This is a genomic window from Streptomyces sp. NPDC104096 (assembly GCF_055584385.1).
Map to the genome: position 1 here is coordinate 230,687 of NZ_JBVJMD010000005.1, position 56,635 is coordinate 287,321.

Here is a 56,635-nt window from a genome sequence, read left to right on the forward strand (position 1 = left end):
CGCCGAAACACAGCGTCGGGATCAGCTCCCACGGTCTGACCGTCGTGTCCCAGGACACCCACCACCGCGACACCCGCTGCACCGCCCCGGCCAGCGCACAGCCGCCGATCAGCGCGGCCGCCCACCAGCGGTCCCGCGCCGAGAGGAGCGGCACGCCCGAGGGGGCACCCGGCGCTCCCTGCCCGGCGGCGCCCGCCGGCCCGTCTGCCGGGCGACCCGCCGTCGGGTGGGGCACAGGGCGGGCCGACGTGCGGCGCAGCGCGGTCAGCACGAACGCGGCGATCACCACCGCGGCCACGGCCGAGCTGCCGTACTGCGCGAACCAGTACACCGGGTGGCCCCCGGCCTCCCGGCCCAGCACCGGGAACAGCCGCGTGCCCCAGCGGTCGTGGTGCGTGAACGCGTCCCACACGACATGCGTCAGCGCGCCCAGCGCCGCCGACAGGTACCACCGCGCCGCCGTGGCCGCCCCCGCGCGAGCCCGCGGCGCCCCGCAGCGCAGCAGCGCCGCCCAGCGCCCCTGCCGGGCCCGCGGCAGCAGCGCCACCAGCGGCTCCCGCAGCAGTGACCACAGGCCCACCAGCGCCCAGGCGACGAGCACGTCGACCGTGAAGACGCCCGGGAAGGAGTGCGTGACGTCGCCGAACTCCATCGCCCCCGGGACGACACTCGCCGCGTAGTAGGTCATGTCGGGCGCGAAGGATCCGGCCACGAGGACCGCGGGCACCAGCCGTCCCCGGCCGGATCCGTCGGTGCGCAGACCGGGCAGGACGGCCGCCGCGTGGCTCAGGGTGAACGGCAACTCGGCCTCCTGTGCAGGGCTTTGGCCGAACGGCCGACCCGATGATCATTTGTCGTCCAGTATGCGTGACGATCGTCTCGGGTAACCGGACTTGGCCAACTGGTGAATATCGGGCGTGAACGGGTGCCCCTGTAAAGCAAGTTGTCGTAGGGTCGCCTGGGTCACACACCCAGGAGGGCAACCCCCGGGGCGGCAGGACCGTCACACCAGAGCGGGAAAAGCAGACGGAAGTCGTTCGGGCGCACTCGGCGTCCTCGGGAGGGATTCACTCTATGGCGGCGCAATTCGGCAGGCGGCTTCGCAAGGGGGCCCTCGCCACCACCGTGGCGGCGGCCGCGGTCGCGGCTCTCTCCGCCTCTCAGGCGCCGGGAGTGACGGTCGACACCCAGGGCAGGCAGACGGCCGCCGACGCGCAGGCCACGCCCGAGGCGACCGTCGACGACGGCGCCGCCACCGGCAACTCGCCCTATTACACCGACCTGCCGCCGCTGAACAGCCCGAACCCCGCGACCCCGACGCCGGGCGCGAGCGCCGGTCCCGTCGCGACGGGACCGGTCGAGGCGGGCATACCGGCCACCGTCCTGGACGCCTACAAGAAGGCCGCGGCCGAGCTGGCGGCCTCCAAGGCCGGCTGCAACCTGCCCTGGGAACTCCTCGCCGCCATCGGCAAGGTCGAGTCGGGCCAGGCCCGCGGCGGCAACGTCGACGCCAACGGCACCACCCTCAGCCCCATCCTGGGCCCGAAGCTGGACGGCAACGGCTTCGCGCTCATCCAGGACACCGACAACGGTGCCTACGACGGCGACACCACCGTCGACCGGGCCGTGGGCCCCATGCAGTTCATCCCGTCCACCTGGGCGTGGGCGGGCCGCGACGGCAACGGCGACGGCGCCAAGGACCCCAACAACGTCTACGACGCCGCCCTCGCCGCGGGCCACTACCTGTGCCGCAACGGCTGGGACCTGTCCACCCAGGCCGACCTCCACAGCGCGATCCTCAGCTACAACTACTCGCAGGACTACCTGAACACGGTCCTGTCGTGGCTGGAGTACTACCGCAAGGGCACCCACGAGATCCCGAACGGCACCGGCACCCTGCCCGCCAACCGCAGCGACGACCAGCACACGTCGGGGCCCAGCACCTCCCCGTCCGCGCCGGGGACGCCCAAGCCGAGCCCGCCGACCCCCGAGAGCCCGAAGCCGTCGACGCCGAGCACCCCGGCCCCGACGCCCACCGACACGGTGGACCACCTGACGGACGTCGGCACGGCGAAGCTCACCGCGACGGCGGGCCAGGCGTTCGACGGGAAGATCAGCGCGCGCGCCGAGACCAAGGCGGGCAAGGGCGTCGGCAAGGTACGGATCCGCTTCACCCTCGTCGGCGACACCGACGCCACCTTCACCGGCGGCGAGAGCGTGGCGACCGTCGCCACCGACACCACGGGCGTGGCGGTGGCGCCCGCGCTCCGGGCGGGCGAGAAGACCGGCAGCTTCACCGTCCGAGCCGTCGTCGTCGGCCGCACGCTGTCCGCCGTCGACCACACGGCCACCGTCACCGCCCGCGCCGCCGACGCGCTCACCCGCACCGACGGCACCGCGCTGAGCTGCACCGCGGGTGGGGAGTTCGCGGAGCAGGTCGAGGTGAAGGCCACCTACGGCGGCGCCGTCGCGGGCAAGGTCGCGGCCACCGCCACGCTCGTCGGGTCGGCGGGCGACACGGCCGAGAACGACAAGGGCCCCTACTTCAAGGACGCGAACGGCAACGCCGTACGCACCCTGACGGGCCTGGAGACCGACGCGAACGGCCTGCTGAAGCTGCCCGAGCTGTACGCGGACGACACCGCAGGCACCTACCTGCTGCGCATCACCACCACCGGCGGGGCGACGCTGACCGTCGAGCTGACGGTCACGGCGGCCGCGACGCCCGACCCGACCCCCAGCCCCACCGAGTCCCCCTCGGCGACCGCCTCCGCCTCGGCTTCCGCTTCCGCGACTCCCTCGGCCTGACCGGCCGGGCCGATCGGCCGTCCGGCCGGCGCGAGACAGGGCGCCCCTCCGCTTCGGCGGCGGGGCGCCTTCGTCGTGTGCGCCCGACGTGTTCTCATCTCGACCGGCCGTTGCTACGGTGCCCGACCTGACGAGGTATCAGTTCCAGTCCGTCGGGAGGCTCCGTATGCGTGCCCTGATCGCCGCCGCGACCGGTCTCGCTCTCGCGTTCGCCCTGGTCCTGACCCTCACCGCGCTGGGCTCACCGACCGGCCGCACGTCCCCGGAACCGTTGTTGACGACGGTCCCCGCACACCCGTGACCGTCCACCTGAAGCCGCTCACCGAAAGCCGCTCACCGAAAGCCGCTCACCGAAAGCCGTCCACCGAAGACCGTCCGCGGAAAGCCGTCCGCCGACAGCCGTTCCCACCCGGGAGGGAGGCCGAGATGCGCCGCAAGGCCGGCCTGGTCCTGCTCGCCCTCGCCGTGTTCTTCGCGGCGCTGTCCCCGTTGCTGCGCTGGTACGCCTTCCCGCGCCTGGCCAAGGTCCCCGCGAACCAGTACCAGGACATGGTCCTGGAGGCGAAGGACGCCACCCTCCTCGACTACGGCACCATGCAGGCCCGCAAGGTCTCCAAGGTCACCATCGTGCAGACCCTCAAGGGCGACGTGGAGGCGTCGGACCGGATCGAGGAGACCGCGGGCCGCGACGTCGTGGTCTGGGACGGCCTCTCCTACGTCCAGGGCCCCGACGGCAAGATGGTCTCCAAGGTGTCCGAGCGCTACGTCTTCGACGCCCACACCCAGGAACCCGTCCACGCCACCGGCGAGGCCGTCGACGGCGACCCGGTGCGACGACAGGGCATCGAGTTCAAGTGGCCCTTCCTGACGGAGAAGCGGGACTACCAGTACTTCGACGCGCAGACCCGCACCTCGGCGCCCATCCACTACCGGGGCACCCAGAACTTCCGCGGCCTGGAGGTCTACTACTTCGAGCAGACCGTCCCCTGGACCAGGGTCGCGTTCCCCAAGGTCATGCCCGTCGAGGGTGTCACGCCCGAGTCCGTCGCCGGGACCGGCACCACCCGCTGGTACACCACGGTCCGCAGGTTCTGGGTCGAGCCCGTCACCGGCGCCCCCGTCTACGGCGAGGAGATCCACCGGGAGGAACTGCGCGGCGGCACCCTGCTCGGCGGCCGCGCGGAGGTCACCGCGTTCGCGGGGCACGTGAAGATGCGCGAGGACTACATCGAGCACACGGTCGCCCTGGTCAAGTCCAACCGCACCCTGGTCCTGCTGCTGACCTCCTACCTGCCCCGGGGCTTCCTGGCCCTGGCCGTGCTGCTGCTGGCCCTCTCCCTCTGGCTGGAGGCGCGCGGCCGCCGTCCCGCCGGTCCGGCACCGGCGCCCGCCGCGGACCCCGAACCGGTCACCGCCTGAGCCGGGCGTTGGTGTGCCGGGTCGGCTCCGCGCCGGCCGGGTCCTCGGGCCAGGGGTGCTTCGGATAGCGGCCGCGCAGCTCGGCCCGTACGCCCTTGTAGCCGTCCCTCCAGAAGGAGGCGAGGTCGGCGGTGACGGCGGCGGGCCGGCCCGCGGGGGAGAGCAGGTGCACGAGCAGCGGCACCCCCGCGACGGCCGGCGACCGCTGGAGGCCGAACATCTCCTGGAGCTTCACGGCGAGCACGGGCTGCTGCGGATCCCCGTAGTCGATGCGGACGGCGGACCCGCTGGGCACGGTGATCCGCTCGGGGGCCAGCTCGTCGAGGCGGGCGGCGTCGCCGGACGCCCAGGGCAGCAGCCGGGCGAGCGCCTCGCGCGCGTCGATCCGCGCCAGGTCCGCGCGTCGGCGCGCCCGGCCGAGCTCCGGTTCCAGCCAGTCGTCCACGCGCGCGTGCAGCGCGTCGTCGTCGACGTCCGGCCACGGGTCGCCGAGGTGCAGCCGGAGAAAGGCGAGCCGCCGACGCAGCGACTCCGCGTCCTGCGTCCACCGCAGCAGCCCGAACCCTTCCTGCCGCAGCCCTTCGACGAGCGCGTTCCGTACGAGGCCGGGGTCCGGGTCGGCCAGCGGGCGCACCGTGAGCTCCACGGCACCCAGCCGCTCGACCCGCCGGGCGACCACGTCGCCGTCGGCCCAGCGCACCTCCTGGCCGGACGACAGCAGTGGCGCGGCGGCCCGCCGGGCCACGTCCTCGTCCACCACGGCGGCGAGCTGCACCCGCGCGTGCCCCCGGCCGAGCGGCCGGTCCGCGACCGCGACCGCGAGCCAGGGCGCGCCACGCAGCCCCGAGCCCTCGCGGAGCTCCGCCCGGGTCCCGGAGGCCATCAGCCAGGAGCCGCCGTGCGCCCGGGCGACGCGCTCGGGAAAGGCGAGCGCGGCGACCAGCCCCACCAGCCGGTCCTCCCCGAGCCCCGACCCGACACCGGCCGTGGCGCCGGCGGCACGGAGCGCACCGGCAGCAGCGGTCGTGGTGCCGACGGTACCGGCGGTGGCGCCTGCGGCACGGGCGGCACCGGTCGGGGTGCCCGCGGCGCGGGTCGTGGCACCGGCGGTACCGGTCGCGGCTCCTGCGGCACCGGCAGTGGTCCCCGCGGACCCTGCGGCGGTATCCGGGGACCCCGCCGTCGTGTCCGGGGACCCTGCGGCAGCATCCCGGGACCCGGCCGTCGTGTCCGGGGACCCTCCGGCTGGGTCCAGGGGCCCCGTACCGGGATCCGCCGCCCCCGCGACGGCGGACCGCAGGCGTCGGGTCTCCGCCCGCCACCGGGCCGCGTACGCGTCACCCCCGCGCCGGGCCGTCCGCAGGGCCGCCGCCAGGTCGTCCCCGTACTCCCGCGGCGGCTCCTCGCCGAGCAGCGCCACCACCTCGGCCGCCCGCTCCGCGCCGACCGACGCCGCCGCGTCCAGCAGCGCCCGCCCCAGCCGGGGATGCAGCCCCAGCCGTGCCATACGGACCCCGCGCCGGGTGGCCCGGCCGGCCGCGTCGACCGCGCCGATCGCCGTCAGCACGGACCGCGCCGCCGCCATCGCCCCGCCCGGCGGCGGATCCAGCAGCGCCAGCCCGGACGCCTCCGGATCTCCCCAGCAGGCGGCCTGGAGGGCGAACGCCGTCAGGTCGGCCACCTTGATCTCCGGCGCCGGGAAGCGCGGCAGCCGGCTGTCCTCCGCCTCCGACCAGCACCGGTACACCGCGCCCGGCGCCTCCCGCCCGGCCCGCCCCGCCCGCTGGCGGCCCGCCGCCTGCGACGCCCGTACCGTCGCCAGCGCGCTCAGCCCGCGCGCGTGGTCGACGCGCGGCTCGCGCGCCAGCCCCGAGTCGACCACCACGCGCACACCGGGCACCGTCAGCGACGACTCCGCCACGGACGTCGCGAGGACCACCCGGCGTCGCGCCCCCGGCGCCAGCACCGCGTCCTGCACGGCCGCCGGAGCCCGCCCGTGCACCTGGAGCACGTCGACGTCGCCGAGCGCCCCGAGCCGCCCGGCGACCCGCGCGATCTCGCCCACGCCCGGAAGGAAACAGAGCACGTCACCGGAGCGCTCGGCCAGCGCCCTGCGCACCACCGACGCCACGTGCGCCGGCAGCGCCGGGTCGACCCGCATCCCGTGCGGCGGCCGCAGCGGCCGGGCCGGTGGCGCCCACACCACCTCGACGTCGTACGCGGCCCCCCGCGCCTCGACCACCGGCGCGCCGCCCAGCAGCCGCGCCCAGCCGTCCGCGTCGGTCGTCGCCGACGCGGCCACCAGGCGCAGCTCGGGCCGCAGTGCGGAGCGGACGTCCCACAGGAACGCCGCCACCGTGTCCGCGTCCAGATGCCGCTCGTGGCACTCGTCGATCACCACCGCGTCGACGCCCGCCAGCTCCTGGTCACGCTGGAGGCGCTGGAGCAGCACGCCGGTCGTGACGACCTCCACGCGCGCGTGGCGCCCGACCACCCGCTCGCCGCGCACGGTGTAGCCGACGCTCTCGCCGACCTTCTCGCCCAGCAGCCAGGCCATCCGCCGGGCCGCCGCCCGCGCCGCGATCCGCCGCGGCTCGGCGACGACCACCCGCCGCGCGGGACCCGCGCCGGTCAGACCGGCCAGGGCGAGCGGGACCAGCGTCGTCTTGCCGGTGCCGGGCGGTGCCACGAGGACCGCCGTGCCGTGCGTCTCCAGGGCGTCGTCCAGGGCGGGCAGGGCCTCGCGGACGGGCAGGGCGTCCAGGGCGTCGTAACGGATCACTCGTTCAGCCTCGTATGTTCAGTCCCGTACGCACGCGTGTTCAGTCCCGTACGCAGACGAAGATCGCCGTCCCCGGGATCAGGTTCCCGCGCAGCGGCGACCAGCCGCCCCACTCGGCGGTGTTCCAGGCCGGCCACTCCGGCTCCACCAGGTCGACCAGGCGGAAACCGGCCGCCACCACGTCGCGGACACGGTCGCCGACGGTCCGGTGGTGCTCCACGTACACGGCCCGGCCCTCCTCGTCCTGTTCCACGTACGGCGTGCGGTCGAAGTAGGAGGCGGACACCGACAGCCCCTCGGGGCCCGGCTCGTCCGGGAACGCCCAGCGGATCGGGTGCGTCACCGAGAACACGAACCGGCCGCCCGGCCGCAGCACCCGGCGCACCTCGCGCAGCACCAGGACCGGGTCGGCCACGAACGGCAGCGCGCCGTACGCCGAGCACGCCAGGTCGAAGGAGGCGTCCGCGAAGGGCAGCGCGGCCGCGTCGGCACAGACGAGGGGAAACGATCCGCCGATCCGCAGCGCGTGCTGGAGCTGGCGGTGGGAGAGGTCCAGCGCGACCGGACGCGCGCCCTGGGCGGCCAGCCAGCGCGCGCACTGGGCCGCGCCGGCGCCGATCTCCAGGACGTCCCGGCCCTTCAGGTCCTCGGGCGGGCCGAGCAGCTCGGCCTCCACCTCGTCCAGGCCCTCGGGGCCCCAGACGAAGCGGTCGTCCCCGAGGAAGGTGCCGTGCTCGACCTGGTACTCGTCGGCGTTGCGGTCCCACCAGCCCCGGTTGGCCCGCGCGCTCTCCGTGATGTCCGAGGCGCGGCGGGTGGCTTCCGGTTCGAAGGTCTCGGGCTCTTGGATGATGGGCTCCCTCGTATTAGTCTGCGGCCACTTCCCTGCAACACGCCGGGCGTGTCACGGGAGGGGTATCCCGGCCTGTGTGGCCTGCTGGGACGAGTTTTTGTGCCGGATTTGGGGCGATCCGCCCTGGGTGTGCGCCTTCGCGCATTGACCCTGCCCGGCTGCCCCCGTATGCTACAAGTTGCGCTGCGAGCCTGCGCTCCTCAGACCTAGCAGGCTGCGCTCGCATCTGTTGTATGTCCCCTCGGTTTTCGAGGCGCCATCGGAGTTCTCTCGGTGTGGCGCTTCCTTGGCTGTCCGGCTTCATCAGAGCGATCACGGGCTCCCGGCGTAGCAGTACCTACGACTTTCTGTCCGTAACCGGAGCCCTTTCCCACATGACGAGCAGCACCGAGACCACCGCCACCACCCCGCAGGTTGCGGTCAACGACATCGGTAACGAGGAAGCCTTCCTCGCCGCGATCGACGAGACGATCAAGTACTTCAACGACGGCGACATCGTCGACGGCGTCATCGTGAAGGTCGACCGGGACGAGGTCCTGCTCGACATCGGTTACAAGACCGAAGGTGTGATCCCGAGCCGCGAGCTCTCGATCAAGCACGACGTCGACCCGAACGAGGTCGTCAAGGTCGGCGACGAGATCGAGGCCCTTGTTCTCCAGAAGGAGGACAAGGAAGGCCGTCTGATCCTCTCGAAGAAGCGCGCCCAGTACGAGCGTGCCTGGGGCACCATCGAGAAGATCAAGGAAGAGGACGGCATCGTCACCGGTACCGTCATCGAGGTCGTCAAGGGTGGTCTCATCCTCGACATCGGCCTCCGTGGCTTCCTGCCGGCCTCGCTCGTCGAGATGCGCCGTGTCCGCGACCTCCAGCCCTACGTGGGCAAGGAGCTCGAGGCCAAGATCATCGAGCTGGACAAGAACCGCAACAACGTGGTCCTGTCCCGCCGCGCCTGGCTGGAGCAGACCCAGTCCGAGGTCCGCCAGACGTTCCTCACGACCCTCCAGAAGGGTCAGGTCCGCTCCGGCGTCGTGTCCTCGATCGTCAACTTCGGTGCCTTCGTGGACCTGGGTGGCGTCGACGGTCTGGTTCACGTCTCCGAGCTGTCCTGGAAGCACATCGACCACCCGTCCGAGGTTGTCGAGGTCGGCCAGGAAGTCACCGTCGAGGTCCTCGACGTCGACATGGACCGCGAGCGTGTCTCCCTGTCGCTGAAGGCGACGCAGGAGGACCCGTGGCAGCAGTTCGCCCGTACCCACCAGATCGGCCAGGTCGTCCCGGGTAAGGTCACGAAGCTGGTTCCGTTCGGTGCGTTCGTCCGCGTGGACGAGGGCATCGAGGGTCTGGTCCACATCTCCGAGCTGGCCGAGCGCCACGTGGAGATCCCGGAGCAGGTCGTCCAGGTCAACGACGAGATCTTCGTCAAGGTCATCGACATCGACCTCGAGCGTCGTCGCATCAGCCTCTCGCTGAAGCAGGCCAACGAGTCCTTCGGTGCCGACCCGGCCTCGGTCGAGTTCGACCCGACCCTGTACGGCATGGCCGCGTCGTACGACGACCAGGGCAACTACATCTACCCCGAGGGCTTCGACCCCGAGACCAACGACTGGCTCGAGGGCTACGAGACCCAGCGCGAGGCCTGGGAGCACCAGTACGCCGAGGCGCAGCAGCGCTTCGAGCAGCACCAGGCTCAGGTCATCAAGTCCCGCGAGGCCGACGAGGCCGCTGCCGCCGAGGGCGGCGAGGCCGCGGCTCCGGCCGCGTCCGGTGGCGGTTCGTACTCCTCCGAGGGTGCCGACACGTCCGGCGCGCTGGCCTCGGACGAGGCGCTTGCCGCGCTGCGCGAGAAGCTGGCCGGCGGCCAGAGCTGATCGCTGAGCAGTAGTTAGCTCTCTGCCGAGGGCCCGCACCCACCCGGGTGCGGGCCCTCGGTGCTCGTGTCTGCCGATGCGTGTTCCCGGGGCCGGTGCGCCCGAGGGCCCGTGGGGCGCCGTCCGATCAAGGTCGCGGTCCGGGAATGCGTGCGTCGTCCACGACGTTCTCTAGTAGGAACACGAGGAGGAGCGGTCCAAGTGCTTGATCCGCAGGGTTTGTACGCATGGGAGCCGAAGGGGCTGGGCGTCGTCGACATGGCGCTGGCCCAGGAGTCGGCCGGACTTGTCATGCTCTACCACTTCGACGGATACATCGACGCGGGCGAGACCGGCGAGCAGATCGTCGACCGGATCCTCGACTCGCTGCCCCACCAGGTCGTGGCCCGCTTCGACCACGACCGGCTCGTGGACTACCGGGCCCGCCGCCCGCTGCTGACCTTCCAGCGCGACCAGTGGACGGACTACGACGAGCCCGCCATCGACGTGCGGCTCGTCCAGGACGCCACCGGGGCGCCCTTCCTGCTGCTGTCCGGCCCCGAGCCGGACGTCGAGTGGGAGCGGTTCGCCGCGGCCGTCCAGCAGATCGTGGAGCGGCTCGGCGTCCGGCTGTCCGTGAACTTCCACGGCATCCCCATGGGCGTCCCGCACACCCGCCCCGTGGGCCTCACCCCGCACGGCAACCGCACGGACCTCGTCCCGGGCCATCGCAGCCCGTTCGACGAGGCACAGGTCCCCGGCAGCGCCGAGGCGCTCGTGGAGTACCGGCTCATCGAGGGCGGCCACGACGTCCTGGGCGTCGCCGCCCACGTGCCCCACTACATCGCCCGCTCCCCGTACCCGGACGCGGCCCTGACCGTTCTGGAGTCCGTCACCGCCGCCACCGGCCTGGTCCTGCCCGGCATCGCGCACGCCCTGCGCACCGACGCGCACCGGACGCAGACCGAGATAGAGCGGCAGATCCAGGAGGGCGACGAGGAGCTCACCTCCCTGGTCCAGGGCCTCGAGCACCAGTACGACGCGGCCGCGGGCGCCGAGAGCCGGGGCAACATGCTCGCCGAGCCCGTCGACATCCCGTCGGCGGACGAGATCGGCCGGGAGTTCGAGAAGTTCCTCGCGGAGCGGGAGGGCGAGAACTGATCCGATACGCTGCCGCACGGCGGCGTGCCACTCGTCCGCGCCCACGGCGCCACCCCCGGCGGGGGTGACCCGGTGGGCCCGGACGACGGCGGTCGGAGCAGGTCGTAACTCCCCGCGGCGGCGGGGCATCATGAGGGGGAGGCGCGGTCGTGCTGTCCGTGGGCCTGACCGGCGGTATCGGAGCCGGCAAGAGCGAGGTGTCGCGGCAGCTCGTGTCCTGCGGGGCCGTGCTGATCGACGCGGACCGGATCGCACGGGAGGTCGTCGCCCCGGGGACCCCCGGACTCGCGGCCGTCGTGGACGCCTTCGGCGCGGAGGTGCTCGCCGAGGACGGCAGCCTCGACCGGCCACGGCTGGGCTCCCTCGTCTTCGCCGACCCGGAGAAGCTCGCCGTCCTGAACTCGATCGTCCACCCGCTCGTCGGCGCCCGCTCGCGCGAGCTGGAGAGCGCCGCGGCCGAGGACTCCGTCGTCGTCCACGACGTCCCGCTGCTCACCGAGAACGGCCTCGCGCCGCTCTACGACGTCGTGGTCGTCGTCGACACCGCCCCCGAGACCCAGCTCGACCGGCTCGTACGCCTGCGCGGTATGACCGAGGCGGACGCCCGCGCGCGGATGGCCGCCCAGGCGAGCCGGGAGAAGCGCCTGGAGATCGCCGACATCGTCATCGACAACGACGTGCCGCTCGACCGGCTGGAGCGACGGGTACGCGAGGTGTGGGCGGATCTCGCGCACCGGGCGCGGTCGTCGCGGGAGGCGGACCGCGGCCCCGGGGAGTGAACCCGGGAATCATCCCCTGGAACCACGCCGGGAATAGGGGTGCGCGGTCCGGGCGTTGAACCATCCCGGCAAGGGAAGGAATTTCGCGTGCCCGAAACCAGCGGTTCGACCGGACGTACTCCGGAGACGCATGTCATCGACTTCCGCGCCGCCGAGCAGCTGCTCGCGGCCCGGGACCCGCGGGGCGCGGTGAAGCTGCTGGACGGCGTCATCGCGGCGCACCCGGAGAACACCGCCGCCCGGCTGCTGCGCGCGCGGGCCTTCTTCGCGGCCGCGCAACTGCGGCCCGCCGAACTGGAGTTCACGATCGTCCTGGAGCGCGAGCCGGACAACGCGTTCGCGCACTTCGCGCTCGCCCGCACCTACGAGCGGCAGGGACGGCACGGCCAGGCCAAGCGCCACTTCCGGCTGGCCGCCGCGCTGGACCCGAAGCCGCAGTACCTGAAGGCGGCCCGCTTCGACTCCTGAGTCGGCTGTCGGGCTCCTGTGCCGGCTGTCGGGCTCCTGTGCCGGCTGTCGGGCTCCTGTGCCGGCTGTCCGGCTCCCGCGTCGGCTGTCCGGCTCCCGCGCCGGCTGTCCGGCTCCCGCGCCGGCCGTTCGAATCCCGGGTCGGCCGGCAGGCTCCTGAGCCCGTCGCCCGCCCCGGTCAGGGACGCGGGGGCTCGGGCGGCCGGTACGGCGGGACGTCGCGGCCCGGCTGGTAGTGCGGGCCCTGCCTCATGTGCTTGAGGATCATCGACAGGTCGACGGTGATGACCAGCCACAGCGCCCCGCAGGCGGCGGCCCAGCCGGGCCGGCCGACCAGCAGGAAGGCCACGGTCCCGAAGACCGTCCAGACCAGCCCCCACACGCTCAGCCAGAACCGCAGCCGCAGTGCACTGCGCGCTGTCGTCGGCTCGTTGCCCGTACGCACCAGGATCACCTGCTCCTGTCTGCAACGTACTCTCCGGTGCGGGCGTTCTCCAAGCGGCCCGTGCGACGGCCGGCACCGCGTGCCGCGGCAGCAGCCGTGACCACCGTGGACGGCGACGAGTCGCGATGAGTTCCGCCGCGCGCCCCGGTCTACCCCTGTGACAGCACCACGGACCCGCTCACACAGGAGACCCCATGTCCGAGACCGCCGCTCCCGCCGTCGCCACCGCATCCGCCGCATCCGTCACCGACGGCAGCCGACAGGTCCCGACCGCCCGTACAGCGCGTGCCGGGCGGATCGCCCTGCGCGGTCTCCAGGTGCTGCTCGCCCTCTTCTACGCGCTGGCGAGCGCGCTGCCGAAGCTGATCGCGCACCCGTCGGCCACCGAGTCGTTCGACCGCATCGGCTGGGGCAGCGCGGGCATGTACACCATCGGCGCGCTCGAACTGGCCGGCGCGGTGGCCCTGTTGGTCCCGGTGCTCCAGTCGGTGGCCGCGATCGCGCTGGGCGCGCTGATGATCGGGGCGTTCGTCGTCCAGGTCACCGTCTTCGACGGGCAGAACGCGGCGACCCCGCTCATCCTCCTCGTGCCGCTCGCCCTCATCGCCCGGGCCAGGCGTGGACACAACGCCGAGCTGCTGCGAACGGTACGGCGGTGCCGAGCGTGACGGCCGTGGCCCGCGGTCACCGTCCTTCGGAACGGGCACCCGGGCCGCGCAGCCCGTTCAGGGCGCGCAGCCGTTCGGTCTCCCGGCGGTCCCGCTTGGTGGGGCGCCCGGTGCCCGGGTCACGGACACCCGCCGGGGCGAAGGACTCGCGGGGCGGGGGCGGCGGGCTGTTGTCGACGTAGCACTGGGCGGCCACCGGCGCGCCGACCCGCTTGCGGATCAGCCGCTTCACCACGACGACCCGCTCCCAGCCCTCCTGCCGTACCCGTACCTCGTCGCCGACGCGGACCGAGTGCGCGGGCTTCACCCGTTCGCCGTTCACCCGTACGTGTCCGCCCCGGCACGCGGTGGCGCCCTGGGAACGGGTCTTGACCAGCCGTACGGACCAGATCCAGCTGTCGAGGCGCACGGACTGGCCGCTCGCGGGGCCGGCCGCCTCGGCGGCGGCGATCGCGGCGGCGACCTTCGGATCCGGCACGGTCGCGCCGTCCGTGCCGTCCGTGCCGTCCGCGCCCTCCGCGCCGTCCGCCTTGTGCCCGCCGTCGGTGGTGTGCGCGCCGCTCACTCCGTACGCGCCGTCCGAGTCCTCAACACCCATGGTCCCGACTCTAGCCTCCGGGACCCGTCCGTTCCGCGGGGTTTTCCGGCCGCGGCGCACGCTTCACCCGGCCCGCACGGCTCCGGTCCGTCCGGTGGGTGGTGTCGTACGGGTCTACGGTGGCCGTATGGACTGCCTGGCCGCTCTGGACGCCCGGATCACCGGGTGCACGGCGTGCCCCCGGCTCGTGGCATGGCGCGAGGAGGTCGCCCGTACCAGACGGGCCGCCTTCGCCGACCGTACGTACTGGGGACGCCCGGTGCCGGGCTTCGGGCCCGCCGACGCGTCGCTGCTGATCGTCGGCCTGGCGCCCGCCGCCCACGGAGGCAACCGCACCGGCCGGATGTTCACCGGCGACCGCTCCGGGGACGTGCTGTACCAGGCGCTGTACGACGTCGGCCTCGCCTCGCAGGCGACCTCCGTCGACATCGACGACGGCCTGGAGCTGTACGGCGTCCGCGTCACCGCGCCCGTGCACTGCGCCCCGCCCGCCAACAAGCCCACGCCCGCGGAGCGCGACACCTGCCGGCCGTGGCTGGTCCAGGAGCTCACCCTGCTGCGGCCGACCCTGCGCGCCGTGGTGGTGCTCGGCGCGTTCGGCTGGCAGGCGGCGCTGCCCGCGCTCGACGCGGCGGGCTGGGCGATCCCGCGGCCGCGCCCGGCCTTCGGGCACGGCGCCCACGTGTCCCTCGACGGGCTGGAGCTCTTCGGCTGCTTCCACGTCAGCCAGCGCAACACCTTCACCGGCCGGCTCACTCCCGCCATGCTCCGCGAGGTGCTGCGCACGGCCGCGGAGGCGGCGGGGCTCGGGAGTGCGCGCCAGGCGCGACAGACCCTGCGTCTGCGGCACGATCCGCCGGACAGGTCCTAAGGCCGCCACACGTACCGCACGTCCGGCTCCCGCTCCTCGTTCCCGCTGCCGTCCGTGCGCTCGACGGCCACGAAGCCGTGCCGCTCGTAGAAGCGGTGGGCCGGTTCGTTGACCTGGAACGTCCACAGCGTCAGGCCCCGCGGGCTGCGCTCCTTGGCCAGTGCGACGAACCGGTCGCCGAGGCCCCGGCCGCGCCAGTCGGGGGCGAGGTAGAGCTGGGAGAGCAGCTCGCCGTCGAGGACCATCACCCCGACGACCGCACCGGCCGTCTCCGCGACCCAGGTCTCCCGCGACGGCACCACCACGTTCCGGAAGTGGTCGCGCACGTCGTCGTCGGAGCGCGGTCTGACGACCGAGGGCAGCGCGGCGGCGAACGAGCGCAGCCAGACCTCGGCCGCCGGTCCGGCGTCGGCACCGGCGGCCCGGCGAAGCACGACGACGCGATCAGAACTCACGGGCGGTCCCCTTCCCTCACCGGGACCGGCAGCGGTGGCCGCGATCTCCGGACAACCTCCCGATCATCCACGCCCCTCCCGTGACCCGCACCCGTATTTTCCGACCGTCGAGACACCGCCGGCCCGAGCCGTGCGCTCCTGCGCCCCGGACACCGGCCGTCGCATTCCGGCCGTCGGGAGTTGCCGTCGTATCCATGGTGGAGTGCCTGTAACGCCATGGAAATATGAGCGTTCCGTCTTCTCCATAAACATGTTCTACGGTGGAGAGTGCAGTCGGCAGCTCGCAGCTCGCAGCTCGCTGCCCACCGCCCGGCCGACGTCGTCCGAAGGCACACCCCGCCTGCGCCCGACGAAGGAGTTCCGTGCCCCGCCCCGCCGCACCCGCCCTGCCGCCCTGGCTCGCCCACACCCTGCGCACCCAGCGCGGCCCCGTCCCCTGGAGCGCGGCCACCCGGGGCGCGCTGGCCGCAGGCCCCCTGCTGCTCGCCGCCGTACTCGCCGGACGCACCTCCCTCGGTGTCGTCGCGGCCATCGCCGCCATGCTCGCCGGGTTCAATGACCGGCCGGGCAGCCGCCGGGCCGCCGTCAAGCGGCTGGGGGTGCCCGCGCTCGCCGGCGCGGCCGGGCTGCTCGTCGGCACGTACGCCGGGCAGCACACCGCGCCCGTGGTCCTCACGGCGCTGCTCACCGCGGTGGCCCTGCTCGCCGGCGGGGTCAGCGCCATCGGGCCCGTCGCCTCCGGCGCTGCCACGCAACTGCTCGTCACCGCCGCCATCGGCGCCGGGATGCCCCTGCCGGAGAGCGGCTGGCAGCGTGCCCTGGTCTTCCTGGCGGGGGCCGCGTGGCTGCTCGTGCTGCGGATCGCCCTGCCCACACCCGGAGCCCTCACCGGTGACTTCCGGTTCGACGGGGAACGGGAGGCGGTGGCCGGGGTGTACGACGCCGTCGCCGACCTGCTCGACGCCGTCGGCGGCGCCCGGGCGACCGCCCGGCGGGCCGCGCTCACCGCCGCCCTGGACCACGCCCAGGACGCGCTCGCCGGGCCCCGGCTGCGACGGCACGCCGGTTCCGCCGCCGAACGACGGCTGCACACGCAGTACGCCGCCGCGCTGCCCCTGGCCGAGGCCGCGACCGCGCTCGCCTGGGCGGGTGAGGAGGTGTCCGGACGGACCGGCGAGGCGCTCCGGCGGCTCGCCGTCGCCGTGCGGACGGGGGCCCCCACCGGACCGCTGCCCGCGCCCAGCCGTTCCCTGCCCGCCCTGCGCGCCCTGGACGACGCCCTGCTGCACGCCGCCGACGCCTTCGACCGGGGCGCGGGCGCCGACCTGCACACCCGGAGGCGGACCGCGGGGGACCTGCTCCGGACCGTCCTCGGCGGCGGCGGGCGCGAGTACGGGCTGCGGGTCGCCCTCTGCTTCGGGGCCAGCGTGGCCGTCGCCCAGGCGCTGCACCACGCCCACTGGTACGGGCGGCACGCGCACTGGTACTGGCTGCCCGCCACCGCCGTCTTCCTCGTCAAGCCCGACCTCGGGCCGCTGGCGTCCCGGGTGCTGTGCCGGGCCGCGGGAACCGTCCTCGGTGCCCTCGTCTTCGCCGTCCTCGCCGAGGTCCTGCCCGGGCCCGGGGGACTCGTCGTGCTCGTCGCGGTCTGCGGTGCCCTCGTGCCGGTCTCCACCCGCCACTTCGCCGCGCAGACCGCCGTCGTCACCGTGCTCGTCCTCGCCCTGGTCATGGTCGGCGGTGAACCGCAGGCCTCCGTGAGCCGGATCGCCGAGACGCTGCTGGCCTGCGCGATCGTGCTGATCGTCGGGCATCTGCCGATGCCGGGGGAGCGGGGCGGGGGCGTACGCGCCCGACTGGCCACGGCGGGCAGCGCCGCGCACGCCTACCTCGCCCACGTCCTCGACGAGCCCCGTGCGCCCGGTCCCGGCGGATCCCGCGCCTCCGGCGGACTCCGTGCGCCCGGCGGATCCCACACGTCCGGCGGGTCGCCGTCGCCCCACCCGTCAGCCGCGGTCCCCGCCGCCCCCGCCGCCCCTGACGGCACCGCCCCGGGGCCCGCCGCCCTCGGGTCCGGGGCCCGTGCCACCCGTTGGACCCTGCGGCGCGAGGCCTATCGCACGCTCGCCGAGGCCCGTACGGCCATCGCGCACGCCGCCGCCGAACTGCCCGCCCTCGCCCGGCACACCGAGGGCACCGACGAGGTCGCGGCCCTGCTCGAACGACTGGTCGACACCACCACCGCCTGCGCCGTGCACCTCGACGACACGGGACGGCTCACGCCCCGCCACGCCGAGCGGCTCACCGCGCTGCTGGAGGAGCTGGCGAGGGTGCGCGAGCGGGCCGGTCTCGGCGCGCTCCGACTGCCCCTGCCCGTCGGGGCCGTCCGGGCCGGCTAGGACTCGTCGGGACGCACCCGTACCGGTGCGTGGTGTGTGGTGCGCGGTTCGGCTCGCCCGGCGGCACGACACCGTCGTACGTCGACGTGGGGACATGGCCGTGCGCAGCCGGGTCCGTCCGGGAGATCCCGGGTGAGAATTCAGCGGGGCGGCGATGAGTTCCGCTTCTTTCGACGGTCACCCAGGGGAACGGACCGTCGCACAGGAGGAGTCATGTCGCTTCCGGAGGTCGTCTCGCGCACGCAGTGGCGTGCGGCGCGCGAGGAACTGCTGCTCAAGGAGGAGGCCGTGACGCGCGCTCGTGACGCCCTCAACGCCGAGCGGCGCCGTCTGCCCATGGTCGAGATCGACACGGAGTACGTCTTCGAGGGCGGCGACGGCAAGGCCACTCTGCTCGAGCTCTTCGAGGGGCGGCGGCAACTCGTGCTCCACCACTTCATGTTCGCGCCAGGGTGGGACGCCGGCTGCCGCGGCTGCTCGGCGTTCCTCGACCAGATCGGGCACCTCGCGCATCTGCGGGCCCGCGGGACGACGTTCGCGGTGGTGTCCCGGGCGCCGTACACCTCCCTGCTGCCGTTCAAGGCGCGGATGGGCTGGACGGTGCCCTGGTACTCCTCGTCCCTCGGCGACTTCAACCACGACTTCGAGGCGACGCTGGAACGTGACGGGGAGCTCGTGGAGCGGCCCGGCCTGAGCTGCTTCCTGCGGGACCACGACCGGGTCTTCCACACCTACTCCGCCTACGGGCGCGGTCTCGACGGCCTCGGCTCGACCACCAGCCTGCTGGACCTCACGGCGCTGGGACGGCAGGAGGAGTGGGAGGAACCCGCCGGGCGCGCCTGGGCTCTCGGGGCGGTCTCGGGCGGCGAACGCGTGCTCTACCACGACGAGTACGAGGACTGACCCGGACGGTGCCGACGGGCCCGGGACGCCACGGGACTTCCGCATTCCGCGGTGAACGGGTGTCAGCTACGTCTCAGTCCCGCAACTGAGGGAGCCGCAAGACCCCCGGACGGCGTTGACTCCTGCACGTACGACGCTTTCTGGAGGTGCAGGGTGGTGAACGGGCGAACAGTGCTCGAACGCTTTCCCGCGGGTGGGCCGCGCGGTTCGTGGCCCGCGGAGGAGTTCGCACACGCGCGACGGCAGGAGGGCCTGCCCGCCGAGGTCGTCATGGACCTCGCGACGGACACCTTCCTGGTGATAGTCCGCGGCAGGGACACGGAATAAGGGCCACGGAACAGAGCGACACCGGACGAGGGACGCGGGATCGGGGGCGCGGAACAGGTGCTCAGCCCGCCTTCGGGGCGGGCACCGTCGCAGTGAACTGTCCGGCCTGGAGCGCGTACAGCTCGGCGTAGACGCCACCGCTGCCGAGCAGTTCGTCGGGGGTGCCGGACTCCACCAGTCGCCCCTGGTCGAGTACATGAACCAGGTCGGCGTGGCGCACGGACGCCAGCCGGTGGGTGATGAGGACGACCGTCTGGCCGGTGCCTGCCAGCGCCCGGATCTTCTCGAAGACCTCGAGCTCGGCCCGGGCGTCCAGCGCCGCCGTCGGCTCGTCCACGATCAGGATGCGCCCGCGCCGGTAGGCGGCCCGGGCGATCCCGAGCCGCTGCCACTGCCCACCGGACAGCTCGTGGCCGCCGCTGAAGTTCCGGGCCAGCAGGGTGTCCAGCCCCCGGGGCAGGTCGGCGACCACCTGCTCCGCGCCCGCCTCGCCGATCGACGTGCTCAGCCGCTCCTCGGTCAGCGGCGCCGAGGAACGGCCGACGGCGACGTTGACCCGGGCGGTGAACGGCCACCGCTTGAAGTCCTGCGCCACCATCGCGATCCGCTCGGCGAGCCGGTGCCGGTCCGCGGTCGCCGCGTCGACGTCGTCCCACAGGATCCGCCCCCGGTCCGGCTTGTACAGGCCCGCGAGCAGCTTGACCAGGGTCGTCTTGCCCGAGCCGTTCTCGCCGACCAGCGCGACGATCCGGCCGAGCGGGAAGGCGAGACTGATGTCGTCCAGCGCGGGACGGCCGGCGTCGCCCGGATAGCCGAACGTGACGTTCTCGAACCGGATCTCCCGGGGGTCCTCCGGCAGCGACGCGCCCCCGGCCGGGATGGCCCGCTCGGCCGCCTCGACGTACAGCCGCTCCAGGTCGCCGACGAACAGCGCCTCCTCGTGCAGCGAGTTCACCTCCAGGACCAGGGTGTCCAGGCTCGACGAACCGGTACGGATCGCGATCACGGCCGTGCCCGCCACGGACAGCGCCATCGTGCCGGTGACCAGCAGCGCGCCGAGCGTCGCGTACGTCGCCACCGTCGCCAGGCCGGTCCAGAGCGCCGCGATCAGTCCGGTGCGGGCCGCGAGCCGGGCCAGCCGGGCCTGCTCCGCCTCCGCCGACTCCGACATCGCCCGGAAGTGGCGCAGCAGGAACGGGCCGACCCCGTGCAGCCGGATCTCCGGCGCGGCCGCCGGCTCGGTGAGCAGACCGCTGATGAGTTGTCCGGCGCGGGCGTGCTGCACCCAGACGTGGAAGGACTCGTAACGGCGGCGGGCGTTGGTCAGCGCGCTCCAGGCGCTCGGCACGGTCATCGTCACCAGCAGCGGGAGCAGGACCGGGTGCAGCACGGTCAGTACGCCGGCCGCCGCGACGAGGGAGATCATCGCGTTCACCACCCGGGTGCCGTAGATGATCATCCGGCGGGCGGAGGAGGCGCCGTACTGTGCGGTGTCCAGCAGCTTGTGGAAGGCGTGGTCCTCGATCGCGGACAGCTCCACGGCCGCCGCCCGCTCCAGATACAGCTCGGTCGCCACCCGCTCCACCTTGGGCTCCAGCCGGCCGGTGGCGTACGTCGACGCGGCCCGCAGCAGCGCCCCCACCAGCAGGACGGCGGCCATCACGGTCAGGGCGGGGACGGCACCGCGCAGCCGGTCCTCGATCGGGCCGCCGCCCATCAGCCCGCCCAGCACGCTGTTGACCGTGAACAGGCCCACCGCCTGCGTCAGGCCCCGGCCCGCCTCCGCGGTCAGCACGGTCCGCGCGGCGACGCGGTCGGCCTGCCGGGCCAGCCGGAGGCTGGAGGCGAGCAGCGCGGGCAGGCGGGTCAGCATGGCCCGGAAGTTCAGTTCCAGGAAGGCGTCCGCGTGCTGGTTCCAGCCCATGTCGTAACGGAGGGCACCGCCGAACAGGAGCCGCTCCGACTCGGACACCTCGGGTGCGTCCGTGTCACGTCGCTTCGCCACCGTCGACCTCCCCCGGTCGTGGACCACCGGACACGAACGGCCACTATCGCGGGAGGTACTGCTTCAGGGCAGGGCGCACAGCCGGGACGTGCACGCGCGCGGGCGTACGCCCGGAGCGTCAGACGCCGATCGGCCGCGACCAGGCGGGTGCGGTCCCGGTCAGCCGGCACAGGGCCAGGTAGAGCGGGATCGGCGGAGTGTACGGAACCGTACCGTCCGGTCGGTGGATGAGCCGAGGAAGGCGCGCGGCGTCCGGGACGACCGCTCCCGCGGCGTAGTGCGTGGCGGCGGGCCACTCCAGCGCGTGGTCCGAGTCGGACGGGACGATCCACCACCAGCGCGTCCCGTCGGCGTACACGCATCCCACGCGCGGCAGGCGGGGGAGCAGCAGTGGTCCGAGGCCGGCGGGCGCCGCCACCGCGTCGCAGCCGAGCGGGACGGTCATGTCGTCGGGGACGACCAGGCGGTGGCGGGCGGGCGGCGTCTGCCGGTCGCGCCGCAGCCGCATGAGCGTGTCCATGCCGAGCAGTTGGCCGGGACCGGAGAGCGTGCTCACGCGCCGCCCCGCTCCGGGCGCCGGGCGTGCGACGGGGTCTCCGCGGCCGCCGGTGCGTGCTGCGGGTGCTCCCGTCGCTCCTGTCGCGGCTCGTCGTCGTCGCCCGGGCCGCCGGGCGGCCCGGGCTTCGGGCGGGTGCCCCAGCCCAGGTCGTTGTGCGGCTGCGCGGGAATGCGCGGCGTGGCGGTCCCGCGGGGGATCTCCGCCCAGACCAGCAGCCCCGACCCCTGTTCATGGGCGCCCCAGGAGTGGCACAGCGCCTCGATCAGCAGCAGCCCTCGACCGTGTTCCTCCTCGGACCGCTGCGGGGACGGGTGGGGCTCACCCGGCGTGCAGCCCTCGTCGCGCACCGCTATGCGCACCCGGTCGTCGCCGTCGTGCAGTTCGCAGACGACGCGACTGCTCGCCGTGTGCACGATCGCGTTGGTGACCAGCTCGGAGACGACGAGCACCGCGGTGTCGCAGGTGTCCTCGCACACCGACCAGCCGGTCAGCCGGGCTCGCGTCAGCCGTCTCGCCTGGGTGGGCGAAGCCGGGTGTGCGGCCAGCTCGAACCGGAACCGGCGCTCGGCGCCGAGCCGGACGGGGCCGACTGCCTCCCCGGGTTCGGAACGGGCACGATCGGGGGGACCCCCATCGGCACCGAGACCGAGGGGGCGGCCTGCGGCGGCGTCTGTTCCTAAGGGCGCGGACGGAATCACGCTTGCCACTATCGCCCCGCCGTGAACACTTGGCAAGTGTCACTCTGAAAAATGCAGAGTGCTGTGTGACGCGGTGGAGGGCCGTGGCACACTGCTTGCAACAGCACGTCGAGCGGCGCCAGTTGGGATCAGCGGAGATCCGTCCGGGTCTTCGGGTGGGTCTTCGAGTGGCGCCGTAGGGCTGTCGGGGATTCTTTTGTCGTTCCTTTGTCACCGGACCGGCCGGGCAGCCGGCGATCTGTGCGACCGAGCCGTCCTGCCGGGAGTTTTCGTGGAGGTGGAGCGTGAGTGAACCGCGGTCCGCGCCGACCGTCGGTCAGGTCGTCCTCGGCAGGCGCCTGTTGGACCTGCGGGAGCGCGCCGGACTCAAACGCGAGGAGGCCGCGCAGATCCTCCGGGTCGCCCCCGCCACGGTCCGGCGCATGGAGATGGCCGAGGTCACGCTCAAGATCCCGTACCTCCAACTGCTCCTGAAGGCCTACGGGATCTCCGACGCAGAGGCCGAGGCGTTCGTCCGGCTCGCCGAGGAGGCCAATCAGCCGGGCTGGTGGCAGCGCTTCCACGACATCCTGCCCGGCTGGTTCTCCATGCACGTCAGCCTGGAGGGGGCGGCCGGTCTCATCCGCCAGTACGAGCCCCACTTCGTGCCCGGACTGCTCCAGACCGAGGACTACGCGCGCGGGGTGCTGAAGTCGGGCGCCATCGGCCAGACCAGTCCCGACGACATCGAGCGCCATGTCGCCCTGCGCATGCAGCGGCAGGGACTGCTCACCCGGCAGGACGCGCCCCGGCTCTGGGTGGTGATGGACGAGACCGTGCTGCGCCGTCCGGTCGGCGACGCGGAGGTGATGCGGGCCCAGGTCGACAAGCTGCTCGACGCCATGAAGCTGCCCAACGTGACGCTCCAGATCGCGCCGTTCGCCAACGGTCCGCATCCCGGCACGTACGGGCCCTTCGTGCTGTTCCGATTCGCCATGCCCGAACTTCCGGACATGGTCTACAGCGAGTACCTGACCGGCGCCGTCTATCTGGACGCGCGCTCCGAGGTGGCGACCCACCTGGAGGTCATGGACCGCATGGCGGCGCAGGCCGCTACTGCACATCGCACGAAGGAGATCCTCCAGGATCTCCGCAAGGAGTTGTGAATGGACCGCATCAAGTCCCAGACCAGGTCGCGGATCCGCACCGAGCGGATCTACAACGGCATGCCCGCGCGGGAGTTGGGCAGCGAAGGCTGGCACAAGCCCTGGAGCGGCGGCAACGGGGGCAACTGCCTGGAGGCCATGAAGCTCGCGGACGGCCGGATCGCCGTCCGGCAGTCCACCGACCCCGACGGGCCCGCACTGATCTACACGTCCGACGAGATGACCGCCTTCATCGAGGGCGCGAAGGCCGGGGAGGCGGACTTCCTCCTGTCCTGAACGGCCCGTCCTGCACGGCTGGCTTGAATTGCTCTCCCGCTCGACCCGTTAAACCGATGACTGTCTCAACTCCCTTACCTTGGTTCCCCATTGACCATGATCGACGTTCGCGCCCACCAGTTACGGAGTGTTGTATGACCGGGCAGGACCACCCCACCGGCGCTGTCCGGATCGACACCAGCCGACCGCATCCCGCGCGGATGTACGACTGGTATCTCGGCGGCAAGGACAACTACCCCGTCGACGAGGAGATGGGCCGGCAGATGCTGGCCCTCGACCCGCGTGTCCCCGTCATGGCACGGGTCAACCGCGCGTTCATGCACCGTGCCACCCGCTGGCTGGCCGAGCGCGGCGTACGGCAGTTCCTGGACATCGGCACCGGCATCCCGACCGAGCCGAACCTGCACCAGATCGCCCAGGGCATCGCGACCGACGCCCGCGTCGTCTACTGCGACAACGACCCGATCGTGCTGGCCCACGCGGCGGCCCTGCTGCGCAGCACTCCGGACGGCCTGACCGAGTACCTCCAGGCCGACGTGCGCGATCCGGCCGCCATAGTCGAGGGGGCCAGGAAGATCCTCGACTTCGACCGGCCGATCGCGCTCTCCCTCATCGCGCTGCTGCACTTCATCCCCGACGAGGACGGCGCGCACGAACTGGTCGGCCGGCTGCTGTCCGAACTCCCGTCCGGCAGCTACCTGATGATGACCCACGCCACCGCCGACTTCACCCCCGAGGAGTCCGCGGCGGCGATCGCGAAGCTCCGGGCGGCCGGCATCACCCTCGCCCTGCGCTCCCGCGACGAGTTCGGCCGGTTCTTCCACGGCCTGGACCTCGTCGAGCCCGGGATCGCGGTGGTGCCCGAGTGGCACCCCGAACTGGGCGAACCGGTCCCGGGCCAGGAGGACGGGGTCATACCCGGATACGGTGCGGTGGCCAGGAAGGGGTGAGACCCGCAAGGGGTGGGGTCCGCAAGGGGTGAGGCCCGCGGCCGTCGCGGCTGGGGGGCCGCCCCGGGTTCACGGCGGGGGCAGCACCCCGCACAGTGCCTCGACGGCCGCCCCGTACGCATGGTCCGAGGGCGTCGCGTACCCCACCACCAGCCCGTCCCGCACCGCCATGTCCGTCTCCGGGTGCCGGAACGCGGCGAGGCCGTCCAGTGCGACGCCCCGCCGCCCGGCCGCCTCGACGGTGGACCGCTCGGTGCCGTCCGGCAGCCGGAGCACCACGTGCAGACCGGCCGCGACCCCGGTGACCTCGATGTGCGGGGCCCGCGCGGCGAGCGCCTCGACGAGCCGGTCGCGGCGGCCGCGGTAACGCTGCCGGGTCCGCCGCACATGACGGTCGTACGACCCCGACGCGATGAAGTCGGCCAGGCACAGCTGGTCCGGCACGCTCGCCCACGCCTCGCGCTCGCCCTTGGCGGCCAGTACGTCGGCGACGTACCGCCGCGGCAGGACCATCCACCCCAGCCGCAGGGCCGGCGACAGGCTCTTGCTCACCGAGCCGACGAGGACGACCCGGTCGGGATCGAGGCCCTGGAGCGCGCCGACGGGCTTGCGGTCGTAACGGAACTCCCCGTCGTAGTCGTCCTCGACGACCACACCGCCTCGCGCCCGTGCCCAGTCGATCACCGCGGCCCGGCGCTCGGCGTGCAGCGGGCCCCCGGTCGGGAACTGATGCGCGGGCGTGAGCAGCACGCCCCGTTCCCGGCCCAACCCACCGACGAGCGCGCCGTGTTCGTCCACCGGCAGCGGTACGGTCCGCACGCCCGCCGTGGCGAGCAGGTCCCGGTGGAATCCCAGCCCGTACGCCTCCACCGCCAGCGGCCCGCGCAGGATCCCGCCCGCGCCCTGGCCGAACAGCAGGCGCAGGGCGTGCGCGAAGCCGGAGCAGACCACGATCCGGTCCGGATCCGTGCGCACCCCGCGGGCCCGTGCCAGGTACTCGGTGAGGGCCTCGCGCAGTTCGATCCGGCCGGCCGGGTCGCCCGGTCCGAACACCTCGTTCGGCGCCTGCTGGAGCGCCCGCCGGTAGGAGGTGAGCCAGGCCGAGCGCGGGAAGGACGACGCGTCGGGGGTGCCCTGCCGCAGGTCGTGGCGGGGGCCACGCGCGCGTGGGGGCGCCTTGCGGGGCACCCGGGTGACATCGCGCGGCGGCGCGGAGCCGCCTCGGCGCCCCGGCGGCGGGGCGGACATCCCCATGGCGACGCGCGTGCCCGAGCCCTGGCGGGCGGTCAGCCACCCCTCCGCGACAAGCTCCGCGTACGCGTCCGCCACCGTGTTGCGGGCGACCCCGAGGTCGGCGGCGAGCGAGCGGTACGGCGGCAGCCGGGTCCCCGGCGGCAGCCGACCGTCGCGTACGGCCTCGCGCAGCGCACGGACGACCGCGGCCCGACGCCCGCCGGGACCCGCCGACGACAGCTCCAGATGCAGGTCGCTGCCGATCCGCTCCGCCGAATTGACCCACGATTCCACCATGGAATTGCACCCTACAAGAGGTCTTTCCGGGCCATAGGTTGAAGCACATGACGACGAACGCGAACACCCGCACGGCGAACCCGGCCACGATCACGGACACCCGCACCGACGAGCCCGGCCGCCTCGACTTCGCCAAGGCCGCCCCGAAGGTCTTCCGTGCCCTCGTCGGGTTCGACACCGCGGCCCGCGAGGGCCTCGACCCTGCCCTCGTCGAACTGGTCCAGATCCGCGCCTCGCACCTCAACCACTGCGCGTACTGCCTGCACATGCACACCAACGACGCCCGCAAGGCCGGCGAGAGCGAGGACCGGCTGCACATGGTCGCCGTCTGGCGCGAGGCCCGCCACTTCTTCACCGGGAAGGAGCGGGCGGCCCTCGCCCTGACCGAGGCGGTGACCCTGGTGGCCGACACCGGTGTCCCGGACGACGTCTACGCCGAGGCGGCGGCCCACTTCGAGGAGCAGGAACTGGCGCACCTGCTGGCCCTGATCCTCGCGATCAACACCTGGAACCGGGTGGCACTGTCGACGGCGAAGCGGGCGGGCACGGACCAACGGCGCTAGGGTCTTTCGTCTTGGTCAGGATGGACCGGTTCGCAGGACCTGGCCGGACCGGTTCACACGACCATGGGCCGGTCGTACGGCCCGACCGGCGCCGGGAGCCGGGAACTCCCCGTCAGATAGCGGTCGACGGCCGCGGCCACCGCCCGGCCCTCCGCGATCGCCCACACGATGAGCGACTGGCCGCGCGCCGCGTCCCCCGCGGCGAACACCCCGGGGACGTTCGTCGCGAAGCCGCCGTCCCGGGTGATCGTGCCGCGCGGTTCGAGCCCCAGCCCGAGCTGGTCGATCAGCCCGTCCTGCCGGTCGGGTCCCGAGAAGCCGAGGGCGAGCAGTACGAAGTCGGCGGGGAGCGTACGCCCCGAGCCGGCCACCGGTCTGCGCAGCGCGTCCACCTCGACCAGATGCAGCGACCGCACCTGCCCGTCGGCGTCGCCGGCGAAGTGGAGCGTGGACGCGGCGAACAGCCGGGCGTCCGCGTGCGCCGCGGGCGCCGTCTCCAGGTCGCGCGCCTCCTCGTGCGCGGCCGACAGCCGGTAGACCTTCGGATACGTCGGCCAGGGATCGATGTCCTCGTCGCGCTCGGCGTCCGGCTGCGCGTAGATGTCGAGCTGGGTGACGGACGCGGCCCCTTCGCGCACCGCGGTCCCCAGACAGTCCGCTCCGGTGTCACCGCCGCCGACGATCACGACGTGCTTGCCCACGGCGGACATCGGCGAGGACTCCAGGTCCCCCTCGCACACCCGGTTGGCCAGCGGCAGATACTCCATCGCCTGGTGGATGCCCGCCAACTCGCGTCCCGGGACGCTCAGTTCCCGCCACGCGGTGGCGCCCGTGGCGACCACCACGGCGTCGTACCGCGTCCGCAGCTCGGCCGCGCCCACGTCCCGGCCGACCGCCGTGGACGTACGGAACTTCGTCCCCTCGGCCCGCATCTGCCTCAGCCGCCGTTCCAGATGGCGCTTCTCCATCTTGAACTCGGGGATGCCGTACCGCATCAGCCCGCCGAGCCGGTCGTCCTTCTCGTACACGGCGACGGTGTGCCCGGCCCGCGTGAGCTGCTGGGCGGCGGCGAGCCCGGTGGGGCCCGAACCGATCACGGCCACCGTCCGCCCGGTCAGCCGGTCCGGCGGCCGGGGCGGCACGAACCCCTCCTCCCAGGCCCGGTCGGCGATCGCGCACTCGACGTTCTTGATGGTGACGGCCGGCTGGTTGATCGCGAGCACGCACCCCGCCTCGCACGGTGCCGGACACAACCGCCCGGTGAACTCGGGGAAGTTGTTGGTGGCGTGCAGCCGGTCGCCCGCCGCCCGCCAGTCCTCCCGGGAGACCAGGTCGTTCCACTCGGGGATCAGGTTGCCCAGCGGACAGGCATCGTGGCAGAACGGTATGCCGCAGTCCATGCAACGGTCGGCCTGTCTGCTGATGATGGGCAGCAGCGCCCCGGGGACGTACACCTCGTCCCAGTCCCGGACCCGCTCCTCGACGGGCCGACGGGCCCACTCCTGGCGGGGCGTCGTCATGAAACCCTTGGGATCGGCCATGGCCGTCTTCCTTGCTCGCGCGTGCGACGGGCCGTGCGTCATCGGGCGGCGCTCTTCCGGCCACGATACGTCTCCCGGGCCGCACGCGCAGAGCGGCATACAGCGCTTTCTCCCACCGGCCCGCGCGAGGATCGTCGGGTGCCCGGACGGGCGTCCCGACGGGGGACCGCGGCGCGCTCAGACGAGCGCCAGCAGGTACACGACCGCGGACAGCGCCGAGGCGGCCGCGCGTATGTGGTTCCATCTCGTCCACTCGCGCAGGTAGGCCGGCCAGTAGGCGGCAGCCTCCGGGGTGTCCGGCTCCAGTCGCATCAGCTGGGCGTTGCGCGGCACGTTCGCGATCACCGTCACGCCGAACGAACCGGCCAGGTACAGCGCGCTGCCCAGCAGCAGCTCGACCGTCCCGTCGTCCGGCCACAGGACGAAGGTCACCACGGCGATCACCGCGCACACCGTGGCCACACCGAAGAACACGACCATGAACGCGGGTGTCATGGCGGAGGAGTTGATCGCGTTCATCACGGCGACTCCCCGGGCGGGCGGAAGCGCGGCCAGTCCCCGCACGACCAGAACCGAGAAGGCGTAGAAGACGCCGGCCATCAGTCCCGTGCCGAGGACACCAAGCGCCGCCAGTACCAAGTACGGTCCGTCGATCATCTCTGCGTCAGCTCCCACCCGTCGAGCCGAGATCCTGCCCGGCGCCTTCCGCTGTCACAAGTGAATTCACGGCCACCGGCTCACCGGGCGGGGACGGGCTCGTCACCGCGCCATCCCGTGAGCGTCGACTCCACGTCCGCCGCGATCTGCCGCCGTGCCCGGTGCCGTGGCACCCCGCTCATCAGCAGCTCGTCGTACGGGGTGTCCAGATGCCGTACGGAGGCCACGACCGCCGAGACCACCGCGCCCTCCGAGAGCGCCCGGCCGGCCGCGCTGCGCCCCACCCGGCCACTGCCGCGCGCCGACGCGTGCGCCGCGATCTCCCGTGCCCGGTCCTCGGGACAACCGGGAAACAGCCGTCGTATCTCCGCCGCGAAGGCGCCCGTGAACCGCAGATCCTCGGCCGCCCGCCGTCGGGCGTCCCGCGCCCGGCGCCGCCTGCGCGCCTCCGCGTCCGCCAGGCAGCGCCGTTCGGCACGGGCCAGCGCGGACTCCTCGACCAGGACGCCCTGGCGTTCGTACCGGGCCCGGCGCCGGTTGAACCGCACGACCACCGCCGACAGCGCGCTCTCCTCCCGCGATCTGCGGGTCAGCGCGGTGTCGCCGCGCGGCAGGAACACCAGATGTCCGAGGTCGGCGCAGTCGAGGCAGCGCGGTACGCCGTCCTCCAGGACGAGCATCGGCAGCGGCCCGCGACGGCACCCGGCGCACTGCTTGCGCCGCACAGGCTGGACGACGAGAAGTCCGTCCCGAAGTCCGGTACCGGTATGAGGAGTTGCAAAGAGCGCCATATCGGGTTCTTTCCCACCGGTGAGCCCGCCGTCACACACGTCCGCGGCGAGCGGCACCGCGCGACCGGCGAGCACCGGTCCTGGTCCGGGACCGGCGGCCGCCGTGCCCCGGCCCGACGCGGCATCATGGCGGTGTGCGACTCGAAGCGATCACCTGGGAACGGCTCGGCGACCTGCTCGCCGAGCGGCTGCTCGACCTGAAGCCGGGCGACGGCAGCCCCTGGCCCCGGATCGCCTTCGACGGCGCCCCCGCGGCCCGCCCCGGAGATCTCGCCGAGCGGGTCGCCGAAGCCCTGCGCCTGCGCGGCCGTCCCTCGGCCGTCGTGGGAACGGAGGGCTTCCTGCGTCCGGCCTCGCTCCGGCTGGAGCACGGCCACCACGACGTGGAGTCCTACTACAACGGCTGGTTCGACACCCAAGCCCTGTGGCGCGAGGTCTTCGGACCTCTCGAACCGGGCGGCGACGGGCGCATCCTGCCCGACCTCTGGGACCCGGTCTCCGACCGTGCCACCCGCAGTTCCTACGTCCGGCTCCCGCCGGGCGGCGTCCTCCTGCTGCACGGCCCCCTCCTGCTGCGTCACTGGTTCCCGTTCGACCTGAGCGTCCACGTCCTCCTCTCGCAGTCCGCCCTGCGTCGCCGCACCCCCGAGGCCGACCGCTGGACGCTCCCCGCCTTCGAGGACTACGAGCGGGAGACCGACCCGGCCGGCACGGCCGACGTCCTGGTGCGCGCGGACGACCCCCGGCATCCGGCGTGGGGCGGCTGACCCGCCCACCGGACCGCAGTCGTGCCGTCGTGCCTCAGAGCCAGCCGTTGCGCCGGAACCCGCGGTGCAGGGCCCGACAGGCGACGGCGATCACGGCGAGGACCAGCGGATAGCCGAACTGCCAGTGTCGCTCCGGCATGTGATCGAAGTTCATCCCGTACACCCCGCAGACCATCGTCGGCACGGCGATCACCGCGGCCCATGCCGTGATCTTGCGCATGTCCTCGTTCTGCGCGACCGTGACCTGCGCGAGGTGCGCCTGGAGAATGGAGTTGAGCAGTTCGTCGAAGGAGGCGATCTGCTCCGTGGCCCGCAGCAGATGGTCGGAGACATCGCGGAAGTAGGCCTGTATCTCGGTGTCGACCACCCGCATGGGCCGGTCCGAGAGGTCCAGCAGCGGCCGGGCGAGCGGCACCACCGCCCGCTTCAGCTCCAGGAGTTCCCGCTTGAGCTGGTAGATACGGCCCGGGTCGGTCCGGGCGCCGTCCGCCGAGAACACGTCCGTCTCGACCTGGTCGATGTCCGACTGCATCGAGTCGGCGACATGGAGATAGTCGTCGACCACATGGTCCGCGATCGCGTGCAGCACGGCCGAGGGTCCCTTGGCGAGCTGGACCGGATCGCTCTCCAGCTCCTCGCGCAGCGGACCCAGCGAGCCGTGCCGTCCGTGCCGCACCGAGATGACGAAGTCATGGCCGACGAACACCATGATCTCGCCGGTGTCCACCACCTCGCTGGTCGCGGTGAGTTCCTCGTGCTCGACGTAGCAGACCGTCTTGAACACCGCGAACAACGTCTCGCCGTACCGCTCGACCTTCGGGCGCTGGTGCGCCTCGACCGCGTCCTCGACGGCCAGCGGATGCAGGTCGAACAGCTCGGCGATCCCCGCGAACTCCTGGTCCGTGGGCTCGTGGAGGCCGAGCCAGACGAAACCGTCGCCGGACTTGCGCACCCGCGCCACGGCATCGACCAGATCGCGCCCGCCCGGTGCCCGGACGCCGTCCCGGTACGTCACGCAGTTCACCACGGAAGAGCCGAGCGGGGACCGCGCGGGGTGACTCAGGTCGACGCGCGGCCGCCGACGAGTGAGCCGTGCCACCCTGCGCAGGCCACCGACCCGGCCGAGTTCGGTGACCCTTCGCAGATTCCCTGCCATGGACATCTGGATCTCCTCGCGTGGATCTCCTCGCGCCGTACTGCCGAACCGCCGTACTCCTGCGCCCTGGCGTGCCAGTTTGCCAGGTGCGGGGGAACGACGGAAAAGCCTGTGGAAACAGGAGATTCCGCTTGGTTCCCGCCTGTGGACGAACCGGCCCCGCCCGACGGGGGCGTCGCCCGCACGGGACAAGCGGGATGACTGGGATGATCGGGGCATGACGCGAACCGACCGGTATCTCCTCGACAATCGCCAGGCCGAGGCGGCAGAGCGATTCGACGCCTTCGCCGCCCTCTTCGACCCCACGACGTTCCGGCACATGGACAGACTCGGGATCGAACCCGGCTGGCGCTGCTGGGAAGTCGGCGCCGGCGGTACCTCCGTGGTGTCCTGGCTGGCCAGGAAGGTCGGACCGACCGGCCAGGTCGTCGCGACCGACATCGACGTCTCACGACTGGCCGCCGTGACCCGTCCCCCGGTCGAGGTGAGCGTGCACGACGTGGGCGCGCAGGAGCCGCCGGGGGCGGACTTCGACCTGGTGCACGCCCGGCTCGTCCTCGTCCATGTCCCGGACAGGGAGCGGGCGCTCCAGTCGATGATCAAGGCCCTGCGCCCCGGGGGACGGCTCCTGATCGAGGACGCCGACCCGGCGCTTCAACCGCTTCTGTGCCCCGACGAGCACGGCCCGGAGCAGCAGCTCGCGAACCGCCTGAGGCACGGGTTCCGCACCCTCCTGGCCGACCGCGGCGCCGACCTCGCGTACGGGCGCAGGCTCCCCCGGCTGCTGCGCGAGGCCGGGCTGCACCAGGTCGAGGCCGACGCGTACTTCCCGGTCGCCTCGCCCGCCTGCACCGCCCTGGAGACAGCGACGGTGCGGCAGATCCGGGATCGTCTGGTCGAGGCGGGCCTCGCCACGCACCAGGACATCGACCGGCACCTGGCGAATCTGGCCTCCGGCAGCATGGACCTGGCCACCGCTCCCATGATCTCGGCCTGGGGCCGCAAGGCGTAGCGCCGCCGCGTGCCCTGCGGTCGCCGACTCACCGTGACCCGGGTGGTCTCCCGCCGACCCGTTCGACCGCCTGCGCCCCGGCCCGGCACCCTTCCGCCGCGGCCTCCTCGGCTTCGGCACCGGCGAGCAGCGCCGCGAGGAACGCGCCCGTGAAGGCATCGCCCGCTCCCGTGGTGTCCCGGGGCGTCGCCGGCACCGCGGGGACGCGGGCCCGCACGGCGCCGGACCTGGCCACCAGCGCCCCGCGGGCGCCCTGCTTGGCGACCACCAGCGGGACGTGACGGCTCAGCTTGGCCGCCGCGTCCGCCATGTCGGGCAGCCCCGTGAGCAGGCACGCCTCGTCCCGGCTCGGCAGCAGGACCGCCACCCCGGCGACGAGCTCCAGGAACCGCTCGACGCCCAGGCCGGCCAGAAAACCGGCCGACGCGGGATCCAGACTCACCGGCACCCCACGCGCGCGTGCGGACTCCAGGGCCACCGCCACCAGGGCCCGGCTCGGCTCCGAGAAGAGCAGATAGCCCGACAGGTGCAGCCACGCGACCCCGTCGAGCAACGCGTCCGACCAGTCGCCCGGGTCGAGTCGCAGGCACGCGCCACTGTCGGTGAGAAACGTCCGCTCCGCCGCCTCTCCCGTGTCGACCAGGCAGATCACCGTCCCGGTCGGCGCCCGCGGGTCCACGACGAGCCGCGGCCGCACCCCGTGACAGGCCAGCTCCCGCTCGTGCCAGGCGGCCGCGTCCGCGCCCACCCGCCCGAGCATCCGCACGTCGGGACAGCCCCGGTGGGCGGCCCAGCACGCGACGTTCGCGCCCGCGCCACCGGGCAGGGTACGGATCGAGGCGGCCGTGTCCGTGCCGGTGGCGAGCGGCCCCCGGTGCCGGGCCACGACGTCCGTGACCACGTCACCGACGACCAGCAGCGCGCCGTCCCGTCCGGCGGTCATCCCCCCGCCCACGCCGCCGCGATCCGGCCCGCCAGCCTCACGTTCCCCCGCACGGCCGCCAGATTGGCGCTCAGCGAGGCGCCGTCCGTGTGCCGCACGAGATGGTCGAGCAGGAACGGAGTGACCGCCTGCCCGGTGACGCCCCGCTCCTCGCACGCGTTCAGCGCCTCGGCGAGCACCCGCGCGTGCAGCTCGGGATCCAGCTGCTCCTCCTCGGGGACGGGCTGGGCCACGATCAGCGCCGACTCCGGCCCACCGACCGCGTCCTGCGCCCGCATCACGTCCGCCACCTGCCCCGGGGTGTCGAGCCTCCAGTCCACCGGGTGGCCCGAGTCCGACAGATAGAAGCCCGGGAAGCGGTCCGTGCCGTACCCGGCCACCGCGACCCCCAGCGTCTCCAGCCGTTGCAGGGTCGCCGGCACGTCCAGGATGGACTTCACGCCCGCGCACACCACCGTGATCCGGGTCCGTGCCAGCAGACCCAGATCCGCAGACTCGTCCTGCGTCACGGTCCACTCGCGGTGCACCCCGCCGAGTCCCCCCGTCGCGAACACCCGTACGCCCGCGAGCGCGGCCAACAGCGCGGTCGCCGACACGGTCGTCGCCCCGCTGGCCCCCGCGGCCACCGCGAGCGCCAGGTCGCGATGGCCGAGCTTGCGGATCCCGTCCTCGTTCGCGACCCGCTCCAGCTGCTCCTTGTCCAGACCGACACGGGGCCGCCCGTCGAGGACGGCGATCGTCGCCGGTACGGCCCCCTCCTGCCGTACGACGCTCTCCAGCTCCAGCGCCACCTGAAGGTTGCGCGGGCGCGGCAGCCCATGCGCGATGATCGTGGACTCCAGGGCCACCACGGGCCGACGCGCGGCTATCGCTTCCCGTACCTCATCGGACACCACCAGCACCACGCGCCTGCCTCCTGTCTCGCGGTCCTCCCTCATCTCTGGCGGGCGGCGCGCCCGGTCAAACCCGCGCGGCCGGCGGGGGACGACAACGGCGGGCCCCCGCGCCGCCGCGATCACCGCGGCGGACGCCGCCGGGTCGCGGCCCCCGAACGGCGCGAACGCTCCCGAGGCGGTGTCCGGTCCGCGGGTCTCAGAAGAGCGGCTCGGGCAGCACACCTTCCAGGGCGAGCAGTTTCCGCTTGGTCTCCAGCCCGCCCCCGAACCCGCCGATGCCGCCGTCGCTCTCGACGACCCGGTGGCAGGGCACGATCACGGGCAGCGGATTGGACCCCATCGCGACGCCCACCGCCTGCGCCGCGCCCGGCTGACCGACCCGGCTCGCCAGATCGCCGTAGCCGACGACCGCGCCGAAGGGCACCGTGGACGCCAGCTCCCGCAGCACCTGCCGGTTGAAGCCCGAGATCAGCGACCAGTCCAGCGGCAGCTCGAAGTCGCGCCGCTCACCGGCGAAGTACGCCTCGACCTGGCGTATCGCCTCCGCCAGCAGCGGGGAGCCGGGCGCCTCGACGGGCGCGGTCCCCAGCCGGTCCGCGAGTCGGCCGAGCGTCCTGTCGCGCACCGCGTCGGTGGCGTGGAACACGACGTTGACCAGACCCGTGCCGGTCGCGGCCAGAAGCAGCGGACCGATGTCGGTGGCGACGACGGTCCACACGACCTGCTGCTCGTACTGCCCAAGGCTGTCCATGCGCCCCACCGTACGGCCCGCCACTGACAACACCGCCGGAACCGGACACCGGACAGCGCCCGCCCTCCCCGCCGCCGGCGGGGGTCAGCACCCGTACAGGGCCTGGCGCACGAGGTCGGGCCTGTCGGTGATGACGCCGTCGACCCCGTACCCGGTGACCCTCCGGGCGGTCTTCGCGTCGTCGACGGTCCAGGCGGCGACCTCCATCCGCCTGCCGTGCGGGCCCGTCAGCGCGTGCACCGCGGACACGTACCCCGCGGACAGGGACCCGTGCGAGGCGTTGATCCGGTCGGTGAAGGCCGCGTAGCCGGGCAGATCCCGCGCGGCCGGGCTGCCGAGGAACCCCGTGGTGACAGCGGGCCTCAGATCGTGGACCCTGCGCAGACTGTCCGCGCTGAAGCTCTGGACGACCAGCCGGCGGGCGAGGTGCTGCCGGTCGAGCCAGCCCTCGTTGCCGAGCAGCTTGAGGATCTGCTGCTCGATACCCGGGTACAGCTCCGGGTTCTTGATCTCCAGGAGCAGGTTCTGACGGTTGTGCTCGACGCGGCGCAGGTACTGCTCCAGCGTCGGCACGTGCACGCCCGCGTAGGAGCGGCCGAACCAGCTGCCCGCGTCGAGGCGTGCGATCTCGGCGGCTGTGAAGTCCTTCACTTTCCACGGCGAGCGGCCGGGGAAGACCCGCTCGACGTCGGTCGTGCGCCGGAGGCTGTCGTCGTGGATCACCACGAGCGTGCCGTCCTCGGTGCGCTGGACGTCGTTCTCCACCCAGTCGACGCCCAGCCCGGCGGCCCGGTCGACGGCCGCCAGGGTGTTCTCGGGGGCGTAGGACGAGGCACCCCGGTGGGCGATGACCACGGGCCGCCGGTCGGAGCGCGCCCGGGCGTCGGAGGCCGGCGTCAGAAGGGTCATGGCCGCCAGGAGCGCGGCGGTCATGACGGCAAGTGCGCGCGCGTACATGCGTACTCCTCGCGTCGGACGACTACGGACGGTTCAACTGTGACAGCAGAGCGTCCGTCACGGGGGGTGTGCGAGGTGACCGCGGGCTGAACGGACGCCCTCACGCCTGCTCACGGTTGCCGCACATGTGCGGCAAAAGTGTGTTTCTTTGTCGGAGAACCGTTCGGTCATTGCGGTGAGAGTCATACTCTCAGCGGCAGCCTCGACCGGTCAGACGGTCCTGAGCGAGGGGGATAATTAAGGCGATTTCAGGACCGAAACCGGACGGAGGGCAGCCGAGCATGCAAGGCACGGTCGACGGATTCAGCTACGGTCTCGTCACACCGCTGGTGGCCTACGTCATGGCCTGCCTCGGCGGAGCCCTCGGACTGCGCTGCACCACCAGGGCACTGCTCGTGACCCAGTCCTGGCGTCCGGGCTGGCTCGCCCTGGGCTCCGCGGCGATCGGTTCCGGCATATGGACCATGCACTTCATAGCGATGATGGGCTTCTCGGTCGAAGAGGCGCCGATCCGCTACGACAGGCCGACGATGTACGCCAGCCTCGCCGTGGCCGTCGTCATGGTGGGCGTCGGGATCTTCATCGTCGGCTACAGGGGCGCCAAGGGAGCGGCCCTGTTCACCGGGGGCACCATCACCGGTCTCGGAGTGGCCTCGATGCACTACCTGGGCATGGCCGGAATGCGCCTGAACGGGGTCCTGGAGTACAGCACGCTCACCGTCGCCGCGTCCGTCGCCATCGCGATGGCCGCCGCCACCGCCGCCCTGTGGGCGGCCGGCCAGGTCCGCGGGCTGCGCTGGAGCGTCGGCGCGAGCCTGGTGATGGGCCTGGCCGTCAGCGGAATGCACTACATGGGGATGGCCGGCCTCAGCGTCCACCTCCACGCCACGCCCGACGCCTCCTCCGGCGACTCGCCCGCGGCGCTGCTCGCCCCCATGCTCATCGGCCCGCTGGCCTTCCTCTGCCTCGCCGGTGTCGTGGTGATGTTCGACCCGCTGATGGTCATGGGAAGGCCCGAACAGGTCGTCGCCGAGCCCAAGCCCGGCATCCCGGCCCACCCGGTCGTGGAGCACGGAGGCCGTCGCGTGCCGCCCCGGCCCCGGCGGGAAGCGGTGCAGCGCCGCTCCCGCACCCCGCAGGGCCGCTGATCCGACCCCGTTGTCAGTGGGGAGCCGTACGGTGGAACCCATGCGGCCCGTTTCCCACATCGAACGCACGGTGGCGCCCTTCGAGGTCGTCAGCCCCTACCAGCCCAGCGGCGACCAGCCGGCGGCCATCGCCGACCTGGCCCGGCGCATCGAGGCAGGCGAGAAGGACGTCGTCCTCCTGGGCGCGACCGGCACCGGCAAGTCCGCCACCACGGCGTGGATGATCGAGAAGCTCCAGCGCCCCACGCTCGTGATGGCCCCGAACAAGACCCTGGCCGCCCAGCTGGCGAACGAGTTCCGCGAGCTGCTCCCCAACAACGCGGTCGAGTACTTCGTCTCGTACTACGACTACTACCAGCCCGAGGCCTACGTCCCGCAGTCGGACACCTACATCGAGAAGGACTCCTCGATCAACGAGGAGGTCGAGCGCCTGCGGCACTCCGCGACCAACTCGCTGCTCACCCGCCGCGACGTGATCGTGGTCGCCTCGGTCTCCTGCATCTACGGCCTCGGCACCCCGCAGGAGTACGTGGACCGCATGGTCCAGCTCAAGGTCGGCGACGAGATCGACCGCGACCAGCTGCTGCGCCGTTTCGTGGACATCCAGTACACGCGCAACGACATGGCGTTCACCCGCGGCACCTTCCGGGTCCGTGGCGACACCATCGAGATCTTCCCGGTCTACGAGGAGCTCGCGGTCCGCATCGAGATGTTCGGCGACGAGATCGAGGCGCTGTCCACCCTGCACCCGCTCACCGGCGAGATCATCAGCGACGACGAGCAGCTGTACGTGTTCCCGGCCTCCCACTACGTCGCCGGACCCGAGCGCATGGAGCGGGCCGTCAACGACATCGAGAAGGAGCTCGGGGCCCGCCTGACCGAGCTGGAGAAGCAGGGCAAGCTCCTGGAGGCGCAGCGCCTGCGGATGCGGACCACGTACGACATCGAGATGCTCCGCCAGATCGGCAGCTGCTCCGGCGTCGAGAACTACTCGATGCACTTCGACGGCCGCGAGCCGGGCTCCGCGCCGAACACCCTGCTCGACTACTTCCCCGACGACTTCGTGCTCGTCATCGACGAGTCGCACGTCACCGTGCCGCAGATCGGTGCCATGTACGAGGGCGACGCCTCCCGCAAGCGCACCCTCGTCGACCACGGATTCCGGCTGCCCTCCGCCCTGGACAACCGCCCGCTGAAGTGGGAGGAGTTCCAGGAGCGCATCGGCCAGACGGTCTATCTGTCGGCGACCCCCGGCAAGTACGAGCTCTCGCGCGGGGACGGCGTCGTCGAACAGATCATCCGGCCCACCGGCCTCATCGACCCGGAGGTCGTCGTCAAGCCCACCGAGGGGCAGATCGACGACCTGGTCCACGAGATCCGCGGGCGCGTCGAGAAGGACGAGCGCGTCCTGGTCACCACGCTCACCAAGAAGATGGCCGAGGACCTCACCGACTACTTCCTGGAACTCGGCATCCAGGTGCGCTATCTGCACAGCGACGTCGACACCCTGCGCCGCGTCGAGCTCCTGCGCGAGCTGCGGGCCGGCGAGTTCGACGTCCTCGTCGGCATCAACCTGCTGCGGGAGGGACTCGACCTGCCCGAGGTGTCGCTGGTGGCCATCCTCGACGCCGACAAGGAGGGCTTCCTGCGCTCCGGCACCTCCCTGATCCAGACCATCGGCCGTGCCGCGCGCAACGTCTCCGGCCAGGTCCACATGTACGCCGACAAGATCACCCCGGGGATGGAGCGGGCCATCGACGAGACCAACCGCCGACGCGAGAAGCAGGTCGCGTACAACACGGCGCACGGTATCGACCCGCAGCCGCTGCGCAAGAAGATCAACGACATCGTGTCGCAGATCGCCCGCGAGGACGTCGACACCGAGCAGTTGCTCGGCTCCGGTTACCGCAAGGCGAAGAAGGACGGCCAGGGCACCAAGGCCCCGGTGCCCTCCCTCGGCGGCAAGGCGGCCGGCGCGAAGGCCGGCCGGTCCGCCAAGGCCAAGGAGACGGTGCCGACCGACCGTCCCGCGGCCGAACTCGCCGATCAGATCGAGGAACTGACGCAGCGGATGCGCGCCGCCGCCGCGGACCTGCAGTTCGAGATCGCCGCCCGGCTGCGTGACGAGGTGTCCGAGATGAAGAAGGAACTGCGTCAGATGCGGGAGGCGGGCCTGGCCTGACCCAGCCGTCACACCGGACCCCGGTGCGGCGTGGTGTGTTGCAAGACCGACACAAAGTGCGGACCGGGGTTCGGCACTGTCGGTGGCTCTGCGTAGGGTTCTGGACAACCCGCGGAATCCGCGGCAACCGGGGACAGCTCGAGAGGGGAACAAGCCGTGACCGTCAATATGACCAAGGGTCAGGCCATCAGTCTGCAGAAGAACGACGGAGGCAGCCTGACCGCGGTACGCATGGGTCTCGGCTGGCAGGCTGCTCCCCGACGCGGCCTGTTCGGCTCGCGCACCCGTGAGATCGACCTCGACGCCTCCGCCGTCCTGTTCGCGGACAAGCAGCCGGTCGACGTGGTCTTCTTCCGGCACCTCGTCAGCGACGACGGTTCGGTGCGCCACACCGGCGACAACCTCGTCGGCGGTGCCGGCCAGGGCGGCGACGACGAGGCCGTCCTCGTCGACCTCCAGCGCGTCCCGGTCCACATCGACCAGATCGTCTTCACCGTGAACTCCTTCACGGGCCAGACCTTCCAGGAGGTGCAGAACGCGTTCTGCCGTCTGGTCGACGAGACCAACGGCCAGGAGCTCGCCCGCTACACGCTGGCGGGTGGCGGCGCCTACACGGCCCAGATCATGGCCAAGGTGCACCGGGTCGGCTCGGGTTGGTCGATGACGGCCCTCGGCGCCCCGGCCAACGGCCGCACCTTCCAGGACCTGATGCCGGTCATCCTTCCGCTTCTCTAGCGTCGCGGCACCGGCAGGGCGGCGAGCGGCACACGACACGACACGGTGGCACGGGGCAGGGAGACGCGGGCGATGACGGCCGAGCTGGTAAGGGGACAGAATCATCCGCTGTCCCAGGTCCGCCTGGAGATCCGGGTCTCCGCCGGCACGCCGATCGTGGCCGGCGCCACGCTCGGCGACGAGGACGGCAGGGTCCGGGGCGTGGAAGGGGTGGCCCACCCGGGCGCCCCCGCCCTGCCCGGACTCGAGGTCTCCCGGCAGGCGGCCGCCGATCACCGCCTCGCGGTGGACCTGGCCGCCGTGCCGGAGGCCGTGCACCGGGTGAGCGTGCTGCTCGCACTGCCCGACGGCACGGGCGGCCCCGCCCGCTTCGGCCTGGTCGCGGCGCCGTTCGTCGCCGTCACGGGCCTGGACGGCAGCGAGATCGCCAGCTACACGATCACCGGACTGGACGCCGAGTCGGCCGTCGTCGCCCTGGAGCTCTACCGCAGAGCCGGTGCCTGGAAGGTGCGCGCCGTCGGCCAGGGATACGCGGGCGGTCTCGCCGAACTCCTCGACGACCAGGGTCTGCCCGAGGCCCGGCAGCTCGCGGCCGGTGTCAGCGAGGCGGTCTCCCGCGGTCTGGCCCGCTCGGTCCAGGCGCCCGCGCCGAGACCGGACGGCGACCGCTTCCGACAGCCCGCGGTCCGCGGCCCGGAGCACGGCGGGACCCCGGCCCAGGGCGGCGCGAGCTCCGTGGCGCCCCAGCCCGTCACTCAACAGGGGCTCCAGGACCCGTACGGACCGCAGGCGCCGGTCGGCCCGGGGCAGTCCGGGCAGCAGAACGCCCACCCGGGCGGCACCACGCCCGCCGACCCTGCCGGCACCCCGTCCTCCGGTCCCGCGGATCCCTCCGCGCTCACCCCTTCCGGAGCGTCGGCCACGCCCCCGGGCGCCCCTTCCGCCACGCCGGCCGCCGGCACGGGGCCGATCGACTACACCCATCCCGGCCGCCGGAACGCCACACCCCCGGCACCGCCCGCGCCCCCGCCGACCGCGCCCCCTGCCCCTCCCGGGCAGCCGGCCCGGCCCGTCGCGGGCGACGCGACCGGCTGGTCCATGGAGGAGCGGCTCTACAACCAGGTGTGGGGCATGTTCGAGGACCTCGCCCGCACCACTGCCGCCTACCGCAGCGCGGTCGACTTCGCCGACTCCCGCCGGGAGAAGGAGCTCGACCAGGTGCTGTCCGACCCGCGCGCCCGGATCGGCGGACAGGGCGACGCCGCACGCGAAGCGGCCCACGACAAATACACCCGGCTCGTGGACCAGGCCACCCAGGCCCTGGACCGGGACGTCGCGCAGCTCACCGCCGAGGCCGAGGTCGTCGAGCCCGCGCTGCCGCCGGCGTACGCGGGCTGGGAGAGCCCCGTCTGGCACGGCTATCGCGTGCCGATGGAGATGCCCATGGCGCTTCGCATCGGCGACCTCCAGCTGCCCGAGGCGCCGCAGCTGCGTATCCCGATGCTGGTCAGGCTGCCGCTGGAGCGCGGCTTCTGGATCGACAGCGCAGGTTCCGGATCGTCCGACGGGGCGTTCGCCGACGATTACGAACTGCGGCACCTGGCGATGACCACGGCGGTGGCGCACGCGGCCCGGCTGCTGGCCGTGCACCCGGCGGGCGAGTTCACCGTGCACGTGATCGACCCGGCCGGTTCGGCGGCGCAGCCGCTCGCGCCGCTGGTGCGGGCCGGTGTGCTCGCGGGCCCGCCGGGGGTCGGCGCCGCGGGGGTGGCAGACGTCCTGGGCCGGCTCACCCAGCGGGTCGACCTGGTCCAGATGGCGGTGCGCGGCGGTGCCGCCGACGCGCTGCCGCCCGGCTTCGACACCTCCCAGCAGCTGCTGGTCGTCAACGACTTCCCGCACGGTTTCGACGACCGTGCGGTGACCCAGCTCCGCTACCTCGCCGACGAGGGGCCGGCCTTCGGCGTCCATCTGATGATGGTGGCCGACCGCGAGGACGCCGCCGGTTACGGTCCGTTGCTGGATCCCCTGTGGCGCTCGCTGCTGAGGCTCACCCCGGTCCCGGACGATCACCTCGCCGACCCCTGGGTCGGGCACGCCTGGACGTACGAGCCCTCGCTGGTGCCGCCCGGCAGCCAGGTGCTCGGGCAGGTGCTCGCGCAGGTGGCCGAGGCGCGTCGGACCTGGTAGCCGTGACGCCCTCGCGCGCCTTCACCAAGACCACGTAAAGCTCTTCCATCAGCGCCTTTGGCGCTTTCTTTACTAACCCCTTTACCTCTACTTGGTGATTGGGGTACTGTCTTCCCACGGAGGGGAGTACTCCCTGTCTGTGCGGCGTACCCGTCAATACGGATCCGACCGGATCCCGGGGCGTCGGCCCGTGCGGCCGCTGAAGCGTCATCGACGCCGCGGCCCGGGGTGGAAGAGACCTCCGGCAGCACTACGACGCTGACTACCCACCGTTACGTAATGCCGGAGGCGCAATGGATGTTTCCCTGCCCCTGTGGGTCCTGACCATCGCGGGCCTTGCCGCCCTGATCGCGGTCGACTTCTTCATCGGCCGCAAACCGCACGACGTGTCCCTCAAGGAAGCGGGCATCTGGACGGTCGTCTGGATCGCCCTGGCCGGACTCTTCGGCCTCGGACTGCTGCTCTTCGCCGGAGGCCGGCCCGCCGGCGAGTTCTTCGCGGGCTTCATCACCGAGAAGTCGCTGAGCGTCGACAACCTCTTCGTCTTCGTCCTGATCATGGCGAAGTTCGCGGTGCCGACGCGGTACCAGCAGCGCGTCCTCCTCGTCGGCGTGCTCATAGCCCTGGTCCTGCGGGCCGTCTTCATCGCCGCCGGCGCGGCGATCCTCGCCAGCTTCGCCTGGGTCTTCTACCTCTTCGGCGCCTTCCTGATCTGGACCGCCTGGAAGCTCGTCAAGGAGGCCCGTGCCGACGAGGACGAGGAGGAGTTCGAGGAGAACAAGCTCCTCAAGGCCGCCGAGCGACGCTTCGGGGTGGCCGACCGCTATCACGGCACCAGGCTGTGGATCCGGCAGAACGGCAAGCGGATCATGACCCCGATGCTGGTCGTGATGCTCGCGATCGGCACCACGGACGTGCTGTTCGCGCTCGACTCCATCCCGGCCATCTTCGGCCTGACCCAGGACCCGTACATCGTCTTCACGGCCAACGCGTTCGCGCTGATGGGCCTCAGGCAGCTGTACTTCCTCATCGGCGGCCTGCTGAAGAAGCTGGTCCACCTCTCCTACGGCCTGTCGATCATCCTGGGCTTCATCGGCGTCAAGCTGGTGCTGCACGCGCTGCACGAGTCCGGCGTCCATGTCCCGGAGATCAGCATCCCCGTCTCGCTCGGCGTGATCTGCGGCGTCCTGATCGTCACCACGATCACCAGTCTGCGAGCCTCCCGGAAGCAGGCGGCGGCCGAGACGGCGCGCGGCGACAGCGAGGGCGCCACGCAGGACAGCGTCGGCGTCTGACCGCGCCGACCGCAGGAACCACGTCATCGGGAGGGGTGCGCGGCACACCGCCGTCACCCGCTCCCGGTGCCGCCCCCGGGCGAGGGGCGCACGGAGAACCGAGTGCCGAAGGAGGCGAGCATGTTCCGGAAGTCGCGGAATGCGAAGTGCGAAGGCCTCTGCGACGATCGCCCCATGATCGCTCGGCTCAGGTCGCTCGCCACGCAGTGGACGTCCCTCGTGCCGTTGGCCGCGGTCGTCCTGCTGGTCCTCACCTGGGGACGCGACCTGCCCGGCGTGCTGGTCGCCGTGGTGACCGTGGTCCTGGCCGGGGCGGTGCTGGCCGCCGTGCACCACGCCGAGGTGGTCGCCCACCGGGTGGGCGAACCCTTCGGCTCCCTGGTGCTCGCCGTCGCCGTCACGATCATCGAGGTCGCCCTGATCGTCACCCTCATGGCGGACGGCGGGGCCAAGAGCTCGACCCTGGCCCGGGACACGGTCTTCGCGGCGGTGATGATCACCTGTAACGGCATCGTCGGCCTGAGCCTGCTCGTCGCCTCGCTGCGCCACGGCACGGCGATCTTCAACCCCGAGGGCACCGGCGCCGCCCTCGCGACGGTCGCGACCCTGGCCACCCTCAGCCTGGTGCTGCCCACGTTCACCACGAGCAAGCCGGGCCCGGAGTTCTCCTCCGTGCAGCTCACCTTCGCCGCAGTGTCCTCGCTGATCCTGTACGGCCTGTTCGTGGCGACCCAGACCGTGCGCCACCGCGACTACTTCCTTCCGATCGCGCGGCAGGGCGGCGGGGTCGCCGTGGACGAACACGCCGTGGCGCCGTCCGCCCGCACCGCGCGGATCAGCCTGGTGCTGCTGGGACTCGCCCTGATCGGAGTCGTGGGACTGGCCAAGGGCGTGTCGCCGGCGATCGAGTCGGGCGTCGAGGCCGCCGGACTCCACCACGCCGTCGTCGGTGTGATCATCGCGCTGCTCGTGCTGCTTCCCGAGACCATCGCCGCGCTGCGGTCCGCACGCCGCGACCGGGTGCAGACCAGCCTCAACCTCGCCCTCGGATCGGCGATGGCCAGCATCGGCCTGACCATCCCCGCGGTCGCCCTCGCGTCGCTCTGGCTGGCCGGCCCGCTCATCCTCGGGCTGAGCGCCACCCATATGGTGCTGCTCGCCCTGACCGTGGTGGTGAGCTCGCTGACCGTGGTCCCCGGCCGGGCCACACCGCTCCAGGGCGGCGTCCACCTGGTGCTGTTCGCCGCCTACCTGGAGCTGGCGATCAACCCGTGAGGACCCGTGAGGCCTCGCCCGGAGCCGGGGCGGTCAGTCCAGGACGGGCTGCGCGACCGGGACGCGCACCGGGCGGGTCTCCGGCAGCAGGGTGAAGCAGCCGAGGCTGAGCAGCGCGATACCGGTCAGATAGGCGCCGACACCCCAGGGGACCCGTCCGCCCTGCTCGGCGAGCGCCGTCGCCACGATCGGGGTGAGCGCGCCCCCGAGTACCCCGCCGAGGTTGTAGCCGACCGCGGCGCCGGTGCAGCGCACCCGAGGGTCGTACAGCTCCGGCAGATAGGCGGCGATCACGGCGAACATCGTGATGAACGAGATCAGCGCGCCCAGGAAGCCGAGGAACATCAGCAGCGGTGCGCCGGTGGACAGGAGCGCGACCATCGGGAACATCCACAGGGCGGAGCCCGCACACCCGGCCAGGCACATGGGGCGCCGCCCGAAGCGGTCACCGAGGACCGCCGCCACCGGGGTCAGCGCGCCCTTCACCACCACCGCGGCCATGATGCACATCAGCATGACCGTGCGGTCGACCCCCAGGCGTTCCGTGGCGAAGGCGAGGGACCAGGTCGTCACGGCGTAGAAGATCGCGTACCCGGCCGCGAGCGCGCCCGCGGTGAGCAGCACCAGCCGCCAGTGGTCGCGCGCGACCTCGGCGAGGGGCAGCCGTGCTCTGCCGTCGAGCTCCAGGAAGCGGGGGCTCTCGGTGATCGACGAGCGCAGCCACAGCCCCGCGACGGCCAGCAGGCCGGCCGCCCAGAACGGCACCCGCCACCCCCACTGGGCGAACTGGGCGTCGGACAGGGCCGCCGACAGGGCCAGCATCACGCCGTTGGCCAGCAGGAAGCCCACCGACGGACCGATCTGCGGGAAGCCCGACCACAGCCCGCGCCGTTGCTCCGGCGCGTGTTCCGCGGTCAGCAGCACCGCACCGCCCCACTCCCCGCCGAGTCCCAGCCCCTGGAGGAAGCGCAGGACCAGCAGCAGTACGGGTGCGGCCACGCCGATCCTGTCGTAGGTCGGGACGCACCCGACCGCGACCGTCGAGAGGCCGGTCAGCAGCAGAGACGCGACGAGCACCGGCCGTCGCCCGTGCCGGTCCCCGACGTGCCCGAACAGCATGGAACCCAGGGGACGCGCCACGAAGCCCACCCCGAACGTGCCGAACGCGGCCAGCGTCCCGGCCAGCGGCGAGAAGGTCGGGAAGAACAACGGGCCCAGGACCAGCGCCGCGGCGGTCCCGTAGACGAAGAAGTCGTAGAACTCGATGGCTGTCCCGGCGAGCGAGGCGGTCGCGAGCCGCAGCATGCCGGGCGCCCTTACGGTGTGTGCATCGCGCATGACGCGTCAACTACTCACGGTGACCGAGGGTTACGGGGGCGTGAGGGGGCGCGGCGGGCGCCCGGTGGCACCGTGATAGACCGGGTGCGAGCGGCGCTCCCCGGTGGACCGCAACTCGTGAACGCCCAGCCCGAACGGACCGGAGGAACCGTGCCCCGCACCCTGGCCAACGCCCCCATCATGATCCTCAACGGTCCCAACCTGAATCTCCTGGGACAGCGCCAGCCGGAGATCTACGGTTCCGACACCCTCGCCGACATCGAGTCCCTGTGCGTGGAGGCGGCGGCCGCGCACGGCGGCACGGTGGACTTCCGCCAGTCCAACCACGAGGGCGAGCTGATCGACTGGATCCACGAGGCACGGCTGAACCACTGCGCGATCGTGATCAACCCGGGCGCCTACTCGCACACCTCCGTCGCGATCCTGGACGCGCTCAACACCTGCGACGGCCTGCCGGTGCTGGAGGTGCACATCTCCAACATCCACCGGCGTGAGTCGTTCCGGCACCACTCGTACGTCTCGCTGCGCGCCGACGGCGTCATCGCGGGATGCGGGGTGCAGGGGTATGTGTTCGGGGTGGAGCGGGTCGCCGCGCTGGCCGGGCCCGCGCAGGCCGGGGCGTAGTGGCGCGTAGTCACCCGCGCGGGTGATGCACCCGGGGCGCGTGGTTCAGTACCACGCGCCCGCCGTGCGAAGGGAGGTCACCACCCCCGTGCGTGCCACTCCGGCAGGTGCGGGCGCTCGGCGCCCAGCGTGGTGTCGTTGCCGTGCCCCGGGTAGACCCAGGTCTCGTCCGGGAGGACGTCGAAGATCTTCGTCTCGACGTCGTGGATGAGGCTGGCGAACGCCTTCGGGTCCTTGCGCGTGTTGCCCACGCCGCCCGGGAAGAGGCAGTCCCCGGTGAAGACGTGCGGGTGTCCGTGCGGGTCGTCGTAGACGAGGGCGATCGATCCCGGCGTGTGCCCGACCAGATGGCGCGCGGTGAGCTCCACGCGGCCCACCCGGATGGTGTCGCCGTCGTCGACCGGGACGTCGGTCGGCACCGGGATGCCCTCGGCGTCCGCCCGCCCGGCGTAGGTGCGGGCGCCGGTGCCCGCGACGACCGCGGCGAGCGCCTGCCAGTGATCGCCGTGCTGATGGGTGGTGACGACGGACGCGATGCCGTCGTCACCGATCATGCCGAGCAGGGTGTCCGCGTCGTTGGCCGCGTCGATCAGCAACTGCTCGTCGGTGGCCCGGCAGCGCAACAGATAGGCGTTGTTGTCCATCGGGCCGACCGCGATCTTGGTGATCATCAGGTCCTTGAGCTCGTGCACGTCCGCCGGGCCGCCGACCGTCACCTGTCCGCTGTACGTCATGGCGGTCAGCCTATAGCCGGAGAGCGGCCCGGGGCCGCTCATGGCTACAGCGGAGGCAGCGTCGGAAGCGATGCCCCGGTCACCGTCAGCGCGGACCCGTCGCGCCGGCCGGCGAGCCAGCAGAGCAGTTCCGCGGGCGACCCGGTGACGGTGACCTCGGGTCCGGCCGCCGACCTGCCCGTGTCCCAGGTGCGCGTGCCGTCGGTGACGCGGGTGGACGGTACGTCGGCGTGCCCGGCGAAGCGCGCCGCCAGGAAGTCGATCTCCCGCTCGACGAATTCCGCCGGCAGGTCCTCCGCCTCGTAGCCGATCCCGAGGTCCACGTGATGCAACTCGACCTCGACCCAGCGCCGGAACGGCACGCGGGCCGCGGTGTCGCTGACCCCGTTGCGCAGCTGCACCGTGCGCGACCAGTCCGCCGGCGCGGCGCCCGTCCGCTGGAAGCGGTCGGCGCTCTCGCGCACGTCGGCGAGCTGGGTGTCGAGCGGGCGGGGCGCGTCCCGCTCGATGTCGGCGGCGCGGGTCTCGGCGGTGGGGTACATGGGGAGCCCCTCGAGGACGTTCACGAGGGCGTCCGCGTTGCGGGCGAGGTGCGCGAGAACGTGTCCGCGGCTCCAGCCGGGCAGCCGTGACGCCTCGGCCAGCGAGGCGTTGTCCAGTTTGGAGGCTGCGGCGAGCAATCGGTCGGTCGCGTCACGTACAGACGCCAGGTCACGTGCGTGATCAATCATGAGGTCGACCCTAGCCCCGTCACTCCTTCGGGTGAAGCAGGTCGACCGAGCCCGTAAATCGAATGCACGTGCTATATGGTCGAGTGCGGCGTCGGGCATGCTGGAGGGGCGGGGATTGTTATGCGTCCTGGAATCCGACCGGCGTTGTCAGTGGCTCCCCCTAGTCTGAGAAGCACAGGGGCTTGCCCCTGTTCTCTTCTCTCAAGAAAGGTGCGGACCGGCGTGGCCGACCGTCTCATCGTCCGTGGCGCGCGCGAGCACAACCTGAAGAATGTCTCGCTCGACCTCCCACGGGACTCGCTCATCGTCTTCACGGGCCTGTCCGGGTCGGGCAAGTCCTCGCTGGCCTTCGACACGATCTTCGCCGAGGGGCAGCGCCGTTACGTGGAGTCGCTCTCCTCGTACGCCCGCCAGTTCCTCGGTCAGATGGACAAGCCGGACGTCGACTTCATCGAAGGCCTCTCCCCGGCGGTCTCCATCGACCAGAAGTCGACCTCGCGCAACCCGCGCTCGACGGTCGGCACCATCACCGAGGTCTACGACTACCTCCGTCTGCTCTTCGCCCGCATCGGCAAGCCGCACTGCCCCGAGTGCAGCCGGCCGATCTCGCGGCAGTCGCCGCAGGCCATCGTCGACAAGGTGCTGGAGCTGCCGGAGGGGAGCCGCTTCCAGGTGCTGTCGCCGCTGGTGCGTGAGCGGAAGGGCGAGTTCGCCGACCTGTTCGCCGACCTCCAGACCAAGGGGTACAGCCGCGCCCGCGTGGACGGCGAGACGATCCAGCTCTCCGACCCGCCCGCACTGAAGAAGCAGGAGAAGCACACCATCGAGGTGGTCATCGACCGCCTCACGGTGAAGGAGTCCGCCAAGCGCCGTCTGACCGACTCGGTGGAGACCGCCCTCGGCCTGTCCGGCGGCATGGTCGTGCTCGACTTCGTGGACCTCGCCGCGGACGACCCCGAGCGCGAGCGCATGTACTCGGAGCACCTGTACTGCCCGTACGACGACCTGTCCTTCGAGGAGCTGGAGCCCCGTTCCTTCTCCTTCAACTCGCCCTTCGGCGCCTGCCCCGAGTGCACCGGCATCGGCACGCGCATGGAGGTCGACCCCGAACTGATCGTCCCGGACGAGGACAAGTCCCTCGACGAAGGCGCCATCCACCCCTGGTCGCACGGGCACACCAAGGACTACTTCGGCCGGCTGATCGGCGCCCTGGCGGAGGCGCTCGGCTTCCGGACGGACATCCCGTTCGCGGGCCTGCCGCAGCGCGCCAGGAAGGCCCTGCTGTACGGCCACAAGACCCAGATCGAGGTCCGCTACCGCAACCGCTACGGCCGCGAGCGCGTGTACACGACCGCCTTCGAGGGCGCCGTCCCGTTCGTCAAGCGCCGGCACGGCGAGGCCGAGAGCGACGCCAGCCGTGAGCGCTTCGAGGGCTACATGCGCGAGGTGCCCTGCCCCACCTGCCGGGGCACGCGCCTGAAGCCGATCGTCCTCGCGGTCACGGTCATGGAGAAGTCCATCGCCGAGGTCTCCGCGATGTCCATCAGCGACTGCGCCGACTTCCTGGGCCGACTCAAGCTGAACGCCCGCGACAAGAAGATCGCCGAGCGCGTGCTCAAGGAGGTCAACGAGCGGCTGCGGTTCCTGGTCGACGTCGGTCTGGACTACCTCTCGCTCAACCGCGCGGCCGGCACCCTCTCCGGCGGCGAGGCCCAGCGCATCCGTCTGGCCACCCAGATCGGTTCCGGACTCGTCGGCGTCCTCTACGTCCTCGACGAGCCGTCCATCGGCCTGCACCAGCGCGACAACCACCGGCTGATCGAGACCCTGGTCCGGCTCCGCGACATGGGCAACACGCTCATCGTCGTCGAGCACGACGAGGACACCATCAAGGTCGCCGACTGGGTCGTCGACATCGGCCCGGGCGCGGGCGAGCACGGCGGCAAGGTCGTGCACAGCGGCGATCTGAAGGGGCTGCTCGCCAACCCCGAGTCGCAGACCGGGCAGTACCTGTCCGGGAAGAAGGCCATCCCGGTGCCCGACGTGAGGCGCCCGCTCGACCCGTCGCGGCATCTGACGGTGCACGGCGCCCGCGAGAACAACCTCCAGGACATCGACGTGTCCTTCCCGCTGGGCGTGTTCACCGCGGTCACGGGCGTGTCCGGGTCCGGCAAGTCGACCCTGGTCAACGACATCCTCTACACCCACCTGGCCCGCGAGCTGAACGGCGCGCGGAACGTCCCCGGCCGGCACACGCGCGTGGACGGCGACGACCTCGTCGACAAGGTGGTCCACGTCGACCAGTCGCCCATCGGCCGCACCCCGCGCTCGAACCCGGCGACGTACACCGGTGTCTTCGACCATGTGCGCAAGCTGTTCGCGGAGACGACCGAGGCGAAGGTCCGGGGCTATCTGCCCGGCCGCTTCTCCTTCAACGTCAAGGGCGGCCGCTGCGAGAACTGCGCGGGCGACGGCACCATCAAGATCGAGATGAACTTCCTCCCGGACGTGTACGTCCCGTGCGAGGTCTGCCACGGCGCCCGCTACAACCGGGAGACCCTGGACGTCCACTACAAGGGCAAGTCCATCGCCGACGTGCTGAACATGCCGATCGAGGAGGCGACGGACTTCTTCGACGCCGTGCCGGCGATCTCCCGGCACCTCAGGACCCTCAAGGACGTCGGCCTCGGCTACGTCCGGCTCGGCCAGTCCGCGACCACGCTGTCCGGCGGTGAGGCGCAGCGCGTCAAGCTCGCCAGCGAGCTGCAGAAGCGCTCCACCGGGCGCACGGTGTACGTCCTGGACGAGCCGACCACCGGTCTGCACTTCGAGGACATCAGCAAGCTGCTGAAGGTCCTGTCGGGCCTGGTCGACAAGGGCAACACGGTCATCGTCATCGAGCACAACCTCGACGTGATCAAGACCGCGGACTGGGTCGTCGACATGGGCCCGGAAGGCGGCGCCGGGGGTGGCCTCGTCATCGCCGAGGGCACGCCCGAGCAGGTCGCCGGGGTCCCGGCCAGCCACACCGGCAAGTTCCTGCGCGAGATCCTGTCCGCCGACCGGATCAGCGACGCCATTCCGGCGCAGGCCTCGCGCCGGAAGACGGCCGCCAAGACGGTCGCCGCCAGGTCGGCCACGAAGAAGACGGCCACGGCCAGGGCGACCGCCACCGCCAACAACACGGCGACGGAGAAGGCCGCGGGCGTCACGAAGAAGGCCGCCCCGGCGAAGAAGACGGCACGGGCCCGCAAGGCCTGACCCTGTCGTCCGCGCCGCCCGGCCGTCGATGACGCCCTCATCGACGGCCGGGCGGTCGCGGAGACCGGGACGCGCCCGCTACGGCTCGCCGAGCTCGTGGGCGTACGGGGGCTGCGCGCCCGCGCGGGAGCAGGTGAGCGCGGCCGCGCGCGCCGCGAACCGCAGCAGCCGGGTCCAGCCGTCGGCGCCCAGCGCGGCCAGCGCCCCGGGGGAGAGCGCGTCCTGGACGGACAGGCCGTGCAGCAGGGCCGCGTTCACCGTGTCCCCGGCGCCGATGGTGTCCACGACGTCGGTCTTCTCGCCCGGCACGGAGTGCTCCCCGCCGTCCCGGGTGAAGACGGTGAGCCCGTCACCGCCACGCGTGATCACGACGGCCGAGGGGCCGGCCGCGAGCCACTCGCCGGGGGTGCCGCCGAGCCAACGGGCGTCGTCCTCGGAGAGCTTGAGGAGCGTGACCGACGGCAGCCAGCTTCGAAAGCGCGCCCGGTAGGCGTCCGCGTCGGGGATCAGACCCGGCCGGATGTTCGGGTCCAGGGTGGTGAACAGACCCTGCCCGGACGACGAGCGCAGCAGTTCCGCATAGGCGCTCGCGCCGGGTTCGAGGACCAGGGAACAGGTTCCGAAGGACACGGCCCGGGTCCGGTCGGGCAGCCGGTCCGGCGCCGTGAACAGCCGGTCGGCGGTGCCTTCGACATAGAAGGAGTAGGCGGCCGAGCCGCTCGCGTCGAGCGTCGCGGCGGCCAGTGTGGTCGGCTCCGTGCCGCGCTGCACGGCCGACACGTCCACCCCCGCCCGGCGCAGCCCGTCGAGCAGCGCCTCGCCGAAGGCGTCGTAGGAGGTGCGGGAGCAGAAGGCCGTGGGGGAGCCGAGACGGCCGAGCGCCACGGCGGTGTTGTAGGGGCCACCGCCCGGCACCGGCGTCAGGCCCGCCAGGGCGCCGGGCCCCTGTGGTACCAGGTCGATCAAGGCCTCACCGGCGACGACGATCACGAGTCCGGGTCCTTTCCGCGACGGTGAGGGCCGCCCGGCCCGTGCCGGCCGGGCGTGCTGCTCCCGGCCGGGCGTGCTGCTCCGGACGGCCGACGCAGCCGGGAACGTATCCCATCCGGTCCCCGGCGTAAAACGCCTGTGCGGGCGTTCCCCCGCGGTACCCGTCCTCGCGCCAGACCGGAACATCGTCCTCCGTTAGGGTCGGAAGGTACCGCCCCCGACCCGTGGAGATCCTCATGTCCGGCCGTCCCGTCCCGAGCCGCCGCACCCTTCTGCGCGGGGCGGCCGCCGCGCCCGTCGCCGGGTTCGGCCTCGCCGCCTGCGCGACCGGGCAGACCGCGCCCGCCGTGCCGACCGCCCCGGTGCAGGTCGGCGCGGAGAGCGAGATCGCCCCGGGCGGCGCCAAGCTGTACCGGGACCACAACGTGGTGGTCGGCCGACGCGAGGACGGCACCCTCAAGGCGTACAGCACGATCTGCACGCACGCGTTGTGCCCCATCAACAAGCTGGAGGGGACGACCCTGGTCTGCCCCTGTCACGGCAGCCGGTTCGACGCGCTGACGGGCAAGGTGGTGCACGCCCCGGCCACCGTGCCGCTGACGGAACTGGCGGTCGAGGTCAAGGACGGCCGGATCGTCGCGGGACCCGAAGCCTGATCGAAGGAGGCGTCGAGCGTCCCGCGCTCACTCCCAGTCCCACGCGATGCCCACGAGCCCCGCCCGTACCCGCGGCTCCACCAGATGCACCGAGCGGTGCTGCGGGCTGAGCGCCAGCCCCTGACGGCCGCTGCGCGGGGCCGCCGCGGAATGCTGGGTGAACCGATGGCAGCGCACCGGCAGCGTGTGCGCGTCGAAGCACACCTCCAGGGCGTACTGTCCGCCCGCCATGCCGAACTCACGGAGGTACTCGCGGGAGGCGCCGGCCGTACCGTCCTCGACGGCGTAGCGGAAGAGGAACGTGTCGCCGGAGCGCAGCCGGGTGTCGAAGAGCAGCTCGGCCACGAGCACACCGGTGTCGTGATGCCGGCGGACCCGTCCCGTGCGGCAGTTCTCCAGGGCCCGCACCAACATCCGCTCCGGCGCGCAGCCCTGGTCGCCGTGGTGGACGGCCACGAAGCGGTCGACGCCGTCGCGGTGGGCCCGCACGATGTGGTGCGACTCGCGCCCCAGGAGCTCGCCCCGCGTGCCGATCCGCACCCGCTCGTGGTGCCCCAGGGAGTCCAGCCCGTTGTCGACGGGGCACTCCAGTTCGGCCAGCAGGTGTTCGAGAACTCCCGAGGCCGCGACGAAGGAGCGGTAGGAGCGGGACGAGGACCGGTCGCCGTGGGCGCCGTCCTCGGATTCGGCGAGCAGACGTATCAAGGACTCGTCCGGGAGTTGCAGGATCTCCTCCAGGGCCCGGACGGCCCGCAGCGACTCGGGGCGCTGCGGGCGGCGGGCGCCCTGCTGCCAGTAGCTCAGGCTGGTGACGCCGACCTTCACCCCGTAGCGGGAGAGATGGTGCTGCACGCGTTGCAGCGGCAGTCCGCGGGCCGCGATCGCGGCCCGCAGGGCGACGTGGAAGGGGCCGCCTCGCAGGGCCGTGTCCAGTTCCGCGATGGCGACGTCGGCGGCGACGTCCGCGTGCTGTGTGGCGTGCGGCATGCAGGGGCCTTTCTGTGAATGTCACAACGGCTGGTCAGACCGTTCGCGGGAGCGGAACCGGGGCCGCCCGGTTCGCGTCGGGAGTCGTCACGCCCGTACGCCGTCGTGCACGGCCCCGAGTTCCCCCGCATTGAAGCGTGTTGACCAAGTCCCGACAACACCTGATGCCCAACCGCGGCGGTCTCCTGGCCGAGTCCGCACCGTGCCGCCGCGGCCCGTCCCCGGGCCGGGCGGGCCGCCCGCCCGCGCCGCTCGCGCCGCCTGGACTGCTCGTACGCCACGTGTCACTCCCGGTGACCGGGACGTCGGCCGACGTTGTCCACAGCCTCGCCGGAGTGTCGCCCCTCGCCAGTAGGGTGTGAGACATGGCCGACCCCTCCAGCTACCGCCCCAAGCCGGGACAGATCCCGGACTCTCCCGGGGTGTACAGGTTCCGCGACGAGCACCGCCGGGTGATCTACGTCGGCAAGGCGAAGAGCCTGCGCCAGCGCCTGGCGAACTACTTCCAGGACCTGGCGGGCCTGCACCCGCGCACCCGGACGATGGTGACCACCGCCGCGTCCGTGGAGTGGACCGTCGTGTCCACGGAGGTCGAGGCGCTCCAGCTGGAGTACTCCTGGATCAAGGAGTACGACCCCCGGTTCAACGTCAAGTACCGCGACGACAAGAGCTACCCGTACCTCGCGGTGACGATGAACGAGGAGTTCCCGCGCGTGCAGGTGATGCGCGGTCACAAGAAGAAGGGTGTGCGCTACTTCGGTCCGTACGTGCACGCGTGGGCCATCCGCGACACCGTCGACCTGCTGCTGCGCGTCTTCCCCGTGCGCACCTGCTCGGCGGGCGTCTTCAAGAACGCGTCCCGCACCGGCCGCCCCTGCCTGCTCGGCTACATCGGCAAGTGCTCGGCGCCCTGCGTGGGCCGTGTCTCCGCCGAGGAGCACCGCGAACTGGCCGATGACTTCTGCGACTTCATGACCGGCCGGACCGGCGCGTACCTCCGCCGCCTGGAGCGGCAGATGACCGAGGCGGCCGAGGAGATGGAGTACGAGCGGGCCGCCCGCCTGCGCGACGACATCGAGGCCCTGCGGAAGGCCATGGAGAAGAACGCGGTCGTGCTCGCCGACGCGACCGACGCCGACCTCGTCGCGGTCGCGGAGGACGAGCTGGAGGCGGCGGTCCAGATCTTCCACGTCCGCGGCGGTCGTGTGCGCGGCCAGCGAGGCTGGGTGACCGACAAGGTGGAGGAGATCACCACCGGCGCTCTCGTCGAGCACGCCCTCCAGCAGCTCTACGGCGAGGAGAGCGGGGACGCCGTCCCCAAGGAGGTCCTGGTGCCGGCCCTGCCCGAGCCGGTGGAGCCCGTGCAGGAGTGGCTGACCGGTCGCCGTGGCTCCCAGGTGTCCCTGCGCATCCCGCAGCGCGGCGACAAGCGGGCGTTGATGGAGACGGTCGAGCGCAACGCCCAGCAGGCGCTCGTCCTGCACAAGACCAAGCGGGCCTCCGACCTGACCACGCGCTCACGCGCCCTGGAGGAGATCGCGGACGCCCTCGAACTGGACAGCGCGCCCCTGAGGATCGAGTGCTACGACATCTCCCATCTCCAGGGTGACGACGTGGTCGCCTCGATGGTCGTCTTCGAGGACGGGTTGCAGCGCAAGGGCGAGTACCGCCGCTTCCAGATCAAGGGCTTCGAGGGCCAGGACGACGTCCGCTCCATGCACGAGGTGATCACCCGCCGGTTCCGGCGCTACCTCGTGGAGAAGGAGCGCACGGGGGAGTGGACCGACGGCACGGCCGACGAGCAGGCCGGCGGCGGGACGGCCGGCGGGAGCGACGGCGGCGCTGTCGGCGGTGCCGTCGACGGCGTCGGCGACGTCGGCGGCGGGACGAACGGGACGCACCCCCTCACCGAGGAGGACGGGCGGCCCAAACGCTTCGCCTACCCGCCCCAGCTCGTCGTCGTCGACGGCGGTCAGCCGCAGGTCGCGGCGGCCCAGCGGGCCCTGGACGAGCTCGGCATCGACGACATCGCGGTCTGCGGCCTGGCCAAGCGCCTGGAAGAGGTGTGGCTGCCGGACCAGGACGACCCGGTCGTCCTGCCCCGCACCAGCGAGGGCCTGTACCTGCTTCAGCGCGTCCGTGACGAGGCCCACCGCTTCGCGATCACCTACCAGCGCACCAAGCGCGCCAAGCGCTTCAGGGCCGGCCCCCTGGACGACGTGCCGGGCCTGGGCGAGACCCGTAAGCAGGCACTGATCAAGCACTTCGGATCGGTGAAGAAACTGCGGTCCGCGACCATCGACGAGATCTGCGAGGTTCCGGGCATAGGCCGCAAGACGGCCGAGACCGTCGCCGTGACCCTCGCCCAGGCGGCTCCGGCCGCGCCCGCCGTGAACACGGCCACTGGAGAGATCATGGAAGAAGACCACGAAGCCGGGGCGCCCGAGACGACGGCGGACGCCCCTGGGGATCCCGTGACCGCGGGCGTCCCCGACGAACGACGGGGGCA

The 56,635-nt window shown here is 72.4% G+C and carries 51 protein-coding genes (2 of these 51 cut by a window edge); 28 read left to right on the plus strand and 23 right to left on the minus strand.

All coding sequences use genetic code 11. The annotated features are described in order from the left end of the window. Positions 1-802, minus strand: the 5' portion of a protein-coding gene (locus ACZ60B_RS08595) for a DUF4184 family protein (RefSeq protein WP_469385274.1). Its footprint begins 146 nt before the window's first position; only the first 802 of its 948 coding nucleotides appear in the window; it begins with the start codon at positions 800-802; the stop codon falls past the left edge of the window. 272 nt (positions 803-1,074) lie between these two features. On the opposite strand from ACZ60B_RS08595, the gene ACZ60B_RS08600 reads away from it, so the two are divergent. The 3 genes from ACZ60B_RS08600 to pgfA all read left to right on the plus strand — a co-directional run bounded on the left by ACZ60B_RS08600 (position 1,075) and on the right by pgfA (position 4,227). Continuing rightward, a complete protein-coding gene (locus ACZ60B_RS08600; protein WP_469385275.1) occupies positions 1,075-2,808 on the plus strand; it encodes a lytic transglycosylase domain-containing protein in 1,734 nt (577 codons plus the stop codon). 166 nt (positions 2,809-2,974) lie between these two features. After that, complete coding sequence (locus ACZ60B_RS08605) at positions 2,975-3,109, plus strand: SPW_0924 family protein (protein WP_351617647.1); 135 nt, start codon at positions 2,975-2,977, stop codon at positions 3,107-3,109. 125 nt (positions 3,110-3,234) lie between these two features. Beyond that, positions 3,235-4,227 (plus strand): cell envelope lipid trafficking protein PgfA, encoded by a 993-nt coding sequence (gene pgfA, locus ACZ60B_RS08610; protein WP_469385276.1) that lies wholly within the window; start codon positions 3,235-3,237, stop codon positions 4,225-4,227. Here pgfA and ACZ60B_RS08615 read toward each other — a convergent pair. Together ACZ60B_RS08615 and ACZ60B_RS08620 are read right to left on the minus strand one after the other, a co-directional pair. Next, complete coding sequence (locus tag ACZ60B_RS08615) at positions 4,217-7,009, minus strand: ATP-dependent RNA helicase (RefSeq protein WP_469385277.1); 2,793 nt, start codon at positions 7,007-7,009, stop codon at positions 4,217-4,219. The two genes, pgfA and ACZ60B_RS08615, sit on opposite strands and share 11 nt — an antisense overlap. A 40-nt stretch (positions 7,010-7,049) precedes the next feature. Further along, positions 7,050-7,859, minus strand: a complete 810-nt coding sequence (locus ACZ60B_RS08620; RefSeq protein ID WP_469385327.1) for a class I SAM-dependent methyltransferase — start codon at positions 7,857-7,859, stop codon at positions 7,050-7,052. Between the two features lie 377 nt (positions 7,860-8,236). Here ACZ60B_RS08620 and rpsA point away from each other — a divergent pair, with 377 nt between their 5' ends. The 4 genes from rpsA (at position 8,237) to ACZ60B_RS08640 (ending at position 12,117) form a co-directional block, all read left to right on the plus strand. Beyond that, entirely contained in the window at positions 8,237-9,730 is a 1,494-nt protein-coding gene (gene rpsA / locus ACZ60B_RS08625) for a 30S ribosomal protein S1 (protein ID WP_152895055.1), read from the plus strand. Positions 9,731-9,931: 201 nt separating this feature from the next. Then, positions 9,932-10,870, plus strand: a complete 939-nt coding sequence (locus tag ACZ60B_RS08630; protein ID WP_351618574.1) for a PAC2 family protein — start codon at positions 9,932-9,934, stop codon at positions 10,868-10,870. A gap of 149 nt (positions 10,871-11,019) precedes the next feature. After that, the gene (gene coaE / locus ACZ60B_RS08635; RefSeq protein WP_469385278.1) at positions 11,020-11,649 is read left to right on the plus strand and encodes a dephospho-CoA kinase; all 630 of its coding nucleotides are present in this window, start codon (positions 11,020-11,022) and stop codon (positions 11,647-11,649) included. Positions 11,650-11,736: 87 nt separating this feature from the next. Then, positions 11,737-12,117, plus strand: a complete 381-nt coding sequence (locus ACZ60B_RS08640) for a tetratricopeptide repeat protein (protein WP_469385279.1) — start codon at positions 11,737-11,739, stop codon at positions 12,115-12,117. A 178-nt stretch (positions 12,118-12,295) separates the two neighbouring features. On the opposite strand, the gene ACZ60B_RS08645 is transcribed toward ACZ60B_RS08640, so the two are convergent. After that, positions 12,296-12,571 carry a DUF6343 family protein gene (locus ACZ60B_RS08645; protein WP_469385280.1) on the minus strand — a complete coding sequence of 92 codons (276 nt, stop codon included), beginning with the start codon at positions 12,569-12,571 and terminating at the stop codon, positions 12,296-12,298. 185 nt (positions 12,572-12,756) lie between these two features. Here ACZ60B_RS08645 and ACZ60B_RS08650 point away from each other — a divergent pair, with 185 nt between their 5' ends. Beyond that, on the plus strand, positions 12,757-13,230 hold the full coding sequence (locus tag ACZ60B_RS08650) for a DoxX family protein (protein ID WP_469385281.1): 474 nt from the start codon (positions 12,757-12,759) through the stop codon (positions 13,228-13,230). A gap of 16 nt (positions 13,231-13,246) precedes the next feature. Here ACZ60B_RS08650 and ACZ60B_RS08655 read toward each other — a convergent pair whose 3' ends face one another. Then, complete coding sequence (locus ACZ60B_RS08655) at positions 13,247-13,828, minus strand: RNA-binding S4 domain-containing protein (protein WP_469385282.1); 582 nt, start codon at positions 13,826-13,828, stop codon at positions 13,247-13,249. A 127-nt stretch (positions 13,829-13,955) separates the two neighbouring features. Here ACZ60B_RS08655 and ACZ60B_RS08660 point away from each other — a divergent pair, with 127 nt between their 5' ends. Beyond that, the gene (locus tag ACZ60B_RS08660; protein WP_469385283.1) at positions 13,956-14,699 is read left to right on the plus strand and encodes a uracil-DNA glycosylase; all 744 of its coding nucleotides are present in this window, start codon (positions 13,956-13,958) and stop codon (positions 14,697-14,699) included. Here the strand turns inward: ACZ60B_RS08660 and ACZ60B_RS08665 are convergent. Beyond that, entirely contained in the window at positions 14,696-15,154 is a 459-nt protein-coding gene (locus ACZ60B_RS08665; RefSeq protein ID WP_469385284.1) for a GNAT family N-acetyltransferase, read from the minus strand. The two genes, ACZ60B_RS08660 and ACZ60B_RS08665, sit on opposite strands and share 4 nt — an antisense overlap. A 362-nt stretch (positions 15,155-15,516) precedes the next feature. On the opposite strand from ACZ60B_RS08665, the gene ACZ60B_RS08670 reads away from it, so the two are divergent. From ACZ60B_RS08670 to ACZ60B_RS08680, 3 genes are all read left to right on the plus strand, one after another. After that, positions 15,517-17,553, plus strand: a complete 2,037-nt coding sequence (locus tag ACZ60B_RS08670) for an FUSC family protein (protein WP_469385285.1) — start codon at positions 15,517-15,519, stop codon at positions 17,551-17,553. Between the two features lie 213 nt (positions 17,554-17,766). Next, complete coding sequence (locus tag ACZ60B_RS08675; protein ID WP_469385286.1) at positions 17,767-18,456, plus strand: DUF899 domain-containing protein; 690 nt, start codon at positions 17,767-17,769, stop codon at positions 18,454-18,456. Positions 18,457-18,612: 156 nt separating this feature from the next. Next, entirely contained in the window at positions 18,613-18,783 is a 171-nt protein-coding gene (locus ACZ60B_RS08680) for a hypothetical protein (RefSeq protein WP_162469210.1), read from the plus strand. Between the two features lie 61 nt (positions 18,784-18,844). Here the strand turns inward: ACZ60B_RS08680 and ACZ60B_RS08685 are convergent, their stop codons facing one another. The 3 genes from ACZ60B_RS08685 to ACZ60B_RS08695 form a co-directional block, all read right to left on the minus strand. After that, positions 18,845-20,707, minus strand: a complete 1,863-nt coding sequence (locus ACZ60B_RS08685; RefSeq protein ID WP_469385328.1) for an ABC transporter ATP-binding protein — start codon at positions 20,705-20,707, stop codon at positions 18,845-18,847. A gap of 199 nt (positions 20,708-20,906) precedes the next feature. Further along, a complete protein-coding gene (locus ACZ60B_RS08690; protein WP_469385329.1) occupies positions 20,907-21,308 on the minus strand; it encodes a hypothetical protein in 402 nt (133 codons plus the stop codon). A gap of 32 nt (positions 21,309-21,340) precedes the next feature. Continuing rightward, positions 21,341-22,054 carry an ATP-binding protein gene (locus ACZ60B_RS08695; protein WP_469385287.1) on the minus strand — a complete coding sequence of 238 codons (714 nt, stop codon included), beginning with the start codon at positions 22,052-22,054 and terminating at the stop codon, positions 21,341-21,343. A gap of 275 nt (positions 22,055-22,329) precedes the next feature. Between ACZ60B_RS08695 and ACZ60B_RS08700 the strand changes: the two genes are divergently transcribed. The 3 genes from ACZ60B_RS08700 (at position 22,330) to ACZ60B_RS08710 (ending at position 24,416) form a co-directional block, all read left to right on the plus strand. Then, positions 22,330-23,190 (plus strand): helix-turn-helix domain-containing protein, encoded by an 861-nt coding sequence (locus tag ACZ60B_RS08700; RefSeq protein WP_469385288.1) that lies wholly within the window; start codon positions 22,330-22,332, stop codon positions 23,188-23,190. Next, a complete protein-coding gene (locus ACZ60B_RS08705; protein ID WP_450663465.1) occupies positions 23,191-23,466 on the plus strand; it encodes a DUF397 domain-containing protein in 276 nt (91 codons plus the stop codon). It abuts the gene before it with no gap. Between the two features lie 134 nt (positions 23,467-23,600). Then, positions 23,601-24,416 carry an SAM-dependent methyltransferase gene (locus tag ACZ60B_RS08710; RefSeq protein WP_469385289.1) on the plus strand — a complete coding sequence of 272 codons (816 nt, stop codon included), beginning with the start codon at positions 23,601-23,603 and terminating at the stop codon, positions 24,414-24,416. A gap of 69 nt (positions 24,417-24,485) precedes the next feature. On the opposite strand, the gene pdxR is transcribed toward ACZ60B_RS08710, so the two are convergent. Further along, complete coding sequence (gene pdxR / locus ACZ60B_RS08715) at positions 24,486-25,946, minus strand: MocR-like pyridoxine biosynthesis transcription factor PdxR (RefSeq protein WP_469385290.1); 1,461 nt, start codon at positions 25,944-25,946, stop codon at positions 24,486-24,488. A gap of 47 nt (positions 25,947-25,993) precedes the next feature. Between pdxR and ACZ60B_RS08720 the strand changes: the two genes are divergently transcribed. Further along, on the plus strand, positions 25,994-26,509 hold the full coding sequence (locus ACZ60B_RS08720) for a carboxymuconolactone decarboxylase family protein (RefSeq protein WP_469385291.1): 516 nt from the start codon (positions 25,994-25,996) through the stop codon (positions 26,507-26,509). A gap of 53 nt (positions 26,510-26,562) precedes the next feature. On the opposite strand, the gene ACZ60B_RS08725 is transcribed toward ACZ60B_RS08720, so the two are convergent. The 3 genes from ACZ60B_RS08725 to ACZ60B_RS08735 form a co-directional block, all read right to left on the minus strand. Continuing rightward, a complete protein-coding gene (locus tag ACZ60B_RS08725; protein ID WP_469385292.1) occupies positions 26,563-28,050 on the minus strand; it encodes a glutamate synthase subunit beta in 1,488 nt (495 codons plus the stop codon). 177 nt (positions 28,051-28,227) lie between these two features. After that, on the minus strand, positions 28,228-28,707 hold the full coding sequence (locus tag ACZ60B_RS08730) for an anthrone oxygenase family protein (RefSeq protein WP_469385293.1): 480 nt from the start codon (positions 28,705-28,707) through the stop codon (positions 28,228-28,230). Positions 28,708-28,787: 80 nt separating this feature from the next. After that, entirely contained in the window at positions 28,788-29,498 is a 711-nt protein-coding gene (locus ACZ60B_RS08735) for a DUF2293 domain-containing protein (protein ID WP_469385294.1), read from the minus strand. Positions 29,499-29,632: 134 nt separating this feature from the next. Between ACZ60B_RS08735 and ACZ60B_RS08740 the strand changes: the two genes are divergently transcribed. Then, complete coding sequence (locus ACZ60B_RS08740; RefSeq protein WP_469385295.1) at positions 29,633-30,265, plus strand: nucleoside/nucleotide kinase family protein; 633 nt, start codon at positions 29,633-29,635, stop codon at positions 30,263-30,265. Positions 30,266-30,299: 34 nt separating this feature from the next. On the opposite strand, the gene ACZ60B_RS08745 is transcribed toward ACZ60B_RS08740, so the two are convergent. After that, positions 30,300-31,427 (minus strand): magnesium and cobalt transport protein CorA, encoded by a 1,128-nt coding sequence (locus ACZ60B_RS08745; RefSeq protein WP_469385296.1) that lies wholly within the window; start codon positions 31,425-31,427, stop codon positions 30,300-30,302. Between the two features lie 211 nt (positions 31,428-31,638). Here ACZ60B_RS08745 and ACZ60B_RS08750 point away from each other — a divergent pair, with 211 nt between their 5' ends. Continuing rightward, positions 31,639-32,433: a methyltransferase domain-containing protein gene (locus tag ACZ60B_RS08750; protein WP_469385297.1), complete on the plus strand. Its 795-nt coding sequence runs from the start codon at positions 31,639-31,641 to the stop codon at positions 32,431-32,433. A 28-nt stretch (positions 32,434-32,461) separates the two neighbouring features. Here the strand turns inward: ACZ60B_RS08750 and ACZ60B_RS08755 are convergent, their stop codons facing one another. From ACZ60B_RS08755 to ACZ60B_RS08770, 4 genes are all read right to left on the minus strand, one after another. Continuing rightward, the gene (locus tag ACZ60B_RS08755; protein WP_469385298.1) at positions 32,462-33,376 is read right to left on the minus strand and encodes a carbohydrate kinase family protein; all 915 of its coding nucleotides are present in this window, start codon (positions 33,374-33,376) and stop codon (positions 32,462-32,464) included. After that, the gene (locus ACZ60B_RS08760) at positions 33,373-34,281 is read right to left on the minus strand and encodes a pseudouridine-5'-phosphate glycosidase (protein WP_469385299.1); all 909 of its coding nucleotides are present in this window, start codon (positions 34,279-34,281) and stop codon (positions 33,373-33,375) included. The genes ACZ60B_RS08755 and ACZ60B_RS08760 overlap by 4 nt, the downstream gene beginning before the upstream one ends. Positions 34,282-34,468: 187 nt before the next feature. After that, the gene (locus ACZ60B_RS08765; protein WP_469385300.1) at positions 34,469-35,023 is read right to left on the minus strand and encodes a methylated-DNA--[protein]-cysteine S-methyltransferase; all 555 of its coding nucleotides are present in this window, start codon (positions 35,021-35,023) and stop codon (positions 34,469-34,471) included. Positions 35,024-35,107: 84 nt separating this feature from the next. Beyond that, entirely contained in the window at positions 35,108-35,980 is an 873-nt protein-coding gene (locus tag ACZ60B_RS08770; protein ID WP_469385301.1) for a glycerophosphodiester phosphodiesterase, read from the minus strand. Between the two features lie 281 nt (positions 35,981-36,261). Between ACZ60B_RS08770 and ACZ60B_RS08775 the strand changes: the two genes are divergently transcribed. The 6 genes from ACZ60B_RS08775 (at position 36,262) to ACZ60B_RS08800 (ending at position 44,805) form a co-directional block, all read left to right on the plus strand. Beyond that, entirely contained in the window at positions 36,262-37,128 is an 867-nt protein-coding gene (locus ACZ60B_RS08775) for an MHYT domain-containing protein (RefSeq protein WP_469385302.1), read from the plus strand. A 40-nt stretch (positions 37,129-37,168) separates the two neighbouring features. Then, positions 37,169-39,310: an excinuclease ABC subunit UvrB gene (gene uvrB / locus ACZ60B_RS08780; RefSeq protein WP_469385303.1), complete on the plus strand. Its 2,142-nt coding sequence runs from the start codon at positions 37,169-37,171 to the stop codon at positions 39,308-39,310. Between the two features lie 156 nt (positions 39,311-39,466). Next, a complete protein-coding gene (locus tag ACZ60B_RS08785) occupies positions 39,467-40,045 on the plus strand; it encodes a TerD family protein (protein WP_469385304.1) in 579 nt (192 codons plus the stop codon). 72 nt (positions 40,046-40,117) lie between these two features. After that, complete coding sequence (locus tag ACZ60B_RS08790; protein WP_469385305.1) at positions 40,118-42,235, plus strand: TerD family protein; 2,118 nt, start codon at positions 40,118-40,120, stop codon at positions 42,233-42,235. A gap of 293 nt (positions 42,236-42,528) precedes the next feature. After that, positions 42,529-43,530: a TerC family protein gene (locus tag ACZ60B_RS08795; RefSeq protein ID WP_469385306.1), complete on the plus strand. Its 1,002-nt coding sequence runs from the start codon at positions 42,529-42,531 to the stop codon at positions 43,528-43,530. A 174-nt stretch (positions 43,531-43,704) separates the two neighbouring features. Further along, positions 43,705-44,805 carry a calcium:cation antiporter gene (locus tag ACZ60B_RS08800; protein ID WP_469385307.1) on the plus strand — a complete coding sequence of 367 codons (1,101 nt, stop codon included), beginning with the start codon at positions 43,705-43,707 and terminating at the stop codon, positions 44,803-44,805. Between the two features lie 33 nt (positions 44,806-44,838). Here ACZ60B_RS08800 and ACZ60B_RS08805 read toward each other — a convergent pair whose 3' ends face one another. After that, on the minus strand, positions 44,839-46,143 hold the full coding sequence (locus tag ACZ60B_RS08805; RefSeq protein WP_469385308.1) for an MFS transporter: 1,305 nt from the start codon (positions 46,141-46,143) through the stop codon (positions 44,839-44,841). Between the two features lie 150 nt (positions 46,144-46,293). Here ACZ60B_RS08805 and aroQ point away from each other — a divergent pair, with 150 nt between their 5' ends. After that, the gene (aroQ, locus tag ACZ60B_RS08810; RefSeq protein WP_469385309.1) at positions 46,294-46,767 is read left to right on the plus strand and encodes a type II 3-dehydroquinate dehydratase; all 474 of its coding nucleotides are present in this window, start codon (positions 46,294-46,296) and stop codon (positions 46,765-46,767) included. Positions 46,768-46,844: 77 nt separating this feature from the next. Here aroQ and ACZ60B_RS08815 read toward each other — a convergent pair whose 3' ends face one another. Continuing rightward, positions 46,845-47,501 carry an MBL fold metallo-hydrolase gene (locus tag ACZ60B_RS08815; RefSeq protein WP_469385330.1) on the minus strand — a complete coding sequence of 219 codons (657 nt, stop codon included), beginning with the start codon at positions 47,499-47,501 and terminating at the stop codon, positions 46,845-46,847. Positions 47,502-47,545: 44 nt separating this feature from the next. Beyond that, complete coding sequence (locus ACZ60B_RS08820; RefSeq protein ID WP_469385310.1) at positions 47,546-48,232, minus strand: maleylpyruvate isomerase family mycothiol-dependent enzyme; 687 nt, start codon at positions 48,230-48,232, stop codon at positions 47,546-47,548. 222 nt (positions 48,233-48,454) lie between these two features. Between ACZ60B_RS08820 and uvrA the strand changes: the two genes are divergently transcribed. Continuing rightward, the gene (uvrA, locus tag ACZ60B_RS08825) at positions 48,455-51,493 is read left to right on the plus strand and encodes an excinuclease ABC subunit UvrA (RefSeq protein WP_469385311.1); all 3,039 of its coding nucleotides are present in this window, start codon (positions 48,455-48,457) and stop codon (positions 51,491-51,493) included. Between the two features lie 78 nt (positions 51,494-51,571). On the opposite strand, the gene ACZ60B_RS08830 is transcribed toward uvrA, so the two are convergent. Next, positions 51,572-52,483: a carbohydrate kinase family protein gene (locus tag ACZ60B_RS08830; protein WP_469385312.1), complete on the minus strand. Its 912-nt coding sequence runs from the start codon at positions 52,481-52,483 to the stop codon at positions 51,572-51,574. Between the two features lie 236 nt (positions 52,484-52,719). Between ACZ60B_RS08830 and ACZ60B_RS08835 the strand changes: the two genes are divergently transcribed. After that, positions 52,720-53,139, plus strand: a complete 420-nt coding sequence (locus ACZ60B_RS08835; protein ID WP_469385313.1) for a Rieske (2Fe-2S) protein — start codon at positions 52,720-52,722, stop codon at positions 53,137-53,139. A gap of 27 nt (positions 53,140-53,166) precedes the next feature. Here the strand turns inward: ACZ60B_RS08835 and ACZ60B_RS08840 are convergent, their stop codons facing one another. Beyond that, positions 53,167-54,126 carry a hypothetical protein gene (locus ACZ60B_RS08840; protein WP_469385314.1) on the minus strand — a complete coding sequence of 320 codons (960 nt, stop codon included), beginning with the start codon at positions 54,124-54,126 and terminating at the stop codon, positions 53,167-53,169. A 365-nt stretch (positions 54,127-54,491) separates the two neighbouring features. On the opposite strand from ACZ60B_RS08840, the gene uvrC reads away from it, so the two are divergent. Further along, positions 54,492-56,635: the 5' portion of an excinuclease ABC subunit UvrC gene (gene uvrC / locus ACZ60B_RS08845; protein WP_469385315.1), read on the plus strand. Its footprint extends 10 nt past the window's final position; only the first 2,144 of its 2,154 coding nucleotides appear in the window; the start codon lies at positions 54,492-54,494; the stop codon falls past the right edge of the window.

Coding starts and splice junctions, on each gene's coding strand:
- ACZ60B_RS08790 (WP_469385305.1), top strand. CDS start 40,118: ATGACGGCCGAGCTGGTAAGGGGACAGAATCATCCGCTGTCCCAGGTC.
- ACZ60B_RS08835 (WP_469385313.1), top strand. CDS start 52,720: ATGTCCGGCCGTCCCGTCCCGAGCCGCCGCACCCTTCTGCGCGGGGCG.
- ACZ60B_RS08720 (WP_469385291.1), top strand. CDS start 25,994: ATGACGACGAACGCGAACACCCGCACGGCGAACCCGGCCACGATCACG.
- ACZ60B_RS08605 (WP_351617647.1), top strand. CDS start 2,975: ATGCGTGCCCTGATCGCCGCCGCGACCGGTCTCGCTCTCGCGTTCGCC.
- pdxR (WP_469385290.1), bottom strand. CDS start 25,946: ATGGTGGAATCGTGGGTCAATTCGGCGGAGCGGATCGGCAGCGACCTG.
- ACZ60B_RS08725 (WP_469385292.1), bottom strand. CDS start 28,050: ATGGCCGATCCCAAGGGTTTCATGACGACGCCCCGCCAGGAGTGGGCC.
- ACZ60B_RS08770 (WP_469385301.1), bottom strand. CDS start 35,980: ATGTACGCGCGCGCACTTGCCGTCATGACCGCCGCGCTCCTGGCGGCC.
- ACZ60B_RS08690 (WP_469385329.1), bottom strand. CDS start 21,308: ATGGACACGCTCATGCGGCTGCGGCGCGACCGGCAGACGCCGCCCGCC.
- ACZ60B_RS08815 (WP_469385330.1), bottom strand. CDS start 47,501: ATGACGTACAGCGGACAGGTGACGGTCGGCGGCCCGGCGGACGTGCAC.
- ACZ60B_RS08775 (WP_469385302.1), top strand. CDS start 36,262: ATGCAAGGCACGGTCGACGGATTCAGCTACGGTCTCGTCACACCGCTG.
- ACZ60B_RS08805 (WP_469385308.1), bottom strand. CDS start 46,143: ATGCGCGATGCACACACCGTAAGGGCGCCCGGCATGCTGCGGCTCGCG.
- ACZ60B_RS08685 (WP_469385328.1), bottom strand. CDS start 20,707: ATGGGCTGGAACCAGCACGCGGACGCCTTCCTGGAACTGAACTTCCGG.
- ACZ60B_RS08710 (WP_469385289.1), top strand. CDS start 23,601: ATGACCGGGCAGGACCACCCCACCGGCGCTGTCCGGATCGACACCAGC.
- ACZ60B_RS08705 (WP_450663465.1), top strand. CDS start 23,191: ATGGACCGCATCAAGTCCCAGACCAGGTCGCGGATCCGCACCGAGCGG.
- rpsA (WP_152895055.1), top strand. CDS start 8,237: ATGACGAGCAGCACCGAGACCACCGCCACCACCCCGCAGGTTGCGGTC.
- ACZ60B_RS08800 (WP_469385307.1), top strand. CDS start 43,705: ATGATCGCTCGGCTCAGGTCGCTCGCCACGCAGTGGACGTCCCTCGTG.
- ACZ60B_RS08745 (WP_469385296.1), bottom strand. CDS start 31,427: ATGTCCATGGCAGGGAATCTGCGAAGGGTCACCGAACTCGGCCGGGTC.
- ACZ60B_RS08675 (WP_469385286.1), top strand. CDS start 17,767: ATGTCGCTTCCGGAGGTCGTCTCGCGCACGCAGTGGCGTGCGGCGCGC.
- ACZ60B_RS08820 (WP_469385310.1), bottom strand. CDS start 48,232: ATGATTGATCACGCACGTGACCTGGCGTCTGTACGTGACGCGACCGAC.
- ACZ60B_RS08795 (WP_469385306.1), top strand. CDS start 42,529: ATGGATGTTTCCCTGCCCCTGTGGGTCCTGACCATCGCGGGCCTTGCC.
- ACZ60B_RS08750 (WP_469385297.1), top strand. CDS start 31,639: ATGACGCGAACCGACCGGTATCTCCTCGACAATCGCCAGGCCGAGGCG.
- ACZ60B_RS08730 (WP_469385293.1), bottom strand. CDS start 28,707: ATGATCGACGGACCGTACTTGGTACTGGCGGCGCTTGGTGTCCTCGGC.
- ACZ60B_RS08655 (WP_469385282.1), bottom strand. CDS start 13,828: ATGGGTGTTGAGGACTCGGACGGCGCGTACGGAGTGAGCGGCGCGCAC.
- ACZ60B_RS08650 (WP_469385281.1), top strand. CDS start 12,757: ATGTCCGAGACCGCCGCTCCCGCCGTCGCCACCGCATCCGCCGCATCC.
- uvrB (WP_469385303.1), top strand. CDS start 37,169: ATGCGGCCCGTTTCCCACATCGAACGCACGGTGGCGCCCTTCGAGGTC.
- ACZ60B_RS08600 (WP_469385275.1), top strand. CDS start 1,075: ATGGCGGCGCAATTCGGCAGGCGGCTTCGCAAGGGGGCCCTCGCCACC.
- ACZ60B_RS08840 (WP_469385314.1), bottom strand. CDS start 54,126: ATGCCGCACGCCACACAGCACGCGGACGTCGCCGCCGACGTCGCCATC.
- ACZ60B_RS08660 (WP_469385283.1), top strand. CDS start 13,956: ATGGACTGCCTGGCCGCTCTGGACGCCCGGATCACCGGGTGCACGGCG.
- ACZ60B_RS08755 (WP_469385298.1), bottom strand. CDS start 33,376: ATGACCGCCGGACGGGACGGCGCGCTGCTGGTCGTCGGTGACGTGGTC.
- ACZ60B_RS08765 (WP_469385300.1), bottom strand. CDS start 35,023: ATGGACAGCCTTGGGCAGTACGAGCAGCAGGTCGTGTGGACCGTCGTC.
- ACZ60B_RS08735 (WP_469385294.1), bottom strand. CDS start 29,498: ATGGCGCTCTTTGCAACTCCTCATACCGGTACCGGACTTCGGGACGGA.
- pgfA (WP_469385276.1), top strand. CDS start 3,235: ATGCGCCGCAAGGCCGGCCTGGTCCTGCTCGCCCTCGCCGTGTTCTTC.